Origin of the sequence: Lentzea sp. NPDC060358 (assembly GCF_042725365.1) — a bacterium.
Lineage (GTDB): Bacteria > Actinomycetota > Actinomycetes > Mycobacteriales > Pseudonocardiaceae > Lentzea.
In genome coordinates, this window is record NZ_JBHXCW010000036.1 from 1 (window position 1) to 47,795 (window position 47,795).

Genomic DNA, 47,795 nt, shown 5'->3' on the forward strand with positions numbered 1-47,795 from the left:
ACCGGGCACAGCTCGCGCTCGTGTCCGACGCGGATCACGTGGTCGGCATCGCGGCACTGGAAGACCTGCTCGAAGAGCTGATCGGCGACTTCGACGACGAGACCGACGCACCGCGTGCCGCGGTGCGCAGCTAACTCACCCCAGTCCCCGCAGGAGGAGACTTGTTCAAGCGGATGCTCGGCGCGTTCGGAGTCGGCGGACCGTCCGTCGACACCGTGCTCGACTCGCCCCACGCCGCGCCCGGCCAGTACGTCACCGGCCAGGTGCGCATCCAGGGCGGCAGCGCGGACGCTGAGATCGGCCAGGTCGTGCTGTCGCTCGTGACCAGGGTCGAGGTCGAGCACGGCGACCACGAGTACGGTGGCGTCTCGGAGTTCTTCCGGTCGATCGTGCAGCAGGGCGTGCGCGTCCCGGCGGGCCAGCTCGTCGCGATCCCGTTCCAGCTGCCGATCCCGTGGGAGACCCCGATCACCGCGGTCGGCGGCGGCCAGCTGCCCGGCATGACGGTCGGCGTGCGCACGGAGCTCGTGATCGCGGGCGCCCCCGACAAGGGCGACCTGGACCCGGTCGTGATCCACCCGCTGCCCTCGCAGGACGCGGTGCTGAACGCCTTCGGCCAGCTCGGCTTCTCGTTCCGCAGCGCGGACGTCGAGGCCGGCCGCCTGCACGGCGTGCCGCAGGAGCTCGGCTTCTACCAGGAGATCGAGTTCTACCCGCCCGCCCAGTTCGCCGGCTCGGTGAGCCAGGTCGAGCTGACGTTCGTCGCCACCCCGCGCGACCTGTACGTGGTCCTCGAGGCCGACAAGCGCGGCGGGATGTTCTCCTCCGGTGGCGACGCGTTCGGCCACTTCAGCGCGTCCCACCAGGAGGCGCAGGGCACCGACTGGGCGGCGGCCATCAACGGCTGGCTCGCCCAGGTCGCCCAGCGCGGCCACGGCAACGCCGCGTTCGGGGGCGGTCACGGTGGGTACAACCCGGCGTTCGGCGGCCAGCCCGGGTACGGCCACCAGCCCGGATATGGGGGCCACCACGGATATGACCAGCACGGCCACCACGGTCACCATGGTCACCGCAGCGGTCCCGGCGTCGGCGGCATGGTCGCCGCCGGTGCGGCCGGTGTCGTCGGCGGCATGGTCCTGGGCGAGGTCGTGGAGGAGGTCTTCGAGGACGAGGGCGGCGACGACTTCGCCTTCGGCGAGGAATGACCTGACGTTCCGGCACCGGCGCCCCCGCGGGGGCGCCGGACCGGTGCGGCACAGGACGGAGCACGGCAGAGCGGGAGGCACTCGATGGCGCTGGCAGACCACGAGAAGCGCGAGCTCGACGAGATCGAGCAGCGGCTGTTCGACGACGACCCGAAGTTCGCCGCGAAGCTGACCAAACCCTCGGTGCTGGTCTTCCTGTCGCGCAAGACCCTGCTGGTGCTCGGCGTGATCGCGGTGTACCTGGGCGCCCTGCTCGCGGTGGTCGCGGGCGTGACGTGGTCGTCGGTCGCGCTGGTCGTGCTCGGCGCCCTGCTGGGCACCGGGGTGTTCGCGGGGTTGATCGTGCTGGCCTGGCGCGGGCGCCGAAAGTAGACGAGTCGGGGCCGTCGGCTCGCGTTCGTGTGGCGCGGGGGCTGGGCTGTGGTGCCGCGGCGGCCCGGTGCGTCGGCCTGCGCCGCGCTTGCGGCCTGCGCCGCCTTGTCGGCGTGTGCTGCGCTTGCGGCCTGCGCCGCCTCTCGGCTTGTGGCTGCCCTTCCGGCTTGTGCCGCTCTCCGGCCTGTGCTGCCTCTCGACTTGTGCTGCCCTTACGGCCTGTGCCGCTCTCGGCTTGTGCCGCCTTCCGGCCCGCGCTGCCCCTCGGCCTGTGCCGTCCTTGCGGCCTGTGCCGCGCCGGCCCGCGCTGCCCCTCGGCCTGTGCCGTCCTTGCGGCCTGTGCCGCGCCGGTCTGCACTGCCCCTCCGGCCTGCGCCGCTCTTCGGCCTGCATCGCGCCTCGGCCTGCACTGCCCGTCCGGCCTGCTCCGCCCCTTCCGGCCTGCTCCGCCCCTTCCGGCCTGCGCCGCCCCGGGCTGCCTCAGACCTGCGGCTCGCCCGTCCTCGGCAGGGTGAACCTGACCGTCGTGCCGCCCCCCGGCGTGGCCTCCAGCCGCACCTCGCCGCCGTGCCGCTCGACGATGCGGTGCACGATCGCGAGCCCCGCGCCGTGGCCGCCGCCGTGTTCGTCGCGCTTGTGCAGCCTGCGGAACAGCCGCAGGACCTCGGTGCGGTGCTCGGGCGGGACGCCGATGCCGTTGTCGCGCACGACCACCGCGTCCCCGTCGAGGGTGACGGCCACCGTGCGCGGGAGCTCCGGGCGGGCGTACTTCGCGGCGTTGACCAGCAGGTTGACCAGGACCTCCGCCAGCCGGTCGGGATCGGCCCGCACCTGTCGTCCCGGTTCGGGCAGGGCGACCTCGACCTTCCGTTCCGCGAGGCGCGGGCCCGCGATCTCCAGCGCGGCCACGACGGCGTCGCGCAGGTCGATCTCCTCGCGGCGCAGGGAGCCCTGGCCGAGCTGGGCGAAGTGCAGCAGCGAGTTGATCAGCTCGTCCATCCGCTGGGCCAGGCGTTGCACGGTGTCGAGCCTGCGGACCGTCGTCTCGTCGAGGTCCTCGGCGTCCTCGCGGATGAACGCCGTGGAGTTGAAGATGCCGCGCAGAGGTTCCTTGAGCTCGTGCGCCGCCACGTGCGCGTAGGTGTCGAGGTCGCGGTTCGCCCGGTTGAGCTCGTCGTTCAACGTCGTCAGGCGTGCGTTGTGGCGCAGCACCATCGTGGTGATCGCACGGCCGAACTCGCTGGCCACGGCCTCGTCCGACGCCGTCCAGGGCACGCAGTGACCCCTGGTCACGGCCTTGTAGACCGCCGACGAGCCGCGCGGGGTGAGGCGTTGGCCGCGTTCGCCGAGCTGCACCGGGGTGTTCGGGTCCGTCGCCCACGTCCTGCTGGCGCGGCGTTCCGGGCGCACCCACGCGATCAGGTCGCCCGTGCCGGACAGGGCGAGCACCAGCGCCCCGCTCAGGCCTTCGGCGTGCGGGGCCATGGCGGGGTCGTGCGCGGTCAGGTTGTCCGCGCTCCACACCTCGCCTGCGTTCAGGGCGGGCACCACGGTCCACAGCGCGGCCAGGCCCGCCCGCAACGCCTCCTGGTCGCCGCCGCTCACGACCGTCGTCCGGCCGTCGAGCCGCAGCACCACGGCCCGCGCGTCGATCAGCTCGTGCAGCAGGTCGACGCTCGTCGAGACGGACTGGGTGATGTCGGTGCTGAGGTCGGTGACCAGCCGCGACAGCGCCGTGCGGGTGTGGTGGCGCGCCTCGGAGGTCTGCGCCTCCTCCAGGGCCGCGAGCTGCAGCGACAGCGTGACGCCGAAGAACTCGCAGGCCGAGCGCACCTCCGGGTCGAGGCGGCGGGGCGCGATGCCGTGGCACGCGATGAGCCCCCACAACGATCCGGAGTGCAGCAGCGACACCGACATCGAGGACGACACGCCGATGTTGCGCAGGTACTCCAGGTGGAACGACGAGACCGTGCGCAGCGCCGAGTCGGACAGGTCGAGCGGCGCGGCCGTGCCCGGCAGCACCCGGGGCAGCAGCGTCGCCGTGGCGTCGTCCACGTCGTTGATCACGCGGATCCAGTTGCGCTCGTAGAGCCGGCGCGCCTGGGGCGGGATGTCGGTCGCGGGGAACCACAGCCCGAGCCACGGGTCCAGCCCGTCGGCCACCGACTCCGCGATCACCTCGCCGGGTCCCGCCTGACCCTCGAACCGGTAGGCCACGACCCGGTCGTAGCCGGTCAGCGCCCGGATCTCGGCCACCGCCGACGCGCACACGTCGACGACGGTCCGCTCGTGCTGCAGCTTCGTGAGCGAGGTGCGCAGCCGCGGGTAGAACTGGGAGAAGCGGAACCCCTCGTCCTCCGAACGGGGCTCGAACTCGAGCACGGTCCGGCCGTCCGCGCGGTACACGGTGACGTCGAAGTTCTCCCCGGAGGCGGGCAGCACGACCCCGCACAGCCCGCGGTCGCCGGTCGGGGCCTCCAGCGTCGCGCGCACGGCGGCGACGCCCCCGGCACCGATCACGGCCTCCACCGGCGTGCCGATCAGGGCCTCCGGGGAGCTGCCGAGCACCGCCGCGGTGTTCTCGCTCGCGACCTCGACCACGCCCGCGTCGTCGACCGCCAGCAGGGCGCCGGAGGACTGGATGCCGCCCAGCAGGTGGATCGGCTCGGTCAGGCACACGGTCAGGTCGAACGACGTCGTGCCGGCGGCGGCCTCCGCCTGTGCGGCGCGCACCCATTCGGGGTCCAGACCGGCCTCGTCGGTACCGGGAAGTTCCTGATCGTCGTGCATACTCGTGCCTGCTTCTTCCGGTGGGCGTGCGGTTCGTCGCGGAGACTGTCGCAGGACGGCGTGAACACGGGAACGGAGGTGCCGGCCAGATGACCGAAGAGGGTGGCCCGGCCTGGCCGGACCTGTTGCACGCGTTGTGGGGCACGGCGTTCGCGGCGGGCAGCACCAAGGTCTTCGCGAAGGAACTCTACCTGGGCCTGCTGGAGCTGCCCGGCGTCCGCAGCGTGCTCGGCGCCCGGACCGGCCCCGACGGCGGCGTGCTGGTCGTGCGCTGGGCCGACCACGAGCACGGCGTGACCACCGGGACCGCCGGACTCGCCGGGGACGTCGCGCCGTGGATCGCGCACGCCGCGGAGCTGCCCTCGCGCGAGGCCGGGCAGACGCGGATCACGGACCTCGGTGTGGACGAGCTGGCCGGGTTCGCCCCCGCGCTCGCGGTCCGCGTTCGCGAGGCTGGTGGCCGCGCGGTCGTCGCCGCGGCGTTCCGCGCGGCGGCGGGCGACAACGGGATGCTGCTCGTCGGCCTGGCGCGGCCTCCCGAGGACGAGCAGGTCGCGCGGGCGCTGGAGCAGATCGCCGACGTGGTGATCGCGGCCGACGACCGGATCGCCGACCAGGCGCTGCTCGACAACCGGCTCGCGGCCGACGCGGTGCTCGCCGAGATGTCGCTGCGGCTCGCCCGGTCGCTCGACGTGGAGGAGACGCTGCGGGCCGTCGTGCGGATGGCCGTGCCGGGACTCGCCGACGGCGCCGCCGTGCACGTCCAGCGCGACCACGCGCTGGTCCAGATCGCCGCCGCCCACGTCGACGTGCAGCGCGAGCGCCTGCTCAACGCCCATCTGCGCGATGGCCGCTGGGCGGGCGTGCAGGTGGGCGACGACAACGAGATCGACCCGTCGCCGTCGGGGTTGCCGCGGGACGTCGGCCTGGAGCTGATGACGAGCGCGGTCCTGCGGGCGCGGGGCCGGGTGCTGGGCGTGCTCACGTTCTTCCACCGGGCCGGGGCCCGCCGGGTGCCCACCAGGGAGTTCGTCCGCGACATCGCCGCCCGTGCCGCGCTCGCCATCGACAACGCGACCCTCTACGGCGAGCGGCGCGCCGAGGTCGAGGAGCTCCAGCAGCACCTCCTGCCGTCGGTGCTGCCGGAGCTCGACGGCGTCGAGGTGGCGACCGGCTACAACGTGGCGGGCCACCTGCTCGACGTCGGCGGCGACTTCTACGGCGTCGTGCGGCAGCCGGGTGACGGGTTCACCGCGCTCATCGGCGACGTCTGCGGCCGTGGCGCCGCGGCCGCCGCGCTCACCGGCCTCGCCCGGCACACCGTGGAGACGATGCTGGAGGAGGGCGGGCGGCCCGAGGACGCGGTGCGCCTGCTCAACGCCAAGATGCTGCGCAACCAGGTCGGCAAGTTCCTCACCCTGGCCATGGTCACCTTCGGCACACCGGGGCCCGGAGGCCTGCCGATGCGGTCGCTCACGGCGGGCCACCCGCCGCCGGTGATCATCCGGCGGGACGGCCGGGTCGAGGAGACGGCCTGCCGCGGCCAGCTGGTCGGCGTGCTGGACGAGGTGTCGCTCAGCCAGTCCGACGACGTGCTCGAGGCCGGCGACTGCGTGGTGCTGTTCACCGACGGGCTCGTCGAGGCGCGGAACTCCTCCGGGGCGTTCTTCGGCGACGAGGACCTGGAGCCGACGCTGTCCGCGCTGCACGCCCTGCCGCTGCCGGAGATGGCCGCGGCCCTGGTCGCGGGCGACGGGCGCTACGCCGTGGACGACGACGCGGCGGTGCTGCTGATCCGCTACCGCGGTCACCGCGCGCTCGACGCCGTGCTGCCGGCGGAGCAGGCGCCGCGGGCCGCGCTCGCCGCCGCCGCGTCGCTGGGCAGGCCGGGCCTGCCGGACCGGCTGACCGTCTCGCCGGGACCGGGCGAGGTCACCGTCACGGTGGACGGGGACGCCACGTGGGCGAGAATCGAGTTCAGGGGAGACGAGCAGACGTGGTGGGAGGTCCTGTGACGGCCGCCGGCGAGCAGGTCGTGCTGGTCGTCGAGGACAGCGAGGAGGACCGGGAGGCGATCCAGCGCGCCCTGTCGCGCTCGCACCCGGAGCTCGCGCTCGAGTTCCTGCCCGACGGCCACCTGGTCGCGGACCGGTTGCGCGACACCGCCCTGCCGCACCCCGTGCTGGTGCTGCTCGACCTGAACATGCCGGGCGCGGACGGCTACCGCGTGCTCTCCGACCTGCGCGCCGACCCGGACCCGCGGCTCAGGGACGCGCTCGTCGTCGTGTTCACCTCGTCGACGACCTCGGCCGACATCGACCGGTGCTACGAGGCCGGCGCGGACAGCTACGTCTACAAGCCGGTGAACTTCGCGCTGTTCCGGACGGTCCTGCAGGGCGCGGTCGCCTACTGGCACACCAACGGCTTCACCCGCCCCGGCACGCCGCCGGAGGACGCCGGGCGCTGACCGGTCAGGCCAGGTCGAACTCCGCCCACACGACCTTGCCGTGCTCGGTGACCCGCTGCCCCCACCGGGTCGACAGCACGTGGACCAGCGTCATCCCGCGGCCACCCGTGGTCGTGCCCTCGGTCCGCCGCGCCGGGATCACCGAGCCGTCCTCGGCCTCGAACCGCACGAAGCCGTCGCCGCGCACGAGGCGCACCCTCCTCGGGGCCCGGCCGTGCCGCAGCGCGTTCGAGGTCAGCTCGTCCGCGACGAGGACGACATCCTCCGCCAGGCCAGCGGGCAGGCCGGCGAGCCGTTCCCGCACCAGGGCGCGGGCCCGGTGCAGTTCGCCGTGGTCGTCTCCCAGCTCGATCGTCATCGTCGTCCAGGACTCCTCCGCCAGGGGTCTCCTGCCAGGAGTTCGCGCCGGCGGCCGGTTCGGTTCGCCGTTGGCCGAACGTCCGGGCCGACTAGGATGCGCAGGTGAGCCTCCTGGCGCGTCTGCGCACCGACACCCGCGCCGCTCACCTCGCCCTCGACGGCGCCGTCGGCTTCCGGCCGGGATCGATCACGGCCTCCCGCTACGAGGAGGTCCTCGCGGCGTTCCTGGGAGTGCACGAACCGCTGGAGGAGGCCCTGGAGGCGTCGATCGCGGCCCACGGGCTGCCGTGGGAGCTGTCGCCCGGAGCCGGCCGGCTCGCCGCGGACCTGCGCGGCCTCGGGTGGAGCGCCGCGCGGATCGCGGAGCTGCCCAGGGCGGCACCGCCGGTGGTCGCGACGGTGCCCGCGCTCGTCGGGTCCCTGTACGTCGTCGAGGGCGCGAAGCTCGGCGGTCAGCTGATCACCCGCTGGGTGGCCGACGCGCTCGGGGCGGCTCCGGTCTCGTTCTTCGCCGCGGACGGCGACGCACGCGCGCGGTTCCGCCGGTTCGGCGCGCTGGCCGAGACCGTGCTGACCCCCGGCGACGCGTCCGCCGCGAGCGAGGCGGCGGTCCTGCACTTCCGTCTGGTGGACGACTGGCTGGCGGGCCGCGTCCGGCCCGCCGGCCCTCGTCTCACCGTGCCCGCAGCGCGTACGCCCTGATCACCGTGACCTGCGACGAGTTGCCCCTGCTGTCGGTCGCCGACGCGCGCAGGGACACGTGTCCGGGTCCCGCAGGGTGCCGCAGCAGTGCGCGATCTCCGAGCACCGGCGCCGCGTGCCAGGTCGCGCCATCGTCGTAGGAGACGTCCACGGTGATCCGCCGGACCCGGCCGGCGCCGCCGTCCGCGTACTGCTGCACCCGCAGCGGGACCGTGAAGAGCCGTCCGCCGGGAGCGGAGGCCGCGGCGTCGAGCTCCGGCGCGAAGCGGACCGCCGAGAGCGGGAGGGCGGCGGTGCCTTCGATGTGCGCTGAGGTGAACTCCCACACCGCGCTCACCCGCGTACTCGTGGCGGTCGCGTCGTTCGTGGTGGAACGGGTCCCGCGCACGTCGAGCCGCAGCCGGGTGCGGTCGGCGGGCAGCGGGTAGGTGCCGGTGGGGTCCGCGGGGATCGGCCGGCCGGTGCCGAGGTTCGTGAGCGTCATCGTCTCCGGCTCGGACATCGGGACCGCGCCGCGGTTGCCCGCCGCGTCGCCGTGGAGCACCGGGTAGCCGGGCACCAGCACGTCGCCGGCGCGCCGCAGGTCGAACCCGTCGCCGACGGACACCGCCGTCGGTCCGAGCACCGGTGTCATCACGCTCGTCCTGGTGGTGCGCCCGGCCCGGAACGCGGTGAACGGCGTCCACGCCGTGTGGATCCGCCGCCACGACTGGTCGTGGTCGAGGTAGGTGTAGCTCCACCGCGTGCCGCTGGAGCCCGGTGTCGCGCGCAGCCGCAGCGTCGTGACGCCGCTGATGTCGATCGCCGGGCCGAAGGTGGAGGCGTGGTCGGACCGCGTGCCGGCCGACCACGGTTCGACGTAGGTGTGACCGCCCTCGGGCCGCGGGGGCAGCGCGGTCTCGCGCAGTTCGAGGTCGGACGTCCGGACCGCGCGGCGGATGCCGTTCGGCACCTGGTCGGCCCAGTCCCAGCCGAGCGTGTAGAGGCCGTCGGTGCCCGACCGCCAGTGGGAGTTCACGTACCCCGTCACGCGGCCGTCCGGGAGGGTCCCGCCCGTGCGGCCGACGCGGAACGCGCGCCCGCCACCGGAGAAGCCGCCGAAGGACGCGAACTCGTAGTTCAGCCCGGCGCCGGGCACCGAACCCCTGGCGCGCAACGCGATCGTGCCGATCTGCTCCGCCGCGGCCGGGTCGTCCGGCAGGGAGATGTCGACGGGCCCGGCCTGGCGCGCGTCGAGGACCACTTGGCGGTCGGCGCCGAGGTCGAGGTCGGCGTGGACCACGAGGTTGACCTCGGTGCGCGTGGAGATCACGCCGGTGATGCCGTAAACCCCCTTGGGCAGCCGGACGAACCCCTTGCCCTCGTCGTCGGTCGCCACGTCCGCCGGTGGTGCGACCCGGTCGAGCCGGTAGACGCTGACGCTGGACGAGTCCGGCGCGCCCTGCGCGTCGAGCGTCGCGAGGTCGAGCCGGTAGGTCTCGTCCTCGACCGTGAGCGCCACCGGGGTGCGCACCCGCGCACCGCCGCCGGTCGCGACGAGCGCGCCCTCGTGCACGCCGTACCGGGTGGTGCCGCGGCTGTCCGCCGTCACGGTGGCCGTCGCCCGGCCGCCGGCCGGAACGGTCAGGGAGGCGGGGGAGACGGTGATCGCGCCCTGTGCCGCCGTGCCTTCCAGCGCGAGGCCGAGCACGACCGGTTCCGCGCCGGTGTTGCGGTAGGTGACCTGCTCGGCGATCGGCTCGTCGTCGTCATGCGGCCACGCCTGCACGCCGAACGACAGGCTCGCGGGCTCGGCGTGGACGGTCTGGGCGATCGCCCTCGTCACGTCCACGCGTCTCGCGCCCTGGGCGAAGACGCTCAGGCCCTTCGCGGGCTCGGCCGATCCCACCAGCGCCGACTTGAGCTGCGCACCGGTCCAGTCCGGGTGGAGCTGGGCGAGGAGCGCGGCGGCGCCCGCCACGTGCGGGGCCGCCATCGACGTGCCGGACATCCGCACGTAGCCCGGGTCGTCGGCCGGCGTGCCGATGCTGCCGTGGACGGCCTTCGCGGCCGCGATGTCGACGCCGGGCGCGGTGATGTCGGGCTTGATCGCGCCGTCGCCGACCCGAGGCCCGCGCCCGGAGAACGACGCGATCGCGTCGCCGGCGTCCACGGCGCCGACGGTGAGCGCGGCGTCGGCCGACCCGGGACTGCCGAGCGTGGTCTCCCCGGGCCCGGAGTTCCCGGCGGAGACCACGAACAGCGCGCCGCTCTCGGCCGACAGCGCGTCGACCGCCTGCTCGATCGGGTCGGTGCCGGGGGAGTCGAAGGGCGAGCCGAGGCTCATGTTGACCACGTCGGCGCCCTGGTCGACGGCCCACCGCATCCCGGCGAGGATCGCCGAGTCCTGGCAGTAGGTGCTCTCGCAGACCTTGCCGACGAGCAGCTTCGCCCCCGGCGCGACACCGGTGTACCGCCCGCCGAGGCCCGCGCCGCTGCCCGCGATGATCGACGCGACGTGCGTGCCGTGCCCGACGGTGTCGTCGACGCCGGGCTCGGACGTGAAGCCGGCCGCGGCGGCGATCCGCCCGGCCAGGTCGGGGTGCGTCTCGTCGACCCCGGAGTCGAGCACCGCCACCGCGACCCCGGCCCCGGTCACCCCGGCCTGCCAGGCGCCGGGCGCGCCGATCCGCGCGACCCCGGGCTGCACACCGAGCTTCTTCTTGCCGTCCAGCCACACCTTGTCGTGCCCGGCCACGAGCGCGCCGAGCCCGACACCGCCGTGCGGCCCGGCGGCCGAGAACCGCCCGGAGTCCTCGACGATGACCGGCGTGGCGTCGGTGTACCCGAACTCGCGCAACGCGTTGACGTCGAACAGCGCCTTGTCGAGCCGCCCGGCCGCGATGAGCGGCTCCGCGTCGTGCGGGACGACGTACCGGTGCCGCCCTGTCGTGGAGATCCCGAACATCGCGTGCTCGCGGCCCTGGGCGGGCACGATGCCGATCCCGTTGCGGGAGAACGTGATCCGGTCGCCGGTGACGAGGGTGACCTGGTCGGTGCCGGGCGGTGCCGCTGTGGTGGGTGCTGCTGCGGCGGGTGGTGCGGGGACGGCCAGCAGGACGAGGGCGGCGCCGAGCGTGGCCAGGCGTCTGCGCATGGGGAAACGACCTCCGTGTCGACGACGTGGGCGAGACCGTTCACCGCGCGGCAGAGCGGTGCCTGTCGGGGACTGCGGCACAACGGACCGAATCGGTCGGACCTTCGGTCTGCATCGGGGACCAATGGTGTGAGAGCGCTCTCATCGTGGCGTGGGTGTGTTGGCGCTGTCAACGGCCGGGCTCGTGATCGCCCGACGGGCGTGCACGGCCGGCAGGTGCTTTGCTGGCAGCCGCGCTCGGACGAGGGAGGTGCGCGTGGAACCGGTCGCCGGTGGCAACGACTCCGTGCTGGGCAGGCTGCTCGAGGAGATCTCGTGGGAGGGCTCGTCGGTCCGCCGCTACCGCGACGGTGGCCGGGGCCTGGAGAACGTCCTGACCGCGGAAGTGCTGACGGCTCTGGACTTCCTGCCGCGCCGGGCGTTCCTGGGGGCGGTGCTGGACCACGCGCACGGCGCGGACGAGGCGCGGCGGCTGCTGTCCCGGCAGGTCGAGGAGGCGACGCTGACGTTCCTGCCGGAGGAGATCGTTCTCCGCCCGGACCAGCGGTCACGCGGAGAGCGGTTGATCGTGCAGCCCGACGCGTCCCTCTCGGCCGCCTCGGCCTACGCGCTGGTGGAGGCCAAGAGAATCCGGCGCAGTTCCTTCCAGCCGCAGCAGCTGGCGCGCGAGTACCTGGGGCTGACGCGGGACGCGGGCACGCGCGTGCCGCTGCTGCTGGTGATCCTCGGTGCCGCACCTCCCGTGGCGATCGTCGGAGGAGGCCGGATGACGATCGAGGACGCCATCGCGAGCCATCTGCCGGTGGTGCACGGTCTCATGGGCGATCACCCGGTGCCGCTGGAAGAACTGGCCGCCCGCATGCCCGACGTCTGCGCCTGGACCACCTGGCGCGAACTGACCGACGTCGTGCTGGAGCAGCAGAGCCGGCTCGCCGTCACCGATCCCTCGGCCGCGGGTTCGATCGACCGGCTCGTCACGTCGCTGGTCCGATCCGTGGCACGGCACTCCTGACCGTCTCGATCACGGCCGCCTTTATATATCGTCTCACGATATATATCGTTCTGTGATATACGTGGATCCATGACCTTCCTGACGCCGGCCACGAACGTCGATGCCGCCGGCGCGGTGTCGCGAGCCCGATGGCCCGGTGCGACTGGCAGCTGGGCATGATCAGCGCCGAAGCCCGGTACCGCACGCTGGTGCGGGTGCTCCCGGCCTGGTACCGCGACGAACGCGGTGACGAGGTGGTCGGCACTCTGCTCGACCTGCACGGCGAGCGGGCCCGCGCGGCGCTGTGGAACGAGCTGTGGGCGTTGCTGGCGCTGGGGATGCGCACCCGTCTGGCGGCCGGGGCGGCACCCGCCCGTGCGGTCGCCCTCGGCGATCTGGTGCGGCAGGTCGCGCTCCTCGGGCTGCTCTGGGGCGTGCTCAGGTCCGCCGGCAAAGTCGGCGAGGGCGTCTGGGTGTTCGTGGCGTTCTCCGACCAGGGCTACGCCTACCGCGCGGCGTTGGTGTCCAGTCTGGCCAAGGGGCTCGTCCCGCTCGCCGCCGCGCTGGTCCCGCTCGTGCTGCTGGTGGACGGGTGGCGCCGCCCGGCCAGGATCGCCGCCGGGGCGGTCCTGGCCGTGGGCGCGGTCCTGTTCCTGGCCGGGCACCGGTCCGATCTCGGCCCCGGGCCGGTCCTGTACTTCGCTCCGCAGTGGCTTCCGCTGGTGCTGGTGCTGGTGGCCTTCCACGTCGACGCCCCGGTGCCGCCGGCGCGGCCGTGGTGGTGGGCCATCGGCGCGAGCCTGGTCCTCGCCCCCGCTCTCGCGCTCGGTGTCGTCTTCTCGGGCGCACTGGGCCGCGTGGCCGGTGTGTCCCCGCTCGTCTGGCTGTGCGCCATCGCGGGAGTCGGATGTCTGCTGCTCCGGCGTCGCAACGGACCACGCTCGGCACGGACGCTGGCGACTGCCCTGTGCATCGCGTTGGTGTTGGTCCAGAACCTGGTGCTGAAGAACGGAATCGCACCGTCCGGCGTGGTGGTGGTCGCGCAGGTGTGCTGTGTCGTCGCCATCGTCGTGGCACTGACCGTCGTGGGAATTCGGGACTACCGAAGGACTGTCGCGCGCCACGACTGAACGAACGCAACACGACAGAGGGAGATGGTTCGATGAAGCTGTTACGTGGCACAACGGCGTTGTCCTGCGCGCTGGCGGTTGTTCTCGCCGGGACCGGCGGTGCGGGCGCCTCCGGCGAGGGGGCGCCGGGCGTGGCCCGCCCGGTGTCGTCGATCGACTGGCAACCCTGCGACGGGCACGCGGCGCTGGACTGCGCGACCGTGCCCATGCCGATCGACCGGGCGGACCCGGCCGGTGCGACCGTGCCGATCGCGGTCGCCCGCGCGAAGGCGGCGAAACCCCTGCAGCGCAAGGGAGTGCTGATGGTCAATCCCGGTGGGCCGGGGGGTTCCGGGGTCGATTTCGCGTTCCGCGTCGCGGAGGACCACGAGTTCTCCCAGGCGTTGCTGGACAGCTTCGACATCATCGGGTTCGACCCGCGCGGCGTTGCCCGCAGCGCGCAGCTCCGGTGCGACGCCGGTGTGCTCTGGGAGACGTGGCCGTGGGATCCGATGTCCGAAGAGGACTTCGGCGGGGTGCTCGCCCACAACGACAGGGTCGCCCGGAGTTGCCAGCGGGACAACGGTGCGCTGGCCGACCACGTCGACACCACCAGTGTGGTGCGGGACATGGACGCGCTGCGCGAGTTGCTCGGCGAGGACACGATCAGCTTCTACGGCAGGTCCTACGGGACGCTGATCGGCCAGCAGTACGCCGAGTCGTTCGGCCGGAACCTGCGCGCGCTGGTCCTCGACTCGAACATGGACCACAGCGCGGGAGTCGCGGACAGCCTGGTGCCGGAGAACCTGGCCCTCGAGCGGTCCTTCACCGAGTTCGCGGCCTGGTGCCGGCGCACCCCGTCCTGCGTCTTGCACGACCGGGACGTGCTCGCCCTCTGGGACGACCTCTACGCCAAGGCCACCGCGGGCGAACTGGGCTGGGCAACGCCCAAACACCTCCGATCGCGGGCCTCGTGGTCGATGTACGACCCGGAGAGGTGGTTCGGCCTGGCGGAGTTCCTCGAGTCGGCCGCGGAGGGCACCGGGGCCGCCCGGTCCGCGCGACCCGACGAGGAGCTGGCGACGACCACGCAGCCGATCTGGTGCGGTGACTGGCAATGGGGCGAGGCCGACAGCTACGCGGCGCTGAGCACGTACCGGGCACAGGCCGAAGCCGTCGCACCCCACACCCGGCTGACCCCGTTCTACGAGGACGTCCTCGCCTGCCTCGGCTGGACCGGCGCGGTGAACAACCCGCAGCGTCCGCTGCACGTGCCGCACGCCCCGCCGATCCTGATGACCAACAGCCTGCACGACGTCGCCACGCCCTACGAGTGGGCGCAGAACGTCGCCCGCCACCTGCCCACCGCCACCCTGCTCACCTACGACGGCACCGGCCACGGCAACTACCTGCTGAGCACCTGCGCCCGCGCGGCGATCGACACCTACCTGCTCACCGTCCGGACACCGGCCCCCGGCACGCACTGCCCGGCGGAATGGCCCACCGCCGAGCCGGCCGGCACCACGTACCCGAACACGCCCGCCGTGCGTTAGCGGAGCGCGCAGCGGGACCGCCGGGAACGGCGGTCCCGCGGTGGTGTCACCACTGGTGGGCGACGTCCACCACGATGCGGTCGGTCAGCGTGAACACGCGGAACGGCAGGCGTGCGCGGACACCCAGACCGAGGTCCGTGGTGCCCTCCCAGGAACCGGCCCAGGCGACCTGGCGGAACGTCCGGTAGCCGGTCACGTCCACGACCTCGGCCGGGTTCGCCGGCTGGTAGGTCGGGGTGAAGTTCTCGTCGTAGGACGGCGAGTACGCCACGACGAGCAGCTTCGCCCCGCTCCGCAGCGCGACCGGCTCACCCGACCCGACCTGGCGCACCTCGTCGGTGTACGTCACGTGGTGGGCGCCGTTGGCCTGGTGGGTGTCGATCACCAGGCGGTCGAAGCACTCGTGCTGCCCCGAGCGCACGTCCGTCACGCTTCCCCCGGCACCGGGAGTCAGCGTCTTGGTCCCGGATCCCCAGTTCACCGGCGCACAGGCGGCGGAGGCACCGGCCGTCGCCGGCGCCACCACCACGGCCGCCAGCACGGCGGCGACCACCAACGCGAATCCGCGCATGGACTTTCCCCTTTCCCCAGCGGGCTTCCCGCCCGTTGCAGACGGGACGCACCGGTGGTGGCGCGGGTTGTCCTGCCCGTGGCGGATCTTGCGGGGAGATCACCCGTTCGCCGCGGCCCAGTCCGTCCGGCGCGCCCAGGTCTCGAAGTCCAGCAGGCCGGGGTGCAGCGCGCGCAGCGCGGGGAGGTCCCGGTCCAGCGCGACGACGTCGCGGTCCTCGAAGAACTCGAACATCGCCGCGAGGTCGTGGCCGAAGACCGGGATCGACGACCGCAGCGCCTCCAGCGGCACCGGCTCGTACCGCGCCGGTCGGCCGGTGGCGCGTTCGAACGCCGCCGCGATCTGGTCTCCGGTCAGGCTGTCCGCGGCGACGGCGAGGTCGCGCGCTCCCCAGGTCTGCCAGTTCTCCAGGGCGTGCACGGCGAACCAGGCGATGTCGTCGAGACCGATCAGCGGGTAGCGGCCCTGCCCCAGCGGGAACTCGAACACGACCCCGTCGCCTTCGCGGCGCGGGCGGAGGCGGTCGAGGAAGTTCTCGAAGTACGGCGCGGTCGTCAGCACCGAGACGTGGTGGGTGTACCAGCCGTCGGGTTCCTGGCGCATCATCTCGTCCGCGCGCCGCAGGCCGATGTGCGCGGCGACCGCGGCCTTGCTGTCGTAGTGCGGCACCGGGATCCGGCCGCCGGTGAGGGTGACGGCGGAGTCGAGCGACGACCAGACGAAGCGGTCGACGTGCGCGGCGCGGGCCGCCTCCAGCAGGCGCAGGCCCTGGTCGTGCTCGGCCGGGACGGAGCCGGACGAGAAGAAGTCGGTGTTGCAGAAGACGCGGTCGGCCGACTCCACCGCCGCGCGGACGGACGCGTCGTCGCCGACGTCGCCCCGCACGAGCCGGACGCGGCTGTCGGAGGCCAGGGCGCGGGCCCGGGGCGACGACGGGTCGCGGGTCAGGACGCGGACGGTGCCGGTGGTGGCTTCGAGCAGGCGCGCGACCACGCGGCCGCCCATCGCTCCGGTTCCGCCGATGACGAGGGTTTCATCCATGGGAGAACTTCTGCCTTCTGTTCGGTGGTGCGGTGTGCGGTCACGATCTTGGTGACGATCCCGGGCCGGCGGAATTGGCCCGCAGGACAATGAAGGTAATATTCGGGCCATGTCGCATCTCGTGGCCGTGCTGGCCCTGGACGGCGTCAAGCCGTTCGACCTCGGCATCCCCGCGCAGGTCTTCGGCAGCGCGACCGGGAGCGCGGGGGAGCGGCTCTACGAGGTGGTGACCTGCTCGCTGCGCGGGCGGCCGGTGGCGACGAGCCACGACTTCACGATCACCGTCCCGCACGACGAGTCGGTGCTGGCCTCCGCCGGCACGGTCGTGGTCGCGACGCAGGACTTCGGCGGCGGCGTCCCCGAGTCGATCGACGACGAGCTGCGCGCCGCCCTGGCCGCCGTCCCGGAGACGACGCGGATCGTCAGCCTGTGCACCTCGGCCTTCGTCCTCGCCGCCGCCGGGCTGCTCGACGGGCAGCGCGCCACCACGCACTGGGGCATGTGCGGCGAGCTGGCCCGGCGCCACCCCGCGGTCGAGGTGGACGCGAACGTCCTGTTCGTCGACAACGGCCGTGTCCTGACCTCCGCGGGCGTCGCCGCGGGGATCGACCTCTGCCTGCACCTGGTGCGGCTGGACCACGGGGCCGCGGTGGCCAACGCCGCCGCACGCCGGTGCGTGGTCGCGCCGTGGCGGGACGGCGGCCAGGCGCAGTTCATCGAGCAGCCGATGCCCGCCGAGTCCGGCTCGTCGACGTCGGCCACGCGGGAGTGGGCCGTGCGGCGGCTGGCCGACCCGCTCACGCTCGCCGACCTGGCCCGGCACGCGAACATGAGCGTGCGCACGTTCACCCGCCGCTTCCGGGCCGAGGTCGGCCAGAGCCCGCACGAGTGGGTGGTGCGGCAGCGCCTGGACCTCGCCCGGCACCTCCTCGAGACCACCCGGCTGCCGATCGCGGAGGTGGCCGGTGCCGCCGGGTTCGCCGATCCGGTGCTGCTGCGCAAGCACCTGCGCGACATGGTGGGCCTGACGCCGAACGCCTACCGGCGGTCGTACTCCACCGCCCGGCGGTGACGAGGGCGCGGGTGGAACGGGTCGGTGCCGTGGGGACGTCGCGGGGGTGAACACTCCGGCCCCGGCCCACTGCCCGCACGGTGCTCGACGGTGTCCCGCTTCGCCGGCCGCGGAGGCGTCCTCTGCGCCCGGACGACACCGGGCGCGGAACGCCTCGCGGGCCGCCGGCGGGTGCTCAGCGCCGCGTCAGCGCCTGCTCGACGCTGTCGTAGAGCTGGATCAGCTCGTTCAGCGTGGTCGCGCGCAACGCCCGCAGCGAGCTGCCGCCCGGCGCCACCACCCGCAGCGGGGTGCCGTGGTCCGCGCCGCGCAGGTGGTACTCGACCAGCACGGACAGCCCGGACGAGGCGAGGAAGTCGACGCCGGTCATGTCCAGGACGACCACGCGCTTGCGCTCCGCCGCCTGCGTGAACGCCTTGTCGAGGTGCTCGTGCAGCAGGGGCGACGTGTAGGAGTCGACCTCTCCGGTGACCTCGAGGACCACCGCGTCGTCCCGCAGTTCCGTCTTGGTTTCCATCGGTGTGGTTCCTCCTCGCTCCCACCCCAGCCTGACTGCTCGGGTGGCTGTTGTCGATCACGTGCCGGTGACGTTCGGGCCTTTCAGGGCCGGGTGGCTGCCTCCTGCAGGGCGCGCAGGGCCGCCCGGCACGCGGGCCGGTTCGTGCTGCTGCCGCGCCACCACGCGGACACCCGGCGGCGGGGCGCGGGCAGCAGCGGCACGAACCGCACGCCGTCGGGTGCCGGGCCGCGGCCGAGCCGGGGGATGATCGCGGCGCCCAGTCCCGCCGCCACCAGCGCGAGCTGGGTGGAGTGCTCGGACGCGGTGTGCAGGACGCGGCGCTCGACCCCGCCGCTGCGCAGGGTGTTCTCGAGCCAGCCGTGGCAGATCTCGTCGCTGGGCCAGCCCACCCAGTCCTCGCCGCGCAGCTCGTCGAGGGCGACCGCGGCCCGGTCGGCGAGCGGGTGGCGGGCGGGCAGCGCCACGTCGAGGACGTCCTCCAGCACCGGCACCGACGAGATGCCGTCGGGGACCGCGAGCGGTTCCTCCGGCCAGTCCTGCACCACCGCGATGTCGATGTCGCCGTGGCGCAGCTGCGCGATCGACTCGTGCGGCTCCAGCTCCACGAGCCGGGCCGACAGGTCCGGGTACCGCTGCCGCAGCGTCCGCAGCACCGGGGGCAGCAGGCCGCGGGCGGCCGTGGCGAACGCGGCCACCACGAGGGTGCCCGCGACGGCGCCGCGGTGGTCGGCCAGGTCGGTCTCGACGAGCTCGACCTGGTGCAGCAGCCTGCCCGCGTGCTCGGCGAGCAGGTCGCCGACGTCGGTGAGCCGGATGCCGCGGCCCTGCCGCTCCAGCAGGCGCTGACCGACCTCGCGCTCCAGCCTGGACAGCTGCTGCGACACCGCCGACGTGGTCACGTGCAGCGCCTCGGCGGCGCCGCGGACCGAGCCCGTCGTGGACACCGCGTGCAGCGTCCGCAGGCGTTCCAGGTTCAACACATCAGCGATGCTACGCAATCCACCCAAGAATGTTTCGATTGTCTTAGCAAATGCGGGTCGGCAGGGTGGGCGCGGACACCGGCCACCACCCCCGCAAGGAGTTCTCGTGCACCCCGATCGGCACCACCTCGTCCTCGGCGGCGACCTCCGCGTCCACCGCCTCGGGTTCGGCGCCATGCGGCTGCCCGCCGACGACCCCGCCGCCGCGCACGCCCTGGCCCGGCGCGCGGTCGAGCTCGGCGTCACCTTCCTCGACACCGCCGACTCCTACGACCTCGGCCGCAACGAGGAGCTGCTCGCCGAGGCGCTGCACCCGTACCCCGGCGGCGTCGTGATCGCCACCAAGGCGGGCCAGTGCCACCCCGGCGACGACTGGATCCCGCTCGGCCGCCCCGAGTACCTGCGCCAGCAGGCCGAGCTGAGCCTGCGCCGGCTGCGGGTCGACCGGCTCGACCTCCTCCAGCTGCACCGGGTCGACCCGCGGGTCCCGCTGGCGGACCAGGTCGGGGCGTTGCGGCGGTTGCAGGACGAGGGGAAGGTGCGGCACGTCGGGCTGTCCGAGGTCTCCGTGCGGCAGATCGCCGAGGCGCAGCGGATCACCCCGGTCGTGAGCGTGCAGAACCGCTACAACCTGACCGACCGGCGCTCGGAGGACGTCCTGGAGCACTGCGAGCGCCACGGCATCGCGTTCCTGCCGTGGCTGCCGATCGCGCCCAGCGTGCGCGCGGACTCGCCGGTGACCGAGGCGGCCCGCCGGCTCGGCGCCACCGCGGCCCAGGTGGCGCTGGCGTGGTTGCTGCGCCGGTCGGACGTGGTGCTGCCCATCCCCGGCACGTCCTCCGCCCGCCACCTCGAGGAGAACGTCGCGGCGACGCGCCTCGCACTGTCCGATGAGGACTTCGAGGCCCTCGGCCGGCTTGGAGCGGTCCCGGTGTCCTGACGTCGCGGCCCTCCTCGCCCACTGGCGGTTAAAGAAAAATTCCAGTGCTGGAGTGCACGGTCGTGCGAACTCCCGTACGAGACCGCTGAGCCAGGAGGAAGAGGCGTTGGACATGGTCCTGCTGTCGGATCCGGCCGTCGAGGCGATCCCGGTGCGCGAGTGCGGCGAGCCGCTGGTCGACCTGCGCACCGTGGCCGCACTGCGGGTCGACGACCGCCTCGCCGGCGAGGAGGGACTGCACGCCCGGCTGCGGATCGGGGTGGTGGACCGGCTGGTCACCGCGCAGACGCTGCTGCCGGTGGAGCTGCGGCTGCTCGTCGTCGAGGGCCACCGGCCGGGCCGGACGCCGCACGCCTGCGGCGCGGCGGTCGACGTGAGCCTGTGCACTGTGGACGCGGACGAGGTCGACCTGGGCACCGCCGTCCACGACGCCTCGACGTCACTGTCCCGCACGGACGACCCGGCGGTCACGGGGGAAGCCCGGAGCAACCGCGACTTCCTCGCGTCGGCGTTGCGCGGCGCGGGACTGGTCAACTACCCGCGCGCGTGGTGGCACTGGTCCTACGGCGACCGGTACTGGGCGTACGTGACCGGCTCTGCGCAGGCGTTCTACGGTCCCGTCCCGGCTGATGTGTGTCCAAACGGCTGAACAGCGGACCCTCCGGGTGATCTACCTTCAGTGGCGGTGACACTGGGGAGGTCGCGTCTTGCTGGAATTCCGGTTGCTGGGGCCGGTCGAGGCCGTCGTGGGAGGCAGACCCGTTCCGCTGGGCGGGCTCAAGCCGCAGGTCCTGCTGGCGGCGCTGGTGCTCGAACGAGGCCGGGTCGTGCCGGCGAACCGGCTCGTCGAACTGGTCTGGGGCGAGGATCCGCCGTCGAGCGCCCGCGCGCTCGTGCAGACCTACGTGTCGAAGCTGCGCAAGGCCCTGGCCGACCACGGCGCCCGCGACGTGATCGAGTCCCGTTCGCAGGGCTACCTGGTGCGCCTCGACGGCGCCAGGGTCGACGCCGACGACCTGGCCCTGCTGCTCGCGAAGGCGAGGCAGGAGAGCAAGGCGCACGGCCACGGACCGGCCGCACGCCTGCTCGGCGAGGCGGTCGCGCTGTCCCGCGGACCGGCGTTGTCGGGCCTGCAGGACACGCTGCTGCGCGGTGAGGCCCGGCGCCTCGACGACCTGCTCGTCTCCGTGCAGGAGGAGCTCTTCGCCGCGGAACTGGGGCTCGGCCGACTCGACCACCTCGCCGAGCTCACCGGCGCGGTGGCCCGGCACCCGGCGAACGAACGCCTGCGCGGGCAGCTCATGGTCACGCTCTACCGGCTCGGGCGGCAGTCCGACGCGCTCGCCTGCTACCGCGAGGGCCGTGCCGCGCTGGTGGACGAGCTCGGCGTGGAACCGGGAACCGAGCTCGGCGCGATCCACTCCGCGATCCTGCGCGGCACGCTGGACCTCGTCCCGGCGGACGTGATCCCGGCGGGGCTGCCGGCGACGGCTCCGGCGCAGCTGCCGGCGACGCCCGCCGACTTCACCGGCCGGGTCCGGGAGCTGGCCGTGCTGGCCGCGGGACTCGGTGCCGACGCGTCCGCCGTGCAGATCGTCGCCGGACCGGGCGGCTGCGGGAAGTCCGCGCTGACCGTGCGCGCCGCGCACGACGCGTCGGCGTCCTTCCCGGACGGTCAGCTGTACGCTGAGCTGCGCGGCACGAGCGACGTCCCGGCGACACCGGGCGAGGTCCTGGGCCGGTTCCTCACCGCCCTCGGGATCGACGCGGCCCAGCTGCCGGAGTCCACACAGGAACGCCAGGAGCTCTACCGCACCCTGGTGTCGGGCCGCCGGATCCTGGTCGTCCTCGACGACGCCGGGTCCGAGGAACAGGTGCGGCCGCTGCTGCCCGGCGCCGCCCGGTGCGCTGTGCTGATCTCCTCCCGCGACCGCCTCGCGGGCCTCGCGGGAGCCCTCTTCACCGAGCTGGACCTCGTGACGCCGCAGGAGGCCCACGCGCTGCTCGCGCGGATCGCCGGCGACGCCCGGCTGGCGGGCGAGGAGGACGCCGCACGCCGGATCGTCGACGCCTGCGGGCGGCTGCCGCTCGCGTTGCGGATCGCGGGCGCGCGCCTGGCCTCGCGGCGGCAGCTGCCCGTGCAGGTCCTCGCGGACCGGCTCGGCGACGAACGCCGCCGCCTCAACGAGCTGTCCGCGGGCGACCTGGCCGTGCGCAGCAGCATCGCGCTGAGCTACCGGGCCCTCGACCAGCGGACCCGCCGGGCGCTGGGCAGGATGGGGCACCTCGGCCTGCCCGACTTCTCCACCTGGGTGGTCGGCTGGCTGCTCGAGACCTCGGAGGCGGAGGCGGAGAAGGTGCTGGAGGTGCTCGTCGACGCGCAGCTCGCCACGCTGTCCGGTGCGGACGCCGCCGGTGTCCTGCGCTACCGGGTGCACGACCTCGTCCGGCTCTACGCCCGCGAACGCGCGGAGAACGAGGAACCCGCCGCGCTGACCGGGTCCGTCGCCCGCGTCCTCGACGGCTGGATCGCCCTGCTGGGCCACACGGTGCTGCTCAGCCCTCCGGCGGAGTCCACCTGGCGCCCGTCCGCCGGGCACCGTGAACCGCCCGGCACCAGCGCCCTGGCCGCGTCGCTGCCCGACGACCTCGGTTCCTGGCTGCAGGGCGAGGAACCGTCGCTGGCGGTGGCGGTCGAACGGGCCGCGGCCATCGGCCTGCACCGGCAGGTCTGCGACTTCGTCTCGGCCCACACCGCGGTCGAGCAGGTGACCAGCCGCTACGAGCTGCGCGACCGGATCATCGGCGTCGCGATGAGCTCGGCCCGGCTCGTCGGCGATCCCGGCATCGAGGCGGACGTGCTGACCAAGCTCGCCGGCCTGCGCTTCGCCCAGGACCGGTTCGCCGAGGCCCGGCAGCTCTTCGGCGAGGCGCTGAGCCGCTGCCGGAGCCTGCACGACGTGCGCGGGCAGGCCGCCGCGCTCGCCGGCATGGGCATCGCCTGCCGGGAACCGGGGCACCTCGCCGAGGCCGTGCACTTCCTGACCCAGGCGGCCGCCCTGTCGCAGGCGCTCGACGACGAGATCGGCGTCGGGCACGTGCTGCGGATCCGGGGCTCGGTCCGCCTGGAGCTCGGCGAGTACGACGCCGCGCGGACGGACCTGGAGGAGTCGCTGGCCACGTACCGGGAGGCGGGCAGCAGGCGCGGGGCCGCCCTGTCGCTGCGCAGCCTGGGCCTCTACCACCGGGCGCTCGGCGCGTACGACGAGTGCATGGCCGTCTGCGCCGAGGCGGCCGCGATCTTCGCCGAGCTGGGCGACGACCTCATGCACTCCTACGCCGTGCGGGCGCACGCCAAGGCCCAGATGCGGGCGGGCCGCGCCGCGGAAGCGTTGCCACGACTGGAGGAGGCGCTCGCGACCGCGCGCGCCCACGACGACCGCTGGGGCCAGGCCGTCACCCTGCGCGTGCTGGGCCAGCTGCACCTGGCGGAGGGCCGGCTCGACCTCGCGCAGGACTACCTCGGCGCCGCGATGTCCGTCTGGGAGGCCATGGAGACGCCGCTCTGGCAGGCGCGCACCGACTACGACCTCGCGCTGCTGCACCGCGCACGCGGCGACGTGGAGGCGGCCGACTCGGCGTTCGCCCGCGCGCGGGCGGTGTTCCGCGCCCGCGGGTCCCGGGAGTTCACCGAGCACGCCGAGTCCTGGCAGGGCGTGCCCTGCTGAGGGAGGCGGACGAGCCGGTGCGGTCGTGGCGGGAGGAGCTCTCCCGCCTCGGTTCGCGGTCGCGGGACCGGGGCCTTCGACGACCACGTCCCGGCCGCCGGGGTGCCGCGGCGGCCGGCGGGCCACCAGCTCGGCCGCTTCCCGCATCCCGCGGCGCCACGGGCCCGCGCGGTCTGCCCGGCGAGGTGCGAGTGGACGACGATCCCGCCACCCCGCGCGGTGTTCACCAGGACGGCGGCCGGCCGCACGAGCCGGTGGCGCGACTCGGAAACCAGGCGAGGTGATCCACCCGTCTCCGGCTGACCAATCTCCCTGGACATCACACCGCTAGCCCGGCCGGCGGTGGCGTCCCGTCTCGCGGTCCCACAGCAGCTCGGTCAGCTGCGCCACGGCCTTGTCCCGGTGCCGCCGGTAGGTGTTGAACGACAGGTGCAGCGACTCGGCGACCCGTTCCTGCACGCCGACCGGCCGCAGGAACGTGCGGTCGAGCAGCACGCCGAACTCCGGCTTCAGCAGGGCGGCGGCGTCGCCGACCGCTTCCCGCAGGGCCGCGGCGGGGGAGTCCCCGCGGGCCAGGCGGGACCGCAGCAGCGGGTTCGACCGCAGGAGCTCCGGGTCGTGCAGGGTGCGCAGGGCGGAGCGGACCGCGTCGGCGAACTCCGGCCGGGACAGCGCCGGGCCGGCCGCGGGCGTGACCGGGCGGCCCACCTGGTTGGCGTGCAACAGTTCCGCGTACTCTTCGGCGCCGGCGCGGCGCCAGTCGTGCGCGAAGAGCGGGAACGGCGACCCGCCGGCGACCGCCGTGAACCCCAGCGACTCCAGGGCGGGCGCCCACAGGTCGCCGTCGTCGAACGCGCCCACGAAGCTCCACGCCGTGTCGTCGCCGATCAGGACGATTTCCAGCATCTGCCAGGCGACGAACAGCGTCAGCGACGGTGACGGGCGCTGCCCGTGGTCGCGGTCGAGGAAGAAGCGCCAGGCGCGGACCCGGTCGCCGGGCCGCGGCGGGCCGAACTCCGCGGCGTGGCGCCACATCGCGTCGGTGCACGGGTCGTCGCCGAGATCGGCCTCCGCCAGGTCGAGGCACGCGCCGTAGCCGCGCGCGTCGCCGGTGTCGGTGCGGAAGACGCGGAACGCGCCGGGCCGGCGGCGCAGCCAGTGCGCCACGAGACCGGCCTGCCCGGGTCCCTGCCAGTGCTCGGTCATGGCGACGACCGCGCGGTGGTCGTCGTCGCGCAGCTCGTCGGCGTGCGTCCGCATGGTCGGCGGCAGCGACGTCAGCGCGGCGTGCGGGGACCGGGACCCGTTCAGCACCACCGTGAGCACCATCAGGTCGAGCTGCTCGCGTTCGGTCGCGGCCCCCCGGACCTGGTCCTGGAGCACGGCGAGCTTGCGGCGGTACAGCTCGGCGTACCGGGCGGGGTCGCGCCAGCGCAGGTCGGCGACGATCGCGTCGCGGACCACGTCGTGCGGGTGGAGGCCGTACGGGGACTCGTCGACGAACACCCGGCTCCGCAGCCAGGCGAACAGCTCGCCGGTGTCGTCGCCCGCGAGCGTGCGCAGCAGGTCCTCGGTCGTGACGAGCACCAGCGCACACACCTCCAGCGCCGTGCGGTGCCGGGTGCCGGGCACCTCGCCGACCAGCTGCGCCAGCAACGCGCCCGTGCCGCCGGGCAGGTCCGCCAGGGTGCGCGGCGCGGCTCCCCGGCGCACGGCGTCGACCGCCATCGACAGGGTGAGCGGGTGGCCGCTGCTGATCTTCAGCAGCTGCTCGTGCGCCTGGTCGGGCACGCCCTGGGCGCACAGGTAGGCGCGTCCCTCCCGCGGGGACAGGTTGCCGAGCGGGACGACCGTCATCAGCGCCCGCCAGGCCGGGTCCGCGCGCCACCGCGGCCCGGGACCCCGGCGTCCGGCGATCACCACCAGGCACGACTCGGGCAGCGACGGCAGGTAGTGCTCGCGCACCCAGTCGTCGAGGGGCTCCAGCAGCTCGTAGGTGTCGAGGACCAGCACCACGGGCGCGTCGCCGGCGGGCACGGGCAGCGCCTCCCGGCCGAGTGCCAGGTACCGGGCGTCGGCGCGGACCACGTCGAAGCCCTTCCCGGCGGCCAGGTCGGCGAACACGTCGAGGAGCGCGCTCTTGCCGACCCCGCCGGGCCCGTGCACGAAGACCACACCGGGGCCGCCCAGCGCGGCGCGGAACGCGGCGACCTCGTCGTCACGCCCGGTGAACGACGACCGCCGCAGCTCCCGCAAGGTCTGTCCGAGGGACGGCATGCACCCGACAGTAGTCAAGCGGCGCCTGTCGAGATGGGCACCGGGTGGGCAGCGCGTGGGCTGTTGGACGCGCGCCGGGGTGGCGACGATCTCGGTGCAAGCCCGTTCACCACCGAGCACGTGAGGACAGCCACCATGGACCACAGCCCTGCCGAGTTCCCGAGCAACTGGGGGCGCTGGGGCGACGCGGACGAGCTCGGCACCGTCAACCTGATCACCGACGAGGCCCGCGCCCGCGGCGTCGCGCAGGTGCGCACGGGGTTGTCGGTCTCGCTGGCCCGCAAGACCCCGACCGCCCCGCTGTCGGGTGGCCCGATGGCCGCTCTGCAGGCCACCACCACGGGCGTGCAGACCATCATGTCGTTCACCGGCTCGCAGCCGATGGCGATGGCCGAGCTGATGCTCGTGACGACGCACCACCCCGAGGTCACGCACCTGGACGCGTTGTCGCACATGGTGGTCGACGGGCAGGTCTACCCCGGGATCCCGCTCGCGGACAGCGCCGGGCCCACGGGTGTGACCCGCGGCGCCGCCGACGTGTTCGCCGGCGGGATCGTGACCAGGGGAGTGCTGCTCGACCTCGCCCCCGGCGGCAAGCTGGCCGACGGGCACGGCGTCACGGCCGGCGACCTGGACGCGGCGGCGGCCCGCGCGGGCGTCGAGGTGGAGGAGGGCGACGCCCTCGTCGTGCGGGCGGGCTGGGACCGGGTGCCCGACCACGGCCGGGCGCTGCCGGGCATGACCTCGGGCGCGGTGCGGTGGATGCACGACCACGGCATCTCCATCTACGCCGGGGACATCGGCGACGCGGCGCCGCCGATCCAGGGCGACGTCCCCGGCGCACTGCACCGGCTGGGACTGCTGCGCCTCGGGCTGCTGCTGGTCGACGGCGCGCAGGCCGAGGAACTCGCCGCGGTGTGCGAGGAGCAGGGCCGGTACGCGTTCCTCTTCGTGGCCGCCGTTCCCCGCATCCTCGGCACCACCGGCCTGCCGGTGAACCCGCTCGCGATCTTCTGACCCCCTCGCCGTGCCCGGACCTTGGGCGGCGCTCACCCCAGGTGCTCCGGCACCGCCGCGGTGAACGCGTCCGGCACCGCCGGCACGGCGGCGATCGCCTGCTCGACCGACGCGGCGGCCCCGGCGTGGCCGAGGTGGTCGAGCACCAGGGCGGCGCTCCCGACCGCGCCGAGCGGGTGCGCGACGCCCTGCCCGGCGATGTCGGGCGCGGAGCCGTGGACGGGTTCGGACATCGACGGGAAGTCGCGCTCGGGGTTGATGTTCGCCGACGGCGCGACGCCGATGCTGCCCGCGAGGAAGCAGCGCACCTGCCGGACGTCCGTGCGCCTCTCACCCGCTCGCCGGGCGGGTGTGCCCGGCCACGAGGCCGTTCCGCGCGCCGTCCACCGCGGTCAGCACGGACGCCAGTCGCTCCAGGGTGTCCTCCAGCGCCTCGCTCGGCACCACCGCGAGCGTGCGGTGGAGCGCGGCGCTCGCGGCGGTCGTCGCGGCGCGCGCGGTCGTGACCCCGTCCGAGGTCAGCCGGACGTGGAGGCTGCGCCGGTCCGCCGGGTCGGGCACGCGCGACACGAGCCCGCGCGCCTCGAGCCGGCGCAGGACGTTGCTCAGCCCGCCGGTCGTCAGCAGCAGGTGCGCCGCCAGTTCCTTGGGCCGGCGCTGGTGGGGATCGCCGGCCGAGAGCAGCGTCGCGAGGACGTCGAGCTCCGCGGGCGTCAGTCCCCGCTCCGCCAGCGCGGGGGCGATGGTCTGCTCGAGGACGGCCTGCAGCCGCACGACGTGCTGGGAGAACGCCAGCGTCAGGCGTTCGTCGGGAGTGGCCACGACGGCACTCTACCCCGGCAAAGCTGTCGTGGTAGCTTTCGAAATAGCTTTTAAGAAAGCTAGTTCGAGGAGGCGAGATGGGAACAGTCACGGCGATCGACGGCGTCCGCGTGTTCACGGGCGACGGGCTCGGCGAACCCCGGCGGGTGCACCTCAGGGGTGCGGAGATCTGCGCCGAGGAGACCCCGGACGTGGTCGTCGACGGCACGGGCAAGGTGCTGCTGCCGGGTCTGATCGACGCGCACGTGCACATCTCGCGCGGCCGGGAGGACCTGCGCGACCTGGCGGCGTGGGGCGTGACGACCGGCCTGGACATGGCGTCGTGGCCGGCCTCGTTCGTCGCGGAGATGCGCCGCCAGACCGGGGTGGCGCAGATGTTCAGCGCGACCACCCCCGCCGTGGGCGCGGGCGGCGGCCACGCCGGGATGCCCGGCTTCCCGGCCGAGGGGATCGTGACGACTCCGCAGGAGGGCCGCGCGTTCGTGGCCCGCCGCGTGGCGGAGGGCGCCGACTACGTCAAGATCATCACCGAGGCAGCGCCGCCGGAGGGCATGGACCAGGCGACGGCCGGCGCGATCGTCGCGGCGGCGCACGAGCGCGGTCTCCTGGTCGTGGCGCACTCGGTCACGACCGGTGCCTTCCACGTCGCCGTCGAGGCCGGTGCGGACGTCAGCACGCACGCGCCGCTGGACGCGGTCCTCGACGACGGCACGGCGCGGCGCATGCGGGACCTCGGCGTGGTGAGCGTGCCGACGCTGACGATGATGCGCGGCGTCGCCGGCCTGCGGGGCCTGGCCTACGAGCACGCCCGCGACACCGTGACGAAGCTCCACGCCGCCGGGGTGCGGATCCTCGCGGGCACGGATGCCAACTCCGCGCCGGGCGGCCCGTTCGCGCCGGAGCACGGCGCGTCCCTGCACGACGAGCTCGCGCTCCTGGTCGAGGCGGGGCTCACCCCGGCCGAGGCGCTGCACGGCGCCACCGCGCTGGCCGCGCGGACGTTCGGGCTCACCGACCGGGGCGTGGTCGAGCCGGGCAAGCGGGCCGACCTGCTGCTGGTCGACGGCGATCCGACCGCGGACATCACGGCCACGCGCGCCGTCGCCGGGGTGTGGGTCGCGGGGGAGCGGGTGCGCTAGGGCCGCCCGAGAAGAGTTACGGCCGGGCGTCCCGGAGGCGGGGCCGCCCGAGAAGAGTCACGGCCGGGCGTCCCGGAGGCGGTGCTGCCCGAAAGAGTCGCGGCCGGGTGTCCGGAGGCAGTGCCGCCGCAGGACTCACGCCGGGCGCGTCCGGGGGCCACCTCCGGCGCGTCCCGGCTGAGACCCACCGGAGCTAGTGCGCGTTCGCGCGCTGCGCCGGTGCCGCCGCCCAGCTCGCGAGCAGGCTCAGCTTCTCCGCGTCCGCGGAGCCGGGCTCGGCCGTGCAGACGCACAGGTGCCGCGTCTCGGTGGCGGAGACCGGCACGTCCAGCGCATGGTAGTCGAGGTCGAGCCGGCCCGCCTCCGGGTGCCGGAAGAGCTTGGTGCCGCGGACGTGGATGAGGACGTTGTGGGCGTTCCACCTCGTGCGGAAGTCGGCGCTCGCGGTGGTGAGCTCGCCGACGAGCGCGCGGGTCTGCAGGTCGTGCGGGTTGCGGCCCGCCTCCGTGCGGACCCTGGCCACGAGCACGTCGGCGGTGGCGTTCCAGTTGCCGTAGAAGTCGCGGGCGCCGGGGTCGAGGAAGTGGTAGCGCACGAGGTTCGGCCGGTCGCTGCCGGCGGTGGTCGCGCTGGCGAAGAACGGCGCGTACAGGGCGCGGGCCAGCGCGTTGGTGGCCAGCACGTCCTGGCGTTCGTCGGTGACCATCGCCGCGGCCGAGGTCATGCTGTCGAGCAGCCACTGGACGTTCGGCGGCAGCGGCGGCCGCTCCGGCCGGCCGCGGCGGGCCGGGCGGGCGGCGCGGGCCAGGTCGAACAGGTAGATCCGCTCCTCGTCGTCGAGCCGCAGGACCCGTGCGACGGCCTCCAGGACCTCCGGCGAGACGCCGCTGATGTGCCCCTTCTCCAGGCGGGTGTACCAGTCGGCGCTGACCCCGGCGAGCAGCGCGACCTCCTCGCGGCGCAGCCCCGGCACGCGGCGGCGGCCGGAGACGGGCAGTCCCGCCTCGGCCGGGGTGATCCTGGCGCGCCTGCTGCTCAGGAACTCGCGCACGTCGGCCCGGTTCCCGGGGTGGTGGTCGCTCACGTCCCCAGTGTAGGGACGGGTCCCGGCCGCGAGGGGGGTCGAGATCCTCCCCCCGATGAACCGGCCCTGCCGCCCGTCCCGCGACACCGGTTGTCTTGCGGTTGTTCGGTTTCCGACTCAGCCCGTCTGGAGTTCACCCGTGTCCACTGCTCGTGCCCGCCGCCTGCTGGGCGGCGTCCTCACCGCCGCGCTGCTCTCTTCCGCGGTCCTCACCGCCGCCCCGGCCGGTGCCCACGGCGGCCACTCCGTCGACCGGTACGTCGTCCCGGGGGACAAGGCCCACCCGGAGGGCATCGTCCGGGAGCCCGGCACGCCGTACTTCTACGTCAGCGGCACCACCGACGGCACCATCTGGCGCGGCCACGTCGACCAGCCGCGGCTGCAGGTCTTCCTGCCCGGTGGCGCGGACGGCCGCACCACCGCGGTCGGCATGAAGATCACCCGCGGCAGGCTGGTGGTCGCGGGCGGCGCCACCGGCAAGGTCTTCGTCTACAGCACCCGGACCGGGGACCTGCTGCACGTCTTCGACTCCGGCGCGCGGGACGGCCTCGTCAACGACGTCGCCATCGCCCCGAACGGGGACGCCTACGTCACCGACTCGTTCCGCCCGGTCCTCTACCGGATCACCGCCGCGCAGCTCGCGAGCCGGGAGGTCGGCCAGCCGCTGCGGACGTTCGTCGACTTCACCGGCACGCCGGTCAAGTACGAGGAGGGCATCAACGGCAACGGTCTCGTCGTCACCCCCGACGGCCGCTACGTGCTGATGGCGGACACCAACTCGCAGGCGTTCTACCGCATCGGCACCAGGACCGGCGCCGTCACCCCGGTCGACCTCGGCGGGGTGGGCGACATCGGCTCCGACGGCCTGCTGCTGCGCGGCGGCAAGCTCTACAGCGTCACGAGCCTCTTCCACCCGGAGGGCGAGATCAGCGTGCTGAAGCTCGGCGCGGACTACTCGCGGGCGCGGGTCGAGCGCCGGATCAACGGTCGCGGCATGGACGTCCCGTCGACGGCGGCGTTCGACGGCGGCGACCTGCTGGTGGTCAACTTCCAGTGGCAGATCGCCGAGCCGAACCTGCCGTTCACGGTGGTGCGGGTGGAGCTCTGACCCGGTGAGGCCGTCACCGCGCGTCGCGCAGGAGCGGCCGCATCAGGTCGTGGATGTGCGGTGACGGCTCGAGTCCCAGCTCGGTGCGCAGCAGGGCGCGGTAGCTCTGGTACTGGCGCACCGCCTGCGCGGGGTTGCCCTCGGCGAGGTGCAGTTGCACGAGGGTGCGGTGAGCGCTTTCCCGCAACGGGTCGGTCCGGACCGCGGCCAGCGCCGCCTGGTGCGCGTGGTGCGGGTCGCCGCCGGAGCGGAACTGCTCGCTGAGCACCTCCAGCGCGCGCAGGCGTGCCTGCCGCCACCAGTCGCGCTCCTCCTGCACCCACGGCTGCTGCCAGCCGGGCAGCAGGTCGGCCGTGAGCAACGTGAACGCGTCGGGACTCGCGCCGGGATCGGTGGTGCACGCGCAGGCGCGGTGGAAGTCGACGTCGACCTCCGTCCCCAGCGTGAGCGCGTCCTCGACCACCGCGACCAGGGTGGTCGGCTTGCCCAGCCGCCACAACGACGACCGCAGGCAGGCGGCCGCGCGGCGAGCGGTGGTGTCCGGCCAGAGCAGCCCCGCGGCGACACCGCGGGGCATCGGCGCCCGGTGCAGGGCCAGCAGCGCCAGGAGTCGCTGCACGCCGGGTACGACGTGGACCGGTTCGCGGCCGAGCTCCAGCCGGAAACCGTCGAGGAGCTGCAGGTGCGGTCGTGCGGAGTCGGGCGGTGCCATTGCCGGAGCTCACTCCTCCCGGGTGCCAGGAGTCGCCGGGTGCCCGGTGGGCGCGGGCTCACACACCGCCGGACGAGATTGCTCCTTCCCCACCAGCGGTGGTGACGCGCCGGTGCCGCGCGCGTGGCGAAGCGGAGCCGTGCGGATCACACGCGCTGCCTAGCGTCGCCGTGGAGTCACACCACCCCACGGGAGGCGAGATGTTCCTGCACACCAGCAGGTTGCAGTTCGAAGCGAAGCCGGACCGCCCGGACGCGCACTACGCCCGCAAGCTCCAGGAGCTGATCGGCGGCGCCTACGGCGAGATGACCGTGACCATGCAGTACCTGTTCCAGGGCTGGAACTGCCGGATGGAGGGCAAGTACAAGGACCTGATCATGGACGTGGCGACCGAGGAGATCGGCCACGTCGAGATGCTCGCGACGATGGTCGCCCGGCTGCTGGAGAACGCGCCCTCGGAGGCGACCGACGAGGCGGTGAAGGACCCGGTGATGGCGGCGGTGCTCGGCGGGATGGACCCGCAGCAGGCCATCGTGAGCGGTGGCGGGCCCACGCTGTCGGACTCCAACGGTGTGCCGTGGAACGGCCGGTACATCGTCGCGAGCGGCAACCTGATGGCCGACTTCCGGGCGAACGTCGCGGCGGAGGCGCAGGGCCGGCTGCAGACGGCGCGGCTCTACAACATGACCGACGACAGCGGCGTCCGCGACATGCTCAAGTTCAACCTCGCCCGCGACACGGCGCACCAGAACATGTGGCTCGCGGCGATCGAGGAGCTGCAGGAGGACGGTCTCGAGGGCCCGATCTCGCCGAGCACCCTGTTCGACGAGGAGCACGCGGAGCACGCCGGGACGATCTGGCACAACTCCGACGGCGCGCTAGGTGCCGAGGGCGGCTGGGCGTCGGGCACCGCGCCCGACGGCGTGCACGAGTTCTCCTACGTCATGGACCCGGAGCCGCTGGGCGGCCACGCGTCCGCGCCCAAGCCGGACCCGCTGCTCTACGCCACCAGCCCGGCGAACCTCGGGCTGATCGAGAAGGCCATCCGCAAGCTCACCTGAGGAGGACCTCCCGATGGTCGGCATCACGGTGCCAGCTCGCCTCCGGTCCGCCGCGGTGGTCATGGGACCCGCGTTCGTCGTCGCGGTCGCCTACGTCGACCCCGGCAACTTCGCGACCAACATGGCCGGTGGCGCGACGCACGGCTACCTGTTGTTGTGGGTGATCGTCAGCGCGAGCCTGCTCGCGATGTTCGTCCAGTACCAGTCGGCGAAGCTCGGCATCGTGACCGGCCGCAACCTGCCCGAGCTGTGCCGCGAGCACTACCCGCGACCCGTCACGAAGCTGCTGTGGGTGCAGGCGGAGCTGGTGGCCATGGCCACCGACCTGGCGGAGTTCGTCGGGGCGGCGGTGGCGCTGAACCTGTTGTTCGGCGTGCCGCTGCTGCCGGCGGCGCTGATCGCGGCGGTGGTGTCGTTCGGGATCCTCGCGCTGGCGCCGCTGCGCAGGCGCCGCTTCGAGTCCGTGATCATCGGACTGCTGGCGATCGTGCTCGGCGGGTTCCTCTACCAGGCGCTGCACGTCGGCCCGCTGACCGGCGCGGTCTCCGGGCTGGTGCCGGGGTTCGCCGGGGTGGACAGCGTGCTGCTGGCCACCGGCATGCTCGGCGCCACCGTCATGCCGCACGTGATCTACCTGCACTCGGCGCTCACCCAGCGCCACCACAGCCCGTCACCCGAGGCCCGGCGCAGCGCGTTGCGGGCCAGTCGCACCGACATCGTGGTGGCGCTGGGGATCGCGGGGATGGTGAACGTGAGCATGCTCGTGGTGGCGGCGGGCGCGTTCCACCAGGACGGCGCGCCGCGCGAGTCGCTGGAGGACATGCACTCCGGTCTGGGGCAGCTGCTCGGTCCCGGCGCCGCACTGGCGTTCGCGCTGGCACTGCTCGCCTCCGGGCTCGCCGCGTCGAGCGTGGGCACCTACTCCGGTCAGGTGATCATGGAGGGGTACCTGCGCAGGCGGATCCCGCTGTGGCTGCGCCGCGCGGTGACCACGGCACCGGCGCTCGCGGTGCTGTCGTTCGGCGTCGACCCCACGAAAGCCCTGGTGCTGAGCCAGGTCGTGCTCTCGTTCGGCATCCCGTTCGCCTTGGTTCCGCTGGTGCTGCTGGCCCGGCGCCAAGACGTGATGGGGGCCGCGGCCAACCGCGGGCCGGTCACGGCCGCGGGTGCGGTGGCGGCCCTCGTGATCTCCGGGTTGAACGTGTTCCTGCTCGTGAGGACGGTGGCGGGATGATGCGGGTCGATCGCGCGGCACTGGTGCTGGGCCTGGGGATCGGCGGTTTCGTCGACGGCATCGTCATCCACCAGCTGCTCGGCTGGCACCACATGCTGTCCGGGTGGTACCCGGTCGGCGACGTCCACCTGATGATGGTCGGCGACGGGCTGTTCCACCTGCTCTGCCTGCTGCTGGTGCTGCTCGGCGTGGGCCTGCTCAACCGCCGGCCGCCGCTGCCGAACCCCGTGCTGGCGGGCGGGATCCTGACCGGCTGGGGCGTCTTCAACCTCGTCGAGGGCGTCGTCGACCACCTGGTGCTGGGCATCCACCACGTCCGGCACGGACCCGGCCAGCTGCTGTACGACATCGCGTTCCTCGTGGTGGGGGCGGTGCTCGTGGTGGCGGGAGTGCTGACGAGCAGGGCTCACCGCGCGCGCAGCAGCGTGAGGTAGAGGGTCAGTCCCGGGCCGAAGGCCATCGCCACCACCGGGTCACCGGCACGCAGGCCGCCGCGGACCACTTTGTCGAGCACCATCAGAACCGTTGCGGACGAACAGTTCCCGTGCTCGCGCAGCACGTGCCGCGACGGCTCGAGTGCCTCCGGCGGCAGTCCGAGCTCGTGCTCGACCGTGTCGAGGATGCGCGGGCCACCGGGGTGCACGGCCCAGCCGCGCACGTCGGGAACGGCGAGGCCGTGGCCCGCCAGCAGGCGTTCCGCGGCCCGCCGCACATGTGCGCCGAGCACTGCGGGAACGTGCGGGGACAGCGTCATCCGGAAGCCGTGGTCGGTGACCGTCCACGTCATGTGGTCCGCGGTGGCCGGGTCGGTGACCGCGCTCGTGGCGAGGACCTCCAGCCCGCTCGCCCGCGGCCGCAGGACGACCGCGGTGGCCGCGTCGCCGAAGAGGGCGTGCGACACGATCTGCCCCATGTCCATTGTGGACGGCTGAACGTGCAGCGAGGTGAGTTCGAGGCACAGCAACACGGCCGGGCGGCTGTGCGTGGTCACGTGGTCGGCGACGGCGGCCATCGCGGGCAGCGCCGCGTAGCAGCCCATGTGCCCGACCAGGAGTCGTTGCGCGTCGTCGGCCAGCTCCAGCGAGGCGGCGAGCTGCACGTCGAGTCCCGGTGCCGTGTAGCCGGTGCACGACACGACGGTCAGCTGCCCGACGTCCGCGGGACCGAGGCCGGCGGCCAGGAGAGCGGCCGACACGGCTTCGTGCCCGAGCGGCCGGGCGAACTCGTCGTACAGGCGCATCCGCTCGCCGGTCGTGCACCCCGACACGTCGAGGTCCAGCGGGCTGACGACGGCGTGCCTGCGCCGCACGCCCGCCGCCGCGAAGACGCGTTCCGCCGCCCTGCTCTCCCGCAGCAACGGGCGGAAGTGGTCGTCCCACATCGTGCTCTGCTCGATCGCGGGAGGCAGGGCGGTGGCGATCGCGGCGATGTGCGCGGTCACCAGCGCGCCTCGTCCGGGTTCTCCCCCAGCGCGCCGGCACCGAGCCAGTCCGCGCACACGTCCGACGTGGCCGGTTGCAGCGCACCGCAGCGTGCGTCGCGGTAGAGCCGTTCCAGCGGATGCCCGCGACGGGTGGCCGAAGCGCCGGCGGCCTCCAGCACCGAGAACGCGACCTGGGCGGCGGTGTCGCCCGCGAAGAGCTTCGCGCGCCACACCCAGCGGTTCGTCTCCGGGCTGCCGGGGTCGTGCGCGACCATCGCGGCGGCTTTCCTGACGACGAGCTCCGCGGCGGCCACCTGCACGTCGGCGCGACCCAGGCGGGCGCGGACCATCGGCAACGCCTGCAGTCCGCGTTCGCGCAGGTGCCCCGCGCCGTGGCGCAGCACGGCTCGGGCGACCCCGACGTACACGGCGGCGTACGAGGCGACCAGCCACTGGGGCATCACCTGCGCGAGCAGGAGGGCGGCGCCCTCGACTCCACCGACGAGCGCGTCCTCACCGACCTCGGCCGCCAGCAGCAGGTCGTGGCTGGCCGTGGCGCGCATGCCGAGCGAGTCCCAGACCGGCCGCACCTCCACCCCGGCACCGGCCGGGACGAGGAAGTACGAGATCTTCGGCTCCTCGGAGCGCGCGTCCCTGGCGGCGACGAGGTAGGCGTCCGCGTGGCCGGCGCCGGAGACGAACGTCTTGGTGCCCTCGACGCGGAAGCCGGACTTCGTTCGCTCGTAGGAGGTGCGCACTTGGGACAGCCGCGAGCCGATGCCGCGTTCGCTCATCGCGACCGCGTACAGGGCGCCCTCCGCCGCCGCCTTCAGGACGCGGTCGCGGAAGGTGAAGAAGCTCTCCGTGCCGCCGAACTGCCGCACCAGCTCGTCCGGAGTGGAGGCGAGCGCACCGGTGACGGAGGCGTGCATGTTGAAGATCAGCGCCGTCGCGCCCGCCCCGCTGCCGAGCTGCATCGCGACGTCGGTGTACTCGGCGAACGACGCGCCGGTGCCGCCGAGGTGCCGCGGGACCATCAGGCCGAGCAGCCCCGCCTCGCGCAGGTCGTCGAAGTCCTCCTCGGGGAAGGTGCCGGCGGCGTCGTAGCGCGCCGCGCGGCCGGACATGCGGTCGGCCAGGGAGTCGAGGTCCACGGCTCATCCCTTCTTGCGGCCCGCGCCCTGGAAGAGCACGGCCGTGGTCGTGGTCGGGACCATGCGGACGGGCCGTCCGCGGCGCACCGGCCACGTGAGCAGGTCGGGCAGTGAGGGGCGAATACCCCGCAATGCGAGGCGCACACCGTGCCGCGCGCATCCGCGAACCAGGGTGGCGCGGTCGACCAGCAGCGCCGGATCGTGCACGCCGCGCGGCGCGAGACCGATGCGCTCCGCGAGGCCGATCGCCACCAGGCGGCACAACGCCGTGTCGGCCAGGGTGTCGAGCACCAGCAGGCCACCGGGCCGCAGGATCCGGCACGCCTCCGCGACCGCGCGGGGGAGGTCGGGCACGTGCTCGAGGATCTCCCCGGCGACGACCACGTCCGCGCACCGGTCGCGCAGCGGCACGGCGAGCACGTCGCCGCGGACCGCGTCGACGCCGCGGGCCTGGCGCAGGCCGCTCTCCGAGAGGTCCACGCCGATGTGCCGGTAGCCGCGGACGTGCGGCGCGAGCAGCCCCGCGCCGCAGCCGAGGTCGACCAGGACGGCACCGGGCCGCGCCGCCGGGACGAGCCGGGCGCGGGCGGCGGCCAGCCAGTGCAGCACGGCGAACGGGCCGCCCGGCTGCCACCACCGGTCGGCGAGCCGTTCGTAGAGTTCGGGGTCGTTCGGCGTGTGGCCGGCCTGCGCGCGCAGCGGCAGCTGGCAGAGTGGAGATCCGTGGGTCGCACCGGAGCTCTTGCGCGTTCGTGTCATCCGTTGCCCGCTCTCGCCGTCACGGCGGTCGCGGCGGCGCTGGCCGTGACGACCGGCAGATCCCCGGCAGGGGTGCTCGCGGTGGCCGCGGCGGTGCTGGCGGGGCAGCTGTCCGTCGGCTGGCTCAACGACCTGCTGGACGCGGACCGGGACGCGCGCACCGGCCGGCCCGGCAAACCGGTGGCCGCCGGTGCCGTGTCACGGGAACTGGTCGCGGTCGCGACCGGCATCGCCGCCGTGGCAGCGGTTCTGCTGTCCCTGCTGTCCGGAGTGGACGCGACCCTGGTGCACGTCGTGACGCTGTGCTCCGCTTGGGCGTACGACTTCGGCGTGAAGGCGACGGCGTTCTCGGTGGTGCCGTACGCGGTCTCGTTCGGACTGCTGCCCGCGTTCGTCACGCTCGGCGGGCCGGACGGCCACTGGCCGCCGCTCTGGCTCGTCGTGGCCGCCGCGGTGCTGGGCAGCGCCGCGCACTTCGCGAACGTCCTCCCCGACTTGGAGGACGACGCGGCGACCGGTGTGCGCGGACTGCCCCACCGGATCGGCGGAACCGCCAGCGCGGGAGTGGCCTCCGCTCTGGCGGTGTTCACCGGAGTGGTCCTCGCGGTCGGCCCGCCGGGTCCCGTCACGACGGCGGGACTGGTGGCGGTGCCGTTGTCGGTCGTGCTCCTGCTGATCGGCGGGGTGCTCGGCCGGCGACCGGGATCGCGGGCGAACTTCACCGCGCTGCTCGCGGTCGCGGTCGTCGACGTCGTCCTGCTGGTCGTCACCGGCGCGACGCGGATCTAGCGCCGGCTCCCGGCCTCACCTCCGGTGCGCGCGGGTGCCGCGGCCGAGCGCGAAGCCGAGCCCCGCCATGCCGACGGCGAGCAGCAGGTGCAGCCAGTTGTCGGCGGTGTTGAGCGGGACGAAGTTGGCGCTGCTGTCGTGGTCGACCACCAGGCCGTACAGCCACAGGACCAGGTAGACGATCCCGCCGCCGACGAGGTACCCGTACGCGCCGCGGGCCGTGCGGGACATGAGGAAGCCGGCGACGCCGAACGCCAGGTGCACGATGTTGTGCAGGATCGACACCATGAACACGCCCAGCAGCATGGCCTGGGACTCGTGGCCCGCGAACATCAGCGTGTCGTAGTTCGTCGTGAGTCCCGGGATGAAGCCGGCGACGCCGACGAGGACGAACACGACGCTGACCGCGAGCGCGGCTTTCTGCACGGGCGTCTTCACCGTTGTTCCGGTCTGGGACATGGCGATTCCAAGGGGGAGTGGGGACTCGCTTCGGTCGAGCCCGGCTACCCGTGGCACCTCCTCCCAAACGATCGGTGTGCCCCGGTTGTCCTGGTTTTCCGGGGGTACCTACTGCCTTCGCGCTCCGAGGGAGGCCGGGTTACATGAGAACAGCGGGAAAAGCGTTTCTGGCGGCGGGTGTGGCGACGACCGCGGTGGTCGTGCGGCGTCGTCGCCGCGACCGGGACGACCAGGCACAGCGGTGGCTGGCGGTGACGGTGGACCTCGCGCCGGAGGACGTCCGGGCCGCGCTGCCCGACGACCTGGCACGCCTGCGCGACCAGGTCGGCCTGCGGATCCAGCCCGCGGCGGGGGACAAGGGCACCGAGCTCAGGGCGAAGCCCGCGGGGGAGGTGTCCCGCCACGACCTCCGGCTCGCGCTGCGCAGGGCGAAGTCGGTGCTGGAGGCCGGCGAGGTCGTGCGGCCCGACACCGCGCCCACGCATCCCGGCCTGGCGGGCAGGGTGTTGCGCCTGGTGACGAACCGGGCGGGCGGGGGTGGCCGGCTGTGAAGGCGTTGTGCTGGGAGGGGATCAACGACGTCCGCGTGCAGGACGTGCCCGACCCGGAGCTGCTGGGCGACCAGGACATGATCCTGAAGGTGGGCCTGAGCACCGTGTGCGGCTCGGACCTGCACCTGCTCACCGGGCACATCCCGTTCATGCAGGCGGGAGACGTGATCGGGCACGAGTTCATGGGCGAGGTCGTCGAGGTCGGGTCCGGCGTCACCCGGCACCGTCCCGGCGACCGCGTGGTGGTGTGCTCGTTCATCGTCTGCGGCCGGTGCTGGTACTGCCGCAACGAGCTGTACTCCCTGTGCGACAACACCAACACCAACCCGGCGATCACCCAGCACCTGTGGGGGTCCGATCCGGGCGGCATCTTCGGCTACTCGCACGCCATGGGTGGCTTCCGCGGCAGCCACGCCGAGTACGTGCGCGTGCCGTTCGCCGACCACACCGCGATCCCGATCCCCGACGCCGTGGACGACATGAGCGCCCTGTTCACGTCGGACTCGGCGGCGACCGGGTGGATGGGCGCAGACCTCGGCGGGGTGAAGCGGGGTGACGTCGTGGCCGTGTGGGGCGCCGGTGCGGTGGGGCAGATGGCGGCCCGTGCCGCCCAACTGCTCGGCGCAGAACGGGTTCTCGTCATCGACCGCTTCGACTACCGGTTGCGGCAGGCGGAGTCGGTGTTCGGGGTGGAGACCGTCAACTACGCCGAGACGTCCGTCGGTGAGGCCCTGCTGGACGCCACCGGTGGCCGTGGACCGGACGTCTGCATCGAGGCGGTCGGCTGCGAGGCGCACTCCACCGGCCCGCAACACGTCTACGACCAGGTGAAGAGCAAGCTGAAGCTCGAGATGGACCGCCCGATCGCGGTGCGCGAGGCGATCTACCACTGCCGCAAGGGCGGCTCGGTGTTCGTGCTGGGCGTCTTCACCGGCGTGGTCGACAAGTTCCCCCTGGGCGCCTTGATGAACAAGGGCCTGACCGTCCGCGGCGCGCAGCAGCACGGGCAGCGCCACATCCCGATGCTGCTCGACCGCATCGCGTCCGGCGAGCTCGTCACCGACCACCTGGCGACGCACGTCATGCCGCTCGGCGAGGGCGCGCACGGTTACGAGATCTTCAAGAAGAAGGAAGACGACTGCGTCCGCGCGGTCTTCCGCCTCTGACGGCGGGCGGCCCCGACCGGCTGGAGGACACATGACCGGCTCGCTGTACTTCGTGGGCAACGCCACCACCGTGCTCCGGCTGGGGCCGTTCACGCTGCTGACCGATCCCAACTTCCTCCACAGAGGACAGTGGACGCACATCGGCCAGGGCGTCGTGTCGCGCCGCCTCACCGATCCCGCGATCGAGATCGCGGACCTGCCGGAGCTGGACGGGGTGGTGCTGTCGCACCTGCACGGCGACCACTTCGACCGGGTGGCGAGCAGGGAGCTCGCCCGCGACCTTCCCGTGTTCACCACCCCGCACGCGGCGAAACGCCTGTCCCGGCGGGGTTTCCGCGAAGCCGCGCCGTTGCGCACGTGGGAGACCGTCGTGCTGTCCAAGGGGTCGGCGAAGCTGACGATCACGTCGTTGCCGGGTGCGCACGCGCTCGGTCCGTTGCGGCACGTGCTGCCGCCCGTGATGGGCACCATGCTGGAGTACCGGGTGGCGGCGGGCGTGCCGCCGTTCCGGATCTACCTCAGCGGGGACACCCTCGTGCACCCGGAGCTGCGGCAGATCCGCGACCGCTTCGACGGCATCGACCTCGCCGTGGTGCACCTCGGCGGCACGAAGGTGCTCGGCGTGCTGCTCACCATGGACGGCGAGCAGGGCAGCGACCTGGTCGAGCTGCTCGCCCCGAGCACCACCGTGCCGGTGCACTACGAGGAGTACGGCGTCATGAAGTCACCGCTGGCCGACTTCACCGCGGAGCTGTCGCGCCGCCGGGCCGGGCGCGACGTCCAGGTCGTGGCACGGGGGGAGACCTTCGCGCTGCCGATCTGACGGCTCAGCCGATGCCGTGCTGCTGCAACCACAGCTCCAGCACGCCGAGGTGCCACAGCTCGTTGCCGCCCGCCTTGGTGACCCGGCCGTTGGGGTCGGCGAGCAGCTCGTCCAGGTAGTCGCGGCGCAGCACCCCGCGGCCGCGGGCGACGGGGGAGTTCAGCGTGGACCGCAGCAGGTCGAGCACCTCCCCGTCGAGGCGGGTGAGCGCCGGGACCGGGAAGTACCCCTTCTTCCGGTCGACGACGTCGGCCGGGAGGAGTTCGCGGCCGATGTCCTTGAGCAGTCCCTTGCCGTCCTGGTCGGCCTTGAGCTCCGGCGGGCACGCGGCGACGAGCTCCACGAGGTCCTGGTCGAGGAACGGCACGCGGGCCTCGACGCCCCACGCCATCGCCATGTTGTCGACGCGCTTGACCGGGTCGTCCGGCATGAGCAGGTGCGTGTCGGTGCGCAGGACGGCGTCGAGCGCCGTGTCCGCGCCGGGGTCGGCGAGGTGGTTCGCGGCCAGTTCGGCGCTGACGTCGCGACCGGCGAGCCACCGCGGTTCGAGGATCCGCGCGAGCTCGTCGTGCTCGAGGTCGTGGAACGCCTCGCGCAGCACCTCCGCGGCCTGCGGCCGGGCGGCGTCGGCGGCGGGCTGGTGGTAGCGGTAGCCCGCGAACACCTCGTCGGCGCCCTGACCGCACTGCACGACCTTGACGTGCTTCGAGACCTCGCGGCAGACGAGGTGGAACGCGGTGACGTCGTGGCTGCCCATCGGCTCGCTCATCGACCCCACGGTGTCCTCGACCGCCTTCGCGATCTCCTCGTCGCCGATGCGGATCTGGTGGTGGTCGGTCCGGAACTCCCGCGCGATGGCGTCGGAGTAGACGAACTCGTCGCCCTCCACACCGTCGCGGCTCGTGAACCCGATGCTGAACGTGCTGGGCCGCTGCCCCTGCTCGGCGAGCAGGGCGACCAGCAGGCTCGAGTCGAGACCGCCGGAGAGCAGCACGCCGACCTCCACGTCGGACACCGTGCGGCGGCGCACCGAGACTCGCAGCGCCTCGCGGACCGCCTGCCGCCAGTCCCGCGCCGTCCAGTCCGCGTGCTCGGCGCGGCGCGTGTACGACGGCTGCCAGTAGACGTGGTCGCGCACCGCCTTCCCGTCCTCGAACACGCGGATCGTGGCGGGCGGCAGCTTGCGCACGCCCCGCAGCACCGTGCGTTCGCCGGGCACGATGGAGTGCCAGGTCAGGTAGTGGTGCAGGCCCGCCGGGTCCAGTTCGGTGTCCACGCCGCCACCCGCGAGCAGCGCGGGCAGGGTGGAGGCGAACCTCGTCCGCCCGTGCGCCTCGGCCACGTAGAGCGGCTTGATGCCGAGCCGGTCGCGCACCAGCAGCACGCGGTCGCGCCGACGGTCGGCCACCGCGATCGCGAACATGCCGACGAGGTGGTCGACGAACCGCTCGCCCCAGTGGTCGTAGGCCTTGAGGATCACCTCGGTGTCGCTCGTGGACGTGAACCGGTAGCGGCCGGACAGCTCGTCGCGCAGCTGCTCGTAGTTGTAGATGCACCCGTTGAACGCGACCGCGAGGCCGAGCTCGTCGTCGACCATGGGCTGCGCGCCGGCGTCGGACAGGTCGATGATCGACAGCCTGCGGTGCCCCAGCGCCACCCGGCCCTCCGTCCAGTGGCCCGCGCCGTCCGGCCCGCGCGACCACATCGTCCTCGTCATGCGTTCGACCGCGTCGAGGTCGGGCCGTCCGGCCTGGTCGGTGACGATCTCACCGGCGATTCCGCACATGGCGTCTCCTCGTGTGCGTTCGGCTGACAGGGTGATGACGGGTACCCCTGAACGCCGATGACCATGTTCTGCCTGTGGCCCAGCTCGCGTGTGAGCAAGAGCACGGGAACTTCGCCCGTCAGGCCGGTTGACGCGGACGGCGGGTGGGCTGGCAATGGAGCCATGCACCTCTCGGCCGCCGAACTCGACCGGGCGAGTATCCCGTGGCTCGCCCGCCGGATGGCGGACGGCGAGCTCACCGCGTCCGGTCTGACGCACGCCTACCTGTCGCGCATCGCCGAGGTGGACCCGTTGCTGCGCGCAGTGCTCGCGCTCGACCCGACCGCGCGGCAGCAGGCGCGGGAGAGCGACCTGAGGCGGGCGCGCGGCGAGTCGCGCGGCCTGCTGGACGGCATTCCCGTGCTGCTGAAGGACAACATCGACACCCGCGGCCTCGCGACCACCGCCGGCTCGCGGGCGTTGCGCGTGCCGCCGTCCGCCGACGCGCCCGTGGTGACCCGCCTGCGCGAGGCGGGCGCGGTGGTGCTGGGCAAGACGAACATGACGGAGTGGGGCAACTTCCGCTCCCCGTGGGCGACCTCCGGCTGGTCGGGCGCGGGCGGGCAGACGGCCAACCCGCACGTGCTGGACCGCACGCCGTGCGGGTCGTCGTCGGGCTCGGCCGTCGCGGTGGCGGCGTCGCTGGCGCAGGTCGCGGTCGGCACCGAGACCAACGGGTCGATCGTGTCGCCGGCGGGCCACGCGGGCGTCGTGGGGTTCAAGCCGACGCCCGGCCGGATCGGCAACGAGGGCATCGTGCCGATCACGGCGCTGCGCGACACCGCCGGCCCGATGGCGCGGCACGTCGTGGACGCCGCGATCCTCATGGCCGCGATGGCGGGCGAGCCCTGCGCGGTCACGCCCGCGACGCTGGAGGGCGCGCGGGTCGGGGTGTGGCGGCGGACCGGGTTCGACGCCGAGGTCGACCGGGTCGTCTCCGCGACGGTGGAGCTCCTGCGCGCCCGCGGCGCCGTGACGGTCGACGTGGAGCTGCGGCACCAGGACGAGATCCACGCGGCGGACCGCCCGGCGATGGTCGCCGAGTTCGGGCACGACCTGGCGCGGTACCTGCGCGCGCGGCCCGGCGCGCCCCGGACGCTGCGGGAGGTGATCGAGTTCAACGAGGGCGACCCGGTCGAGCTGAGCCGGTTCGGCCAGGAGCTGCTGCACGACGCCGGGAAGACGCGCCCGCTCACCGACCCGGCCTACCGCCACCAGCGGCGCACCGCGACGGAGCTCGCCCGCCGGTCCGTCGACGAGGTCCTCGCCGCCCACCGCCTGGACGTGGTCCTGGCGCCCACCAACGGCCCCGCGTGGCTCGCGCGGGGCAGCGACCCCGCCGGTCCCCGGACGGCACTGCCCGCGGCGGTGGCGGGGTACCCGAACATCAGCGTGCCGGCCGGGTTCGCCGGTCCGCTGCCGATCGGCGTGTCCTTCCTCGGCGGGCCGGGCGCGGACGACGCGGTGCTGGGCTTCGCGGCGGCCTTCGAGGACGCGTCCCGGGTGCGCAGGACGCCCGGCTACCTGCCGACGCTGCCCTGACGGGCGTCAGTGCTCGAACATGCGCGTGAGACCGGTGACGTCGAGGACGCGCCGCAGGGCCGGGCTGGGCGCGACCAGCCGCAGCGACCCGGCCATCTCGACCGCCCTGGCCCGGCTGCGGACCAGCGCGCTCACCCCGCTCGAGTCGCAGAACGCGACACCGGAGACGTCGACGACGAGGTGGTCGAGCTTCGCCAGCAACGCCGCCGAGCCCGTCGTGTCCAAGGTCCCGGTCAGGTGCACCTCGGTGTGCGCCGGGGTTCCGACCACGTGGATGCGCAGCATGACACACCTCCTTCCCCGTTCGGCCCGTAGCGCCGAATACCCGCGCGGAGCCGGATCATGTTGCCCCGCAACCGCGTGTCCCGGTGAACCAGGCGGGCCGGCGGTTACGATGGCGGCCGGCGAGTTCCGCGCCGAACCTCCTGACCGGGTGCTCGCGCCACCCGGCTCTCGCGGGGGCAAAGGGGACCTGTGCGCCTCGGGACGCCGGCTTCGTCACGCCTCGACCAGGGCTGTCGCGGCATCGGGGTGCGCGGGGTCCGGATGCCGCAGCGACGGCCGGGGAGTTCGTGATGACGTCACGCAAGCAGCTCAAAGAACGGGTTCGCGCCCGCATGGCCAAGACCGGGGAGCGCTACACCACGGCGCTCGCTCACCTGACCGGTGCGGCGCCGGTGGGCGGGTGGACGTTGCGCGGGGGCACGGACCCCGACGCGGCGGGCCTGACCGCGATGCTCGCCGCCCGCGGGGTCCCGGGCCTCACCGAGGCGCTGGTGTTCGGCATCGGCGGCGGGATCGGCGCGGGCTACATCCTGTGGGAGTTCCAGCACGACGACAGCCGCCACGTCACGACCGGCTTCTCGAACTCGTGGCAGTACGTCACCCGCCGCACCGAGAAGGTCCTCACGCGGCTCGGCGTCGACCACGAGTGGCACCGGTCCGCGCCCAAGGCGGCGCAGGCGTGGCTGACCGGCCGGCTCGACGCGGGCGACGCCGTCATGGTGTGGCCCGACCGCTACCAGATCGGCTACTGGGACCTGCCCGAGGCGCTCGACGGCCACGGCGGGCACCCGGTCGTCGTGTACGGCGCGTCCGGCGACCAGGTGTACCTGGACGACCGGAACCTGGCGCCGCTGACCGTCGCGCGGGCGGACCTCGACCGCGCGGTCGCACGGGTCGGCAGCTGGAAGAACCAGGCCGTCGTGGTCACCGGCCCCGGCCACGCGCACGACGTCGAGTCCGCCGTGCGCGAGGGACTGCGCGACGTCGTGGAGCACCTGTCGGCGAAGTCGGACTCGTTCTCCTTGCCCGCGTGGCGGAAGTGGTCGCGGATGATGACCGACACCAGGGCCGCCAAGGCGTGGCCGAAGGTGTTCGCCGACGGGCGGGGGCTCGACCAGGCGCTGCAGAGCGTCCGCGAAGGCGTGGACGGGCGGTACGGGGTCACCGGCGGCAACCTGCGGCCGTTGTTCGCGGACTTCCTCGACCAGGCCGGGCACTCCGGGCTCGCGCCGCGGTGGCGGGAGATCGGCGAGATGTGGCACGCGTTCGGGGCCACGACCGGGTTCGCGGAGATGGGCCGTCAGCTCGCGGAGCTGCACGAGGCGGAGACCGACGCGATCGCGCGGCTGAAGGCGGCCGTGGACTGAGCACCGGCCGGGCGGGACGGCGGATCACGCGCGCCACCCGCCCGGCCGGTTGTGCCGGGCGCGCCGGCGGCCGAGCACGTGCGAGGCCGCGGTGGCGCTCAGCACGAGGCCGCCGGCGACCAAGAACGGCAGGTCGGAGGTCAGCGCACCGACCACGACGACCAGCACGCCGATCAGGCCGGCGGCGAGCAGCGCCCAGCCGCGAGCGGACCTGCGGGGTGTGGCGCCGAGCGCGCTCAGCGTCGCGGCCAGGCCGGGGCCCTCGGCGGTGAGCCGGTGCTCGATGCGCCGGAGTTCGCGGAGCTCGCGGGCGGGGTCCACGGCTCATCGGGGAGTGCGGCCGGCGGGCCACCAGCGGGCGTCGGTCGGCACGGGGTAGCCGCGCACGCCGACCGGCACCGGCCTCCTGCGCGAGGACCTGATCAGCACGGCCAGCCACAGCAGGCCGGCCGCCGACACGAGGGCCAGACCGGTCCAGGTGAAGACGGTGAACAGCCGCACCTGCGCGGGAGTCGGCTGCGCCAGGTACCCCTCCGCCAGCAGTCGCCGCTGCGCCGGCTGGTCGGTCAGCACGAGGGTGACGAGCACGGCGATGGTGTTCATCGAGTCCCACAGCGCGTGCAGCAGCGACACCCCGAGGTAGGCGGCCAGCAGCCGGCCGGTGAGCAGGAAGTGGTCGCGGCTGCTGCGGGAGAACAGCACGGCACCGAGGACCGCGGTCCACAGGCCGTGCCCGAACGGGGCGAGCAGGCCCCGCAGCAGTTCGGTGCTCACGAGGTCCAGCAGCGACAGCCCGTTCTGGGTGAACAACGCCGTCAGCGCGTACCCGGCCGACTCGAAGGCGGCGAACCCGAACCCGACGCTCGCGCCCAGCACCAGCCCGTCGCGCGGCGACTTCTCGTGCAGGTGCCGGGTCAGCAGCGCGAGCGCGCCCAGCTTGACCGCTTCCTCGATCAGGCCGACGCCCGCGAACAGCCACGGTGACGGGTGCAGCAGGTAGCTCTCCAGCAGCGAGGCGCCGAGCACGCCGAGGACGCCGCCGACGGCGAACGTGCGGAACACCAGTTCCCCCGTCACCTCACCGGAATGCCGGTGCCGGAAGGCCCACGACACGAACGTGGCCGGCACGAGGAAGCTGCCGAGCAGCACGATCGTGGGGATCAGGTTGGTGTTGCCCGTGCCGAAGGTGATCACCACCGCGGCCACCCACAGCGCCAGCCCGGCCAGGAACATCCGCAACCACGGCCGCGAGCGCCGCGCCGTGTGGTGGTCAGCCGGTCCGGTGACGGCCATGGGCGTCGAACCTCCTCGGCCCCGGCCTGGCGCCCGCGACGGGGGCACCGGAGCGACCGGCGGTCACGGGTGGTCTTCCCCCGGACGACCGCCCCAACCCCGTCCGCGCCGCGGTCGGGCCGGTCGGTTCGGGGTGCTGACCGGATGGTGGGTGGGGTGGTTGGTGGGCACGGCGGCCGGGGATGGCCGGGTTGTGCACTGACCGGCTGGTGCGCGGTGGCCGGGAGTGGTCCGGCTGTGTGCTCACCCGCCGGCGGGCGCGGCGGCTGGCGATGGGCGGGCTGCGTGCCCACCTGCCGGTGCGCGTCGTGGCCGCCCCCGCACTCACCCGCCGCTGGTCTCCGCGTTGGGACGGCGGGCGAGTGCGG

Annotated in this window: 43 protein-coding genes and 1 pseudogene; 24 read left to right on the forward strand and 20 right to left on the reverse strand. The window is 73.8% G+C overall.

Annotated elements, in window-relative coordinates; translation table 11 throughout:
- The first annotated feature begins 161 nt into the window (after positions 1-161).
- Both ACFWGZ_RS10740 and ACFWGZ_RS10745 read left to right on the forward strand, forming a co-directional pair.
- Positions 162-1,205, forward strand: a complete 1,044-nt coding sequence (locus ACFWGZ_RS10740; protein ID WP_382451260.1) for a sporulation protein — start codon at positions 162-164, stop codon at positions 1,203-1,205.
- A gap of 84 nt (positions 1,206-1,289) precedes the next feature.
- Entirely contained in the window at positions 1,290-1,577 is a 288-nt protein-coding gene (locus ACFWGZ_RS10745; protein ID WP_382451261.1) for a DUF3040 domain-containing protein, read from the forward strand.
- A gap of 480 nt (positions 1,578-2,057) precedes the next feature.
- On the opposite strand, the gene ACFWGZ_RS10750 is transcribed toward ACFWGZ_RS10745, so the two are convergent.
- On the reverse strand, positions 2,058-4,367 hold the full coding sequence (locus ACFWGZ_RS10750) for an ATP-binding protein (RefSeq protein WP_382451262.1): 2,310 nt from the start codon (positions 4,365-4,367) through the stop codon (positions 2,058-2,060).
- A gap of 89 nt (positions 4,368-4,456) precedes the next feature.
- Here ACFWGZ_RS10750 and ACFWGZ_RS10755 point away from each other — a divergent pair, with 89 nt between their 5' ends.
- Positions 4,457-6,382 carry a PP2C family protein-serine/threonine phosphatase gene (locus ACFWGZ_RS10755; protein WP_382451263.1) on the forward strand — a complete coding sequence of 642 codons (1,926 nt, stop codon included), beginning with the start codon at positions 4,457-4,459 and terminating at the stop codon, positions 6,380-6,382.
- Positions 6,379-6,834 (forward strand): response regulator, encoded by a 456-nt coding sequence (locus tag ACFWGZ_RS10760; RefSeq protein WP_382451264.1) that lies wholly within the window; start codon positions 6,379-6,381, stop codon positions 6,832-6,834. The genes ACFWGZ_RS10755 and ACFWGZ_RS10760 overlap by 4 nt, the downstream gene beginning before the upstream one ends.
- Before the next feature lie 4 nt (positions 6,835-6,838).
- Here ACFWGZ_RS10760 and ACFWGZ_RS10765 read toward each other — a convergent pair whose 3' ends face one another.
- Positions 6,839-7,192: an ATP-binding protein gene (locus ACFWGZ_RS10765; protein ID WP_382451265.1), complete on the reverse strand. Its 354-nt coding sequence runs from the start codon at positions 7,190-7,192 to the stop codon at positions 6,839-6,841.
- Positions 7,193-7,296: 104 nt separating this feature from the next.
- Here ACFWGZ_RS10765 and ACFWGZ_RS10770 point away from each other — a divergent pair, with 104 nt between their 5' ends.
- On the forward strand, positions 7,297-7,896 hold the full coding sequence (locus tag ACFWGZ_RS10770; RefSeq protein WP_382451266.1) for a biliverdin-producing heme oxygenase: 600 nt from the start codon (positions 7,297-7,299) through the stop codon (positions 7,894-7,896).
- Here the strand turns inward: ACFWGZ_RS10770 and ACFWGZ_RS10775 are convergent.
- A complete protein-coding gene (locus tag ACFWGZ_RS10775; protein ID WP_382451267.1) occupies positions 7,868-11,032 on the reverse strand; it encodes a S8 family serine peptidase in 3,165 nt (1,054 codons plus the stop codon). The two genes, ACFWGZ_RS10770 and ACFWGZ_RS10775, sit on opposite strands and share 29 nt — an antisense overlap.
- 256 nt (positions 11,033-11,288) lie before the next feature.
- Here ACFWGZ_RS10775 and ACFWGZ_RS10780 point away from each other — a divergent pair, with 256 nt between their 5' ends.
- The 3 genes from ACFWGZ_RS10780 (at position 11,289) to ACFWGZ_RS10790 (ending at position 14,685) form a co-directional block, all read left to right on the forward strand.
- On the forward strand, positions 11,289-12,044 hold the full coding sequence (locus ACFWGZ_RS10780; protein WP_382451268.1) for a hypothetical protein: 756 nt from the start codon (positions 11,289-11,291) through the stop codon (positions 12,042-12,044).
- 155 nt (positions 12,045-12,199) lie between these two features.
- Complete coding sequence (locus ACFWGZ_RS10785) at positions 12,200-13,153, forward strand: hypothetical protein (RefSeq protein WP_382451269.1); 954 nt, start codon at positions 12,200-12,202, stop codon at positions 13,151-13,153.
- A 32-nt stretch (positions 13,154-13,185) separates the two neighbouring features.
- Positions 13,186-14,685: an alpha/beta hydrolase gene (locus ACFWGZ_RS10790; RefSeq protein ID WP_382451270.1), complete on the forward strand. Its 1,500-nt coding sequence runs from the start codon at positions 13,186-13,188 to the stop codon at positions 14,683-14,685.
- A 46-nt stretch (positions 14,686-14,731) separates the two neighbouring features.
- Here ACFWGZ_RS10790 and ACFWGZ_RS10795 read toward each other — a convergent pair whose 3' ends face one another.
- Both ACFWGZ_RS10795 and ACFWGZ_RS10800 read right to left on the reverse strand, forming a co-directional pair.
- On the reverse strand, positions 14,732-15,256 hold the full coding sequence (locus ACFWGZ_RS10795) for a hypothetical protein (protein WP_382451271.1): 525 nt from the start codon (positions 15,254-15,256) through the stop codon (positions 14,732-14,734).
- Between the two features lie 99 nt (positions 15,257-15,355).
- Positions 15,356-16,297 carry an NmrA/HSCARG family protein gene (locus ACFWGZ_RS10800; RefSeq protein ID WP_382451272.1) on the reverse strand — a complete coding sequence of 314 codons (942 nt, stop codon included), beginning with the start codon at positions 16,295-16,297 and terminating at the stop codon, positions 15,356-15,358.
- A 109-nt stretch (positions 16,298-16,406) separates the two neighbouring features.
- Between ACFWGZ_RS10800 and ACFWGZ_RS10805 the strand changes: the two genes are divergently transcribed.
- A complete protein-coding gene (locus ACFWGZ_RS10805; protein ID WP_382451273.1) occupies positions 16,407-17,369 on the forward strand; it encodes a GlxA family transcriptional regulator in 963 nt (320 codons plus the stop codon).
- A gap of 175 nt (positions 17,370-17,544) precedes the next feature.
- On the opposite strand, the gene ACFWGZ_RS10810 is transcribed toward ACFWGZ_RS10805, so the two are convergent.
- Positions 17,545-17,886, reverse strand: a complete 342-nt coding sequence (locus ACFWGZ_RS10810; RefSeq protein ID WP_382451274.1) for an STAS domain-containing protein — start codon at positions 17,884-17,886, stop codon at positions 17,545-17,547.
- A gap of 83 nt (positions 17,887-17,969) precedes the next feature.
- Complete coding sequence (locus ACFWGZ_RS10815) at positions 17,970-18,869, reverse strand: LysR family transcriptional regulator (protein ID WP_382451275.1); 900 nt, start codon at positions 18,867-18,869, stop codon at positions 17,970-17,972.
- A gap of 106 nt (positions 18,870-18,975) precedes the next feature.
- Here ACFWGZ_RS10815 and ACFWGZ_RS10820 point away from each other — a divergent pair, with 106 nt between their 5' ends.
- The 3 genes from ACFWGZ_RS10820 to ACFWGZ_RS10830 all read left to right on the forward strand — a co-directional run bounded on the left by ACFWGZ_RS10820 (position 18,976) and on the right by ACFWGZ_RS10830 (position 23,537).
- Positions 18,976-19,809, forward strand: a complete 834-nt coding sequence (locus ACFWGZ_RS10820) for an aldo/keto reductase (RefSeq protein WP_382451276.1) — start codon at positions 18,976-18,978, stop codon at positions 19,807-19,809.
- 112 nt (positions 19,810-19,921) lie between these two features.
- Positions 19,922-20,458 carry a M15 family metallopeptidase gene (locus ACFWGZ_RS10825; RefSeq protein ID WP_382451277.1) on the forward strand — a complete coding sequence of 179 codons (537 nt, stop codon included), beginning with the start codon at positions 19,922-19,924 and terminating at the stop codon, positions 20,456-20,458.
- Between the two features lie 58 nt (positions 20,459-20,516).
- A complete protein-coding gene (locus ACFWGZ_RS10830; protein WP_382451278.1) occupies positions 20,517-23,537 on the forward strand; it encodes a BTAD domain-containing putative transcriptional regulator in 3,021 nt (1,006 codons plus the stop codon).
- 327 nt (positions 23,538-23,864) lie between these two features.
- Here ACFWGZ_RS10830 and ACFWGZ_RS10835 read toward each other — a convergent pair whose 3' ends face one another.
- Positions 23,865-25,814, reverse strand: a complete 1,950-nt coding sequence (locus ACFWGZ_RS10835; protein WP_382451279.1) for an ATP-binding protein — start codon at positions 25,812-25,814, stop codon at positions 23,865-23,867.
- A gap of 135 nt (positions 25,815-25,949) precedes the next feature.
- Between ACFWGZ_RS10835 and ACFWGZ_RS10840 the strand changes: the two genes are divergently transcribed.
- Complete coding sequence (locus ACFWGZ_RS10840) at positions 25,950-26,831, forward strand: cyclase family protein (RefSeq protein WP_382451280.1); 882 nt, start codon at positions 25,950-25,952, stop codon at positions 26,829-26,831.
- Positions 26,832-26,863: 32 nt separating this feature from the next.
- On the opposite strand, the pseudogene ACFWGZ_RS10845 reads toward ACFWGZ_RS10840, so the two are convergent.
- Together ACFWGZ_RS10845 and ACFWGZ_RS10850 are read right to left on the reverse strand one after the other, a co-directional pair.
- Positions 26,864-27,127, reverse strand: a pseudogene (locus ACFWGZ_RS10845) (isocitrate/isopropylmalate family dehydrogenase); the annotation flags it as partial.
- A 34-nt stretch (positions 27,128-27,161) separates the two neighbouring features.
- The gene (locus tag ACFWGZ_RS10850; protein ID WP_382451281.1) at positions 27,162-27,653 is read right to left on the reverse strand and encodes a MarR family winged helix-turn-helix transcriptional regulator; all 492 of its coding nucleotides are present in this window, start codon (positions 27,651-27,653) and stop codon (positions 27,162-27,164) included.
- Positions 27,654-27,730: 77 nt separating this feature from the next.
- Here ACFWGZ_RS10850 and ACFWGZ_RS10855 point away from each other — a divergent pair, with 77 nt between their 5' ends.
- Positions 27,731-28,792: an amidohydrolase family protein gene (locus ACFWGZ_RS10855; protein WP_382451282.1), complete on the forward strand. Its 1,062-nt coding sequence runs from the start codon at positions 27,731-27,733 to the stop codon at positions 28,790-28,792.
- Between the two features lie 193 nt (positions 28,793-28,985).
- Here the strand turns inward: ACFWGZ_RS10855 and ACFWGZ_RS10860 are convergent, their stop codons facing one another.
- On the reverse strand, positions 28,986-29,876 hold the full coding sequence (locus tag ACFWGZ_RS10860) for a helix-turn-helix transcriptional regulator (RefSeq protein WP_382451283.1): 891 nt from the start codon (positions 29,874-29,876) through the stop codon (positions 28,986-28,988).
- A gap of 139 nt (positions 29,877-30,015) precedes the next feature.
- On the opposite strand from ACFWGZ_RS10860, the gene ACFWGZ_RS10865 reads away from it, so the two are divergent.
- Positions 30,016-30,984, forward strand: a complete 969-nt coding sequence (locus ACFWGZ_RS10865) for an SMP-30/gluconolactonase/LRE family protein (RefSeq protein ID WP_382451284.1) — start codon at positions 30,016-30,018, stop codon at positions 30,982-30,984.
- Positions 30,985-30,997: 13 nt separating this feature from the next.
- Here ACFWGZ_RS10865 and ACFWGZ_RS10870 read toward each other — a convergent pair whose 3' ends face one another.
- A complete protein-coding gene (locus ACFWGZ_RS10870; RefSeq protein ID WP_382451285.1) occupies positions 30,998-31,696 on the reverse strand; it encodes a BTAD domain-containing putative transcriptional regulator in 699 nt (232 codons plus the stop codon).
- Positions 31,697-31,896: 200 nt separating this feature from the next.
- Here ACFWGZ_RS10870 and ACFWGZ_RS10875 point away from each other — a divergent pair, with 200 nt between their 5' ends.
- The 3 genes from ACFWGZ_RS10875 to ACFWGZ_RS10885 are packed head-to-tail and all read left to right on the forward strand — an operon-like array spanning position 31,897 to position 34,425.
- The gene (locus tag ACFWGZ_RS10875; RefSeq protein WP_382451286.1) at positions 31,897-32,757 is read left to right on the forward strand and encodes a manganese catalase family protein; all 861 of its coding nucleotides are present in this window, start codon (positions 31,897-31,899) and stop codon (positions 32,755-32,757) included.
- A 13-nt stretch (positions 32,758-32,770) separates the two neighbouring features.
- Positions 32,771-33,991, forward strand: coding sequence for an Nramp family divalent metal transporter (locus ACFWGZ_RS10880; RefSeq protein ID WP_382451287.1), 1,221 nt, complete (start codon positions 32,771-32,773; stop codon positions 33,989-33,991).
- The gene (locus tag ACFWGZ_RS10885; protein ID WP_382451288.1) at positions 33,988-34,425 is read left to right on the forward strand and encodes a DUF2243 domain-containing protein; all 438 of its coding nucleotides are present in this window, start codon (positions 33,988-33,990) and stop codon (positions 34,423-34,425) included. Before ACFWGZ_RS10880 ends, ACFWGZ_RS10885 begins: the two co-directional genes overlap by 4 nt.
- On the opposite strand, the gene ACFWGZ_RS10890 is transcribed toward ACFWGZ_RS10885, so the two are convergent.
- From ACFWGZ_RS10890 to ACFWGZ_RS10900, 3 genes are read right to left on the reverse strand one after another with little or no spacing between them, the layout of a single operon-like run.
- Positions 34,398-35,432, reverse strand: coding sequence for a type III polyketide synthase (locus ACFWGZ_RS10890; RefSeq protein ID WP_382451289.1), 1,035 nt, complete (start codon positions 35,430-35,432; stop codon positions 34,398-34,400). The genes ACFWGZ_RS10885 and ACFWGZ_RS10890 overlap by 28 nt on opposite strands.
- Positions 35,429-36,568: an acyl-CoA dehydrogenase family protein gene (locus ACFWGZ_RS10895; protein WP_382451290.1), complete on the reverse strand. Its 1,140-nt coding sequence runs from the start codon at positions 36,566-36,568 to the stop codon at positions 35,429-35,431. The genes ACFWGZ_RS10890 and ACFWGZ_RS10895 overlap by 4 nt, the downstream gene beginning before the upstream one ends.
- Positions 36,569-36,571: 3 nt before the next feature.
- On the reverse strand, positions 36,572-37,327 hold the full coding sequence (locus ACFWGZ_RS10900; protein WP_382451291.1) for a methyltransferase domain-containing protein: 756 nt from the start codon (positions 37,325-37,327) through the stop codon (positions 36,572-36,574).
- A 3-nt stretch (positions 37,328-37,330) separates the two neighbouring features.
- Between ACFWGZ_RS10900 and ACFWGZ_RS10905 the strand changes: the two genes are divergently transcribed.
- Positions 37,331-38,116 (forward strand): UbiA family prenyltransferase, encoded by a 786-nt coding sequence (locus ACFWGZ_RS10905; RefSeq protein ID WP_382451292.1) that lies wholly within the window; start codon positions 37,331-37,333, stop codon positions 38,114-38,116.
- 15 nt (positions 38,117-38,131) lie between these two features.
- Here the strand turns inward: ACFWGZ_RS10905 and ACFWGZ_RS10910 are convergent, their stop codons facing one another.
- Positions 38,132-38,575 (reverse strand): DUF4383 domain-containing protein, encoded by a 444-nt coding sequence (locus ACFWGZ_RS10910; RefSeq protein ID WP_382451293.1) that lies wholly within the window; start codon positions 38,573-38,575, stop codon positions 38,132-38,134.
- Positions 38,576-38,718: 143 nt separating this feature from the next.
- Between ACFWGZ_RS10910 and ACFWGZ_RS10915 the strand changes: the two genes are divergently transcribed.
- From ACFWGZ_RS10915 to ACFWGZ_RS10925, 3 genes are read left to right on the forward strand one after another with little or no spacing between them, the layout of a single operon-like run.
- Positions 38,719-39,126, forward strand: a complete 408-nt coding sequence (locus ACFWGZ_RS10915; RefSeq protein ID WP_382451294.1) for a hypothetical protein — start codon at positions 38,719-38,721, stop codon at positions 39,124-39,126.
- Positions 39,123-40,292: a zinc-dependent alcohol dehydrogenase gene (locus ACFWGZ_RS10920; protein WP_382451295.1), complete on the forward strand. Its 1,170-nt coding sequence runs from the start codon at positions 39,123-39,125 to the stop codon at positions 40,290-40,292. Before ACFWGZ_RS10915 ends, ACFWGZ_RS10920 begins: the two co-directional genes overlap by 4 nt.
- A gap of 31 nt (positions 40,293-40,323) precedes the next feature.
- Positions 40,324-41,115: an MBL fold metallo-hydrolase gene (locus ACFWGZ_RS10925; protein WP_382451296.1), complete on the forward strand. Its 792-nt coding sequence runs from the start codon at positions 40,324-40,326 to the stop codon at positions 41,113-41,115.
- 4 nt (positions 41,116-41,119) lie between these two features.
- Here the strand turns inward: ACFWGZ_RS10925 and ACFWGZ_RS10930 are convergent, their stop codons facing one another.
- Complete coding sequence (locus tag ACFWGZ_RS10930) at positions 41,120-42,901, reverse strand: N-acetylglutaminylglutamine amidotransferase (protein WP_382451297.1); 1,782 nt, start codon at positions 42,899-42,901, stop codon at positions 41,120-41,122.
- Positions 42,902-43,063: 162 nt separating this feature from the next.
- On the opposite strand from ACFWGZ_RS10930, the gene ACFWGZ_RS10935 reads away from it, so the two are divergent.
- Positions 43,064-44,482, forward strand: coding sequence for an amidase family protein (locus ACFWGZ_RS10935; RefSeq protein WP_382451298.1), 1,419 nt, complete (start codon positions 43,064-43,066; stop codon positions 44,480-44,482).
- 6 nt (positions 44,483-44,488) lie between these two features.
- Here the strand turns inward: ACFWGZ_RS10935 and ACFWGZ_RS10940 are convergent, their stop codons facing one another.
- On the reverse strand, positions 44,489-44,767 hold the full coding sequence (locus tag ACFWGZ_RS10940; RefSeq protein WP_382451299.1) for an STAS domain-containing protein: 279 nt from the start codon (positions 44,765-44,767) through the stop codon (positions 44,489-44,491).
- 290 nt (positions 44,768-45,057) lie between these two features.
- Between ACFWGZ_RS10940 and ACFWGZ_RS10945 the strand changes: the two genes are divergently transcribed.
- On the forward strand, positions 45,058-46,134 hold the full coding sequence (locus ACFWGZ_RS10945) for a BtrH N-terminal domain-containing protein (protein WP_382451300.1): 1,077 nt from the start codon (positions 45,058-45,060) through the stop codon (positions 46,132-46,134).
- Positions 46,135-46,158: 24 nt separating this feature from the next.
- Here ACFWGZ_RS10945 and ACFWGZ_RS10950 read toward each other — a convergent pair whose 3' ends face one another.
- Both ACFWGZ_RS10950 and ACFWGZ_RS10955 read right to left on the reverse strand, forming a co-directional pair.
- Positions 46,159-46,455: a DUF3040 domain-containing protein gene (locus ACFWGZ_RS10950; protein ID WP_382451301.1), complete on the reverse strand. Its 297-nt coding sequence runs from the start codon at positions 46,453-46,455 to the stop codon at positions 46,159-46,161.
- 3 nt (positions 46,456-46,458) lie between these two features.
- Positions 46,459-47,427 (reverse strand): PrsW family intramembrane metalloprotease, encoded by a 969-nt coding sequence (locus ACFWGZ_RS10955; protein WP_382451302.1) that lies wholly within the window; start codon positions 47,425-47,427, stop codon positions 46,459-46,461.
- Positions 47,428-47,795 lie beyond the last annotated feature (368 nt).

Bases quoted from the DNA above. Each gene is read 5' to 3' on its own strand.
- ACFWGZ_RS10870 (WP_382451285.1), bottom strand. From the start codon at position 31,696: ATGGCACCGCCCGACTCCGCACGACCGCACCTGCAGCTCCTCGACGGT.
- ACFWGZ_RS10925 (WP_382451296.1), top strand. From the start codon at position 40,324: ATGACCGGCTCGCTGTACTTCGTGGGCAACGCCACCACCGTGCTCCGG.
- ACFWGZ_RS10955 (WP_382451302.1), bottom strand. From the start codon at position 47,427: ATGGCCGTCACCGGACCGGCTGACCACCACACGGCGCGGCGCTCGCGG.
- ACFWGZ_RS10750 (WP_382451262.1), bottom strand. From the start codon at position 4,367: ATGCACGACGATCAGGAACTTCCCGGTACCGACGAGGCCGGTCTGGAC.
- ACFWGZ_RS10880 (WP_382451287.1), top strand. From the start codon at position 32,771: ATGGTCGGCATCACGGTGCCAGCTCGCCTCCGGTCCGCCGCGGTGGTC.
- ACFWGZ_RS10840 (WP_382451280.1), top strand. From the start codon at position 25,950: ATGGACCACAGCCCTGCCGAGTTCCCGAGCAACTGGGGGCGCTGGGGC.
- ACFWGZ_RS10800 (WP_382451272.1), bottom strand. From the start codon at position 16,297: ATGGATGAAACCCTCGTCATCGGCGGAACCGGAGCGATGGGCGGCCGC.
- ACFWGZ_RS10790 (WP_382451270.1), top strand. From the start codon at position 13,186: ATGAAGCTGTTACGTGGCACAACGGCGTTGTCCTGCGCGCTGGCGGTT.
- ACFWGZ_RS10755 (WP_382451263.1), top strand. From the start codon at position 4,457: ATGACCGAAGAGGGTGGCCCGGCCTGGCCGGACCTGTTGCACGCGTTG.
- ACFWGZ_RS10885 (WP_382451288.1), top strand. From the start codon at position 33,988: ATGATGCGGGTCGATCGCGCGGCACTGGTGCTGGGCCTGGGGATCGGC.
- ACFWGZ_RS10935 (WP_382451298.1), top strand. From the start codon at position 43,064: ATGCACCTCTCGGCCGCCGAACTCGACCGGGCGAGTATCCCGTGGCTC.
- ACFWGZ_RS10825 (WP_382451277.1), top strand. From the start codon at position 19,922: ATGGTCCTGCTGTCGGATCCGGCCGTCGAGGCGATCCCGGTGCGCGAG.
- ACFWGZ_RS10915 (WP_382451294.1), top strand. From the start codon at position 38,719: ATGAGAACAGCGGGAAAAGCGTTTCTGGCGGCGGGTGTGGCGACGACC.
- ACFWGZ_RS10945 (WP_382451300.1), top strand. From the start codon at position 45,058: ATGACGTCACGCAAGCAGCTCAAAGAACGGGTTCGCGCCCGCATGGCC.
- ACFWGZ_RS10775 (WP_382451267.1), bottom strand. From the start codon at position 11,032: ATGCGCAGACGCCTGGCCACGCTCGGCGCCGCCCTCGTCCTGCTGGCC.
- ACFWGZ_RS10940 (WP_382451299.1), bottom strand. From the start codon at position 44,767: ATGCTGCGCATCCACGTGGTCGGAACCCCGGCGCACACCGAGGTGCAC.
- ACFWGZ_RS10900 (WP_382451291.1), bottom strand. From the start codon at position 37,327: ATGACACGAACGCGCAAGAGCTCCGGTGCGACCCACGGATCTCCACTC.
- ACFWGZ_RS10835 (WP_382451279.1), bottom strand. From the start codon at position 25,814: ATGCCGTCCCTCGGACAGACCTTGCGGGAGCTGCGGCGGTCGTCGTTC.
- ACFWGZ_RS10930 (WP_382451297.1), bottom strand. From the start codon at position 42,901: ATGTGCGGAATCGCCGGTGAGATCGTCACCGACCAGGCCGGACGGCCC.
- ACFWGZ_RS10810 (WP_382451274.1), bottom strand. From the start codon at position 17,886: ATGGAAACCAAGACGGAACTGCGGGACGACGCGGTGGTCCTCGAGGTC.
- ACFWGZ_RS10795 (WP_382451271.1), bottom strand. From the start codon at position 15,256: ATGCGCGGATTCGCGTTGGTGGTCGCCGCCGTGCTGGCGGCCGTGGTG.
- ACFWGZ_RS10875 (WP_382451286.1), top strand. From the start codon at position 31,897: ATGTTCCTGCACACCAGCAGGTTGCAGTTCGAAGCGAAGCCGGACCGC.
- ACFWGZ_RS10805 (WP_382451273.1), top strand. From the start codon at position 16,407: ATGTCGCATCTCGTGGCCGTGCTGGCCCTGGACGGCGTCAAGCCGTTC.
- ACFWGZ_RS10855 (WP_382451282.1), top strand. From the start codon at position 27,731: ATGGGAACAGTCACGGCGATCGACGGCGTCCGCGTGTTCACGGGCGAC.
- ACFWGZ_RS10785 (WP_382451269.1), top strand. From the start codon at position 12,200: ATGATCAGCGCCGAAGCCCGGTACCGCACGCTGGTGCGGGTGCTCCCG.
- ACFWGZ_RS10765 (WP_382451265.1), bottom strand. From the start codon at position 7,192: ATGACGATCGAGCTGGGAGACGACCACGGCGAACTGCACCGGGCCCGC.
- ACFWGZ_RS10910 (WP_382451293.1), bottom strand. From the start codon at position 38,575: ATGTCCCAGACCGGAACAACGGTGAAGACGCCCGTGCAGAAAGCCGCG.
- ACFWGZ_RS10745 (WP_382451261.1), top strand. From the start codon at position 1,290: ATGGCGCTGGCAGACCACGAGAAGCGCGAGCTCGACGAGATCGAGCAG.